We start from the raw sequence: 54,052 nt of genomic DNA, 5'->3' as shown, positions 1-54,052 counted from the left end.
CGGTTTCAAAAGAGGCTGATCTGCCACCAATGCGGCGAGAGCGCCGCGATGCCGGTGGCCTGTCCGTCCTGCGGGGCGGAGGGGCGGCTGGCGGCGGTGGGACCGGGAGTGGAGCGGCTGGCGGAAGAGGCGGCGGCGCTGTTTCCACAGGCGCGGATTGCGGTGTTGTCGTCGGATCTCTTCGGCTCTGCCCGCGCGCTCAGGGAACAGATCGCCGGGATTGCGGCGGGTGGCGCGGATATCATCATCGGCACGCAACTGGTCGCCAAGGGGCACAACTTTCCGCTGCTGACACTGGTCGGCGTGATCGACGCCGACCTCGGGCTTCAGGGCTCTGATCTGCGGGCTGCTGAGCGCACGTTTCAACTGATGCGGCAGGTGGCGGGGCGTGCGGGTCGGGCCGAGCGGCGGGGCCGGGCGCTGTTGCAGACGTTCCAGCCCGAGCATCCGGTCATCCGCGCCATTCTGGCTGGCGACGAAGAGGGGTTCTGGCGCACCGAGGCCGAGGCACGGCGCGCGGCGGGTGTGCCGCCTTATGGGCGGATGGCGGGCATCATCCTCAGTTCGCCCGATATGCAGGCGGTCTATGATCTGGGCGGGGAACTGGCGCGCCGTGACGGACCGATCCGCGCCGTGGGCGCGCAGGTCTTCGGCCCCGCGCCCGCCCCGATTGCCCGCATCCGGGGGCGGCATCGCGTGCGGCTGCTGGTCAAGGCGCCCAAGGGCGCGGCTCTGCAAGCTGCGATTGCTGCCTGGATTGGTCAGGTGCGCCTGCCGCCGCAGACGCGGATGACGGTGGATATTGACCCGCAGAGTTTCTATTGAGGGATTGGGGGATGTCACGAGATCCCCGGGTCGGACCTGGGGATGACGGTATGGAGCGTGCGATGATGCCCCGATTTTCCTGCAAGCCCCTCTCGCCAACCCCCGCGCTTGCGCGTAAAGGAATGGCATGAAACCGCAATTCCCCCTCGGCGAGGCGCGAAGCCTGCCCTTCTGGCGCAGACCCGTGACGCTGCTCTTTCTGATGGCCGCCGCGATGCCGGTGGCCTTTGCCACATGGTCGGCGCTGCTCAACAACTTTGTCATCGAGGTGGCGGGGTTCGACGGCTCTGACATCGGTTGGCTGCATACGGTGCGCGAGATCCCCGGATTTTTCGCCATTGGCGTGATCGCGCTGATCATCTTCATGCATGAACAGATTCTCGGGCTGGTCTCGCTGGTGCTGCTGGGGGTGGCTACGGCGCTGACGGCGCAGTTTCCCACTCTGGGCGGCATCCTGACCATAACAATGCTCAGTTCGATCGGGTTTCACTATTACGAGACGGTGAACCAATCCCTGCAACTGCAATGGCTGGACAAGCTGCGCGCGCCGCAGATGCTGGGCTGGCTTCTGGCCGCAGGATCGGGTGCGACGCTGGTGGCCTATGTGCTGATCGTGCTGACTTGGGATGCGTTCGGCCTGACCTACAACACCGTCTACATGCTGGCGGGCGGGTTCACGGTCTGTGTCGCGGTCTTTTGCCTGATCGCCTATCCTCGGTTCGAGGCCCCAAATCCGCAGATCAAGAAGATGGTGCTGCGCCGCCGCTACTGGCTCTATTACGCGCTGCAGTTCATGGCCGGGGCCCGGCGGCAGATTTTCGTGGTCTTTGCCGGGTTCATGATGGTCGAGAAATTCGGTTTTCAGGTGCATGAGGTGACCGCGCTGTTCCTGATCAACCTGATCGTCAACATGATCTTTGCCCCGCTGATGGGGCGGGCGGTCTTCAGGTTCGGCGAGCGCAATACGCTGGTGTTCGAATATATCGGGCTGGCGCTGGTGTTCCTAGCCTATGGCGGTATCTACTTTTTCGGGTGGGGCGTGCTGCTCGCGGCGACGCTCTATGTCGTGGACCATATCCTGTTCTCGCTCGCCCTCGCGCTCAAGACCTATTTCCAGAAGATCGCCGATCCCGGCGACATCGCGCCAACCGCCGCCGTGGCTTTTACCATCAACCATATCGCGGCGGTGTTTCTGCCTGCGCTTCTGGGCTATCTGTGGCTGGTCTCGCCTGCGGCGGTGTTTTTCATGGCGGCGGGCATGGCCTGTGTATCCTGTGTTCTGGCGCTTATGATCCCGCGCCACCCCGAGCCGGGCAATGAAACGATCCTCGCGCGGCTGGTACCCGCGCCCGCCGAATGATCCCTGTCGAAAGCCCCTGATCATGCCGACCTACACCGCCCTTACCATCCTGCCGGACAAGGCTGATGCCGAGGCGATTGCCGAGGCGCTGGAGGTTCTGACGCCATCGCCGACAGGCGTGGGCATGTTCGAGATCGAGGACGGTTCGGGTCTCTGGGAGATCGGCGCCTATTTTGATGCTTCGCCGGATCACATTGCGCTTGCGCTTCTGGCTGCCGCGCATGGGGCAAGGCCCTTTGCAATCTCGGAACTGCCCGAGGTCGATTGGGTGGCCAAAGTGCGCCGTGACCTCAGCCCGGTCGTGGCCGGGCGGTTCTTCGTCTATGGCAGTCATGACGCAGACCGGGTGCCCGCCGGGTGCGAGCCGCTGCTGATCGAGGCCGCCATGGCATTTGGCACCGGGCATCATGGCACGACACTGGGCTGCCTGCGTGCGCTGGATCGTCTGGCGGAGCAGGGCTTTGTCGGCCGGTCGGTGGTCGATGTCGGATGCGGCACTGCCGTTCTGGCGATGGCGGCGGCGCGGATCTGGCCCGGCGTGGTGCTAGCCGGCGATATCGACGAGGTGGCGGTCGAGGTGGCGCAGGCCAATGTTCTGGCCAATGGTCTGGCCGGTCGGGTGGACTGTGTGCAGGCGGCGGGCTTCGATCATCCGCGCCTGCGCGCCGCAGCGCCCTTTGATCTGGTCTTTGCCAATATCCTCAAGGGGCCTCTGATGGCGCTCGGGCCTGACGTTACGTCATGCTTGCGACCCGGTGGAAAGGTGATTCTCTCGGGCCTTCTGAAGGATCAGGCCGAAGAGGTGGCTGACGTCTATTCTCGCCTTGGAAACAGTCTGGAACATCGCGCAGATATTGGTGACTGGACCACGCTGGTGATGCAGAAAAGTGAATGAAATTAAGTCTAAAATCTGTCCTCGCGGCGTATTTGCCTTAGTCTTGCCATAATTCAGTCCTAAATTTTTAGGATTAATGTATGGACTGTGAATTGGGATTTTTATGATGAGTGATGCTTTCCATGCGTTCGACGCCCGGCTGGAGGCGATAGCCCGAAAACGCGCTCAGATGGAGCGCGGCTACGTTGGCAAGGTCAGCAGGAATGGGCTGATCGTATTCCGCCCCAAACGGCGCCGGGCCAGCATTCCCGTGCGCGGCCTCGTCTATCTTGTGGCCGGGTTCGTGTTCTTCAAATCAGTGATCATCGCCCATCTGGGCCTGCCGCTCTATGAGAACCGGCTGCTGCAACTGTCACAGGGCAGTTTTGTCGAACAGGCTGGCGCGATGGCAATGCAGCCTGACCGGCTGAGCGAAATCCTTGCGTCAAAGATGCGCCCGCTGCTGCGTTAACGCGAGGCAGAACATCGCCCCCCTTGTCAAAAGGCCCTGCGCCGGATCGTTCCGCGCAGGGCCTTTTGTTTGGATGGTCCCGATCCTCAGATCTGGCGGGCGACCAGATCGATATCGCCACGGCTCAGACCGATATCGTCGAGTTCGCGATCACTCAGTTGCGAAAGCGCCTTGCGGGTGGCCCGACGTTCGTTCCACGCGACAATTGTGTCGTAGACGCGGGTCATGAGACTGCCGAAACCGGCGGTGGAAACGTGCGAGCGGGTGCTGTCGATGACGGCCATTGGTTTGTTCCTTGAATTCGAAGATCACAGAATATCTGTTGCTGAGGGGCAGTTAGTCAGACTGCTCCATTCTTGCAAGCCAGGTTATTGCATAGTTATTATGCGTCTTGTGCATGGGTCGGATTGGCCTTTATATTTTTGTTTTTAATGAATTATTGTGGGATTCACTGTCGCGGGGTGACAACGGACTGCGGCAATTCTGCAACGGGTTGCGGTCAAAGCGGGCAGTCTGGAAACACGCATTCTGCTTGGTCTTTGTTCTTGTTTCGTGCTAATGCTGAAAAAAACCCGGAAGGGCAGGATAAAACGGGCAGGGTCAGGATGCGGGTATTGGGAATTGATCCCGGGTTGAGAAACCTCGGTTGGGGACTGATCGACGCCGACGGCAGTCGTCTCACGCATGTCGCCAACGGCATCTGTCATTCCAGCGGACCGGATCTGGCGGCGCGTCTGCTGTCTCTGTTCGAACAACTGACCGATATCGTCGCCCGTTATTCGCCCGAGGCGGCGGCGGTAGAGCAGACATTCGTCAACAAGGACGGGGCAGGGACGCTGAAACTGGGACAGGCGCGCGGGATCGCCTTGCTGGTGCCCGCGCAACATGGGCTGAGCGTGGGGGAATATTCGCCCAACACGGTCAAGAAAACCGTGGTCGGCGTTGGCCACGCCGCCAAGGAACAAGTGGCGCATATGGTCAGGGTGCAATTGCCCGGCGTTCAACTCACCGGACCGGATGCGGCGGATGCCCTGGCGATTGCGATCTGCCATGCGCATCATGCGCGATCGGGCGGTTTGTTGTCCCGCGCAGTGCAGAGGGCGGGCGCATGATCGGGCGGATAGCGGGGCGGATCGACTATCGCGCGGCGGACCATGTGTTGATCGACGTGCGCGGTGTAGGCTATCTTGTCTATTGCTCGGAACGCACCCTGTCCGCTCTGCCGGGGCCGGGCGGGCAGGTGGCACTCTACACGGACCTTCTGGTGCGCGAGGATATTCTGCAACTCTTCGGGTTCACCACTTTGATCGAGAAGGAATGGCATCGGCTGCTGATGAGCGTACAGGGGGTCGGGGCGCGGGCGTCGCTGGCGATTTTGGGGGCCTTGGGGCCGGATGGCATAGGTCGCGCGATCGCGCTCGGGGACTGGAATGCGGTGACAGCGGCCAAGGGGATCGGGGCAAAGACCGCACAAAGGGTCGTGAACGAGCTCAAGGACAAGGCGCCCGGCGTGATGGCCATGGGGGCGACCACGGCCCCTGCGCCGGATGCGGGCGAGGCGGTGATCGACGCCGCCCCGGCAATGCCCGCAGCCGTCGCGCCATCCGGCTCCGGCGCGCAGGCCGAGGCCCTGTCGGCGCTCACGAATCTGGGCTACAGCCCCGGCGAGGCGGCGGGCGCGGTGGCGCAGGCAGCGGGCAATGCGCCCCGCGCGGAGACGGCGGAATTGATCCGGTTGTCCCTCAAGCTATTGGCGCCAAGGGGATAATTCATGAGTGAGCCGGACCCGACCCTACGCCCTCAAGCCCTGCCGGAGGATCAGGACCGCAGCCTGCGACCGCAGGTGCTGTCCGAATTCATCGGTCAGAAAGAGGCACGGGCAAACCTGTCGGTGTTCATCCAATCCGCGCGGCAGCGGGGCGAGGCGATGGATCACACTCTGTTTCACGGCCCCCCCGGTCTGGGCAAGACGACGCTGGCGCAGATCATGGCGCGCGAGCTTGGCGTGGGCTTTCGGATGACATCCGGCCCGGTGCTGGCCAAGGCGGGCGACCTGGCGGCGATCCTGACCAATCTGGAGCGCAATGACGTTCTTTTCATTGACGAAATTCACCGTCTGAATCCGACGGTGGAAGAGGTGCTTTACCCGGCGCTGGAGGATTTCGAGTTGGATCTGGTGATCGGCGCAGGGCCGGCGGCGCGCACCGTTCGCATTGAATTACAACCATTTACACTGGTTGGCGCGACTACGCGGCTGGGCCTTCTAACCACGCCGCTGCGCGACCGTTTCGGCATCCCGACCCGGCTGCAATTCTATGAGACGGACGAGTTGCACGAGATCGTGACGCGCAATGCACGGCTGCTGAGTATCCCGACCGATCCCGATGGTGCGATGGAGATTGCACGACGCTCGCGCGGGACGCCACGGATCGCGGGGCGGCTTTTGCGACGGGTCGTGGATTTCGCGGTGGTTGAGGGGGATGGGGTGATTTCCAAGGAACTGGCGGATCGCTCGCTGACGCGGCTGGGGGTGGATCATCTTGGGCTTGATGGGGCGGATCGGAGGTATTTGCGTTTGATTGCAGAGGCTTATCAGGGTGGCCCGGTGGGGATCGAGACCCTGAGTGCCGCCCTGAGCGAGAGCCGCGATGCGCTGGAAGAGGTGATCGAACCTTTCCTTTTGCAACAAGGACTTATCCAGCGCACGCCGCGCGGGCGGATGCTGGCGCAGGGGGGCTGGACGCATCTGGGCCTGCCCGCGCCGGGGCCGAAGGGGCAGAACGATTTGTTCGAGATGTAGCGTACAGCATGTTCATTGCGTGCGCCGCTTTTGTACGCAGTGTCCGGGGCCTCCGGCAGCGGGTGGTGCGGGGGACCAGAGCCTGCTAGAGGAGCGCGGCAATCGGAGGCCCTGCCCATGAGTGTCACCCTGACCCCCGCCGAGATCGAGGCGTTGTTTTTGCGCAGTGACGAGACATTTCTGTTCGCCCGCTGGGGGCGGCCTATCGTGCCGGTGGTGTTCGGGGTCGATGACCGCACGCTTGGCGTTATCAAGGGCGCGATCGAGGCGGTGGTGGCGCTGGCGGGTCACCGGATGGCCGGGACCGATCCGGAACTGGGTGCGAACCTGATGATGTTCTTTTTCCGCGACTGGCAGGAACTGCCGGAGGTGCCGGGACTGGACCGGCTGGTGCCCGATCTCGGCCCGCTGGTGGCGCGGTTGCAAGAGGCGGAGGCCAATCAGTATCGGATTTTCAGGTTCGACGAGGCGGGTGCGATCCGCGCGTGTTTCGTCTTTCTGCGGATGGATGAGGCGCTGGGCGCGGTGCCTGCCGAAACGCTGGCGCTGAGCCAGATCGTGCAGACCATCCTGCTGTGGTCGGATCGGGCGTTCATGGATCGCTCGGCTCTGGCGGAGTTGCCGGACGAAGGCGGAGTGATTCTGCGCCCCGAAATCGCGGCGCTCATCCGGGCGGGCTATCACCCGGTGCTGCCGGGGATGAGTCGCGATCCCAGCCTTGCACTGCGGCTGGCGGCACGGATGGCGGTGCAATAGCGCTCAGAGCCCTTCGAAGGCGCAGAGGGTATGGACCTCCATTCCCATATCGAGCAGGCGCTTGTGGCCGCCAAGATCCGGCAGATCGACGATGAAGGCGCAGCCGGTGATTTCCCCGCCCAGCCGCTCGATCAGGCGGATGCCGGCGGCGGCGGTGCCGCCGGTTGCAAGCAGATCGTCAACCAGCAGGACACGTTCGCCGGGCTGGATCGCGTCGTCATGGATTTCCACCACCGCCTCGCCATATTCCAGCTGGTAGTGTTCGGAGATCACCGCGCCGGGCAGCTTGCCCTTTTTACGGATCGGCACGAAGCCTACTGACAACTGATGTGCGATGGCGCCGCCCAGAATGAATCCGCGCGCCTCAAGTCCGACAACCTTGTCGATGGGCTGTCCGGCATAGGGGTGCAGCATCTGGTCTATGGCGATGCGAAAACCGCGCGGATCTGCAAAGAGCGTGGTCACGTCGCGGAACAGGATCCCCTCATGCGGGAAATCGACGATGGTGCGAATGTAGTCCTTGACGGTTTTCATGGGGGTCATGGGGTAAGCGCTCCGGCGGGATGTTGCCAGAGCGGTTTTGGCGCAGGCCGGATGTTGGCGCAAGGGGTCAGCGCAGGCTGCGGTAATCGGCAATGGCCTGGGTCAGGGCGCCGACCGCCCAGAGGGTCAGGGCAAACACCACGACGCAGAGCAGGAAATTCAACGCCGACTGGATCAGCCGTGGCAAACGGGCCGTGGGGTTGCCGAGAAACGGCACCTCCGGCCGCAGAAGAAAGCGCGAGGCGATATAGCCGAAAAGCAGGGCGGCAAGCATCCAGTATGTCAGGCTGAAGGTCAGCGTGCCGTGGGTCTTGGCAAGATAGTTGGCGAATCCCACCAGAAGGATCCATCGGATGACCTGGAATATCTCGTCCGTCATCGCCTCGAACCGGCGGCCCATGCTGTGACGCCAGGTCTGGTCGGCAAGTTTTTCGGTCAGGTGCGACATGTCACCTGTTGTGGGTATCGCGCGCGCGGGCGTCCAGTGATGTGACAGGCCACGCGCGAAGAGTTTACCGCGCGAGAACCCGCCCCGCCACCGCGTCAAGCCGTGCGACGAGATCGGGGTCGCGTTTCTCGGGCGCGGTGAGCATGGCGAATTCGAGCGCGCGGTCGCAGCCATGCGGGCAGGGCACGCGGTCAGGCCCCAGAAGAGCGGGCAGGCGGCGGACCATGTTGTGCCCCTTGTCGGCATTGCCGGCCAGGGTGGCGATGATCGCGGTGATATCCACCGCGCCATGGTCGGGGTGCCAGCTGTCGTAATCGGTGATCATGGCGACCGAAGCGTAGCAAAGTTCGGCCTCGCGGGCGAGTTTGGCCTCGGGCATGCCGGTCATGCCGATCACGTCGCAGCCCCAGGCATCGCGGTAGAGTTTCGATTCCGCCATGGTCGAGAATTGCGGTCCCTCCATCGCCAGATAGGTGCCGCCGCGATGCACCGTGATACCGGCATCGCGCGCCGCTGTCCCGCAGGCGTCCGTGAGGCGCGGGCAGGTGGGATGCGCCACACTCACATGGGCCACGCAGCCGGGGCCGAAAAAGGATTTCTCGCGGGCAAAGGTGCGGTCGATATACTGATCGACGAGGACGAAATCGCCCGGCGCCAGATCCTCGCGGAACGAGCCGCAGGCAGAGACAGAGATCACGTCGGTTACGCCGATGCGTTTCAGCGCGTCAATATTGGCGCGGTAAGGCACGGTTGAGGGCGTGTGAACATGACCGCGCCCGTGGCGGGGCAGAAAGGCCATCGGCACACCGTCAAGCGTGCCGGTGAGGATCTGGTCGGAGGGGGCGCCCCAGGGGGTGTCGACGTGCCGCCACTGGGCATCTTGCAGCCCGTCAATCTCGTATAGTCCAGATCCGCCGATCACCCCGATCATGGTTTTCGTCATGGCGTCGCCCCTGTTCCATCGTCGCTGTCGGGGCTATCGTTATGCCGGATCGCTGCAAAAGAAAATGCCCGCGCGGTCCGTGGTCCGCGCGGGCGTGCCCATCCTCATCCCTGGGGCGGGTGATGCGGCAACTGGCCTTAGCCCAGCATCGCCACGACCTCTTCGGTCGTCCAGACCGCGTTGGCCATGTAGCGGAAGTTGATGAGCGCGGCGAGATAGCCGTCACCTTCCGGCAGCATGGCGGCGGCGGTGGCGTCCTTGACCACGGCAACCTCAAAGCCTTGTTCCAGAAGCTCGCGCATGTGGCTCTCGGTGCAGAGGTTGGCGGACATGCCAGCCAGGATCACCTGATCCACGCCCTGCTTGCGCAGTTGCAGCGCAAGGTCGTTATGTTCCGGCCCATAGAGCTTGTGCGGCGAGGAGACGATGGTCTTGCCGTCATTGATATAGGGTTTGTAGAGATCGAGGAAATCCGCGCCCGAACCTTCGAAGCCCTCGAGCGACAGCGGGCCCTTGCGGTCGAACATGCCGATCTTGTGCATCAGCTTTTCCAGCGCGCCCTCGAATTTCCAGCCGTGGTCGGTGGGATAGTAGTAATGCGGCGACACGGCGACGGTGATGCCCGCAGCCTTGGCCGCCTTGAACAGGCTTTCGATATTGCCGACGGTGTTGTGTTGCTCGACGCTTGCGCCGACCACGCCCCATGTCACGCCATCGGGGCTGAGAAAGTCGTTCTGCGGATCGGTGACGACGAGGGCGACACGGCTGAGGTCGATCTTCATGTCGCTGGGCGGCAGCGCGGGTTCTGCGGGTTCCGCATAGGGATTGTCCTGTGCCTGTGCGGAAGTGGCCACGAGGCCGGTTGCGGCGGCAGCCAGTGCTGCGGTGCCGGTGAGGGCCTGGCGGCGGGTGAATTTGGGATCGTTATCATGGTCGTGATTGTGGCAGCAGCTCATGGCTTACTCCTTGTTGGTGTGGTTTACGTTGTGAATGTGGCAGCGCGAATGTGCCTTTTCGTCCCGAAAACGTGGCTTCACAGTTTGTTTATGTGCTTTTTCTGCTGGTTGCTTTTTGCGGCGATTGCTGCGAGGGCAAGAAGATGCAGATGCGCGAAGCCCATGACCGGATTCTGAGCGAGCTTGAAATTCAGGCTGACCCGTTTGCGATCTGCGCGCTCGAAGGGGCGTGCAGTCTTGGAATGGGACGCGCGCCCGGGGCGACGCTGCATTATGTGCTGGGCGGGGAGGGGCGCTTGAGTTTTCAGGGGCTGGCGCCGATCGACCTGGCACCCGGACGTCTGGTTCTGGTCCCCGCAAGCCAGCATCATTCGTTGCATAATCATGGTCTTGGGCAGATCGGCCTGCCCGCGTGCAGGCCGGCGGGTCTCGATCTGGAAGAGCATTTGGCGCGCGGCGAGGGCAGCGGAAACATGGTGGTGCTGTGTTCCACGATCCGGTTGGGCCTGCGCGAGACGCATGGGGTGATTGATCTGCTGCGGGCGCCGCTGACGCTGGATCTGGGGCAGGTCCCGAGGGCGAAGCAGGCGATGGCGGCGCTGGTCGAGGAAGTGACGCAGCCGCGCCCCGGAGGTCGCGCGATGATCCGGGCGCTGCTTTTGCAATGCGTGATCGAGATGTTGCGGCAACGATTGGAGGCGGGGGATCCGGCGGTGACATGGCTGGGGGCGTTGGCCGATCCGCAACTGTGGCGCGCCCTGCAGTCGATGCTGGACGATCCCGGTGCCGTGCATACGCTCGAACGGCTGGCAGAGGCGGCGGGTATGAGCCGGTCGCGCTTTGCCGAGCGGTTTCAGGCGGCCTATGGCTGCGGGCCGATGGGGTTCCTGCGGGAATTGCGGCTGGCGCGGGCGGCGCAGCTGCTGAGCGAAGGGCAAGAGCCGGTCAAGCGGGTGGCGCAGAAGGTGGGATTTACCAGCCGCAGCGCCTTTACCCGCGCCTTCATCGAGGCATGGGGGCAGTCGCCGCGCGCGTTTCGCGCGGGGCGGGCGGCGTGATCAGGCAGCCGAGCGCGCGCAGAAGCTGGCCTTGTTGCGGCCCTGTGCCTTGGCCACATAGAGCGCGCGGTCGGCTTCGTGCAACAGGCTCTCGACGCTGGGCAGGGGCAGGCCGGGGCGATTCTGACCGATGGTGATGCCGATGCTGATGGTGACGCTGACTGTAACGTTACAGTCGGGCAGGACGATCGGGGTCTGGCGGATCACCCGGCGGAGGCGCTCGGCGGTCTGGCGGGCATGGTCGCGGCTGACGACAGGAGTGACGATCAGAAACTCCTCGCCACCGATCCGGGCAAGCAGATCGCCCTCGCTCAGATTGGCGCGCAGCCGGTCGCAAACGGAGAAAAGAACCGCATCGCCCGCAGCATGGCCATACTGGTCATTGACCTGTTTGAACAGATCGAGATCGGCCACCATCACGGCAAAGCACTGCCCGCCCTCGCTCAGACGATTGATCTGGCGGTGCAGGAAAGGCAGAGCGTAGCGGCGATTATGAGCGCCGGTCAGCGGGTCGATCACCGCCGCCTTCAGCCCGGACAGAAGTTCGGCGCGCAGATGTTCGTCGCGGCGCTTGCGGCGCATCTGTTGGCTGAGCCGTAGCGAAAGTTCGTGGCGATCAGGCGTTCCGGCCATCACGTCATCGGCACCCATATCCAGCAGCGTTACCGCCAGCCCGTCGCAACCGGCATCAAGCAGGGCGATGACCGGGCTCGACCGGGTGCGCTGGCCCGCCTTGAGATCGGCCAGAAGACGCAGGCCGTCCTCGGCTGTGGCCGGGCCGAAGCACAGCAGGCAGACATCCGGGGCCGGCTGGCTGCCGGTGATGGACCAGACGTGATCCATGGCACCCGCAGTGATCCGATGGTTGCCGTTGGACGCGAGCATTGCCTTGAGCGCGAGCGCCTGGCGGCCGGTTGGGGCAATGATGGCGACATGGCCGGGGTGCTGAAACTCATCCCGGCCCTCGGCGAATCCCATCGCATCGGCCGCGCCGACCTGTGCCGACAGGTCGTTGTCCCGGTGATACCGGCGCAGGAGGTTGCGCAATCGCGCGAGCAGCAGCGGTTCTCTCACCGGCCTGGTCAGAATGTCATCGGCGCCCGCCGCAAGCGCTGCGCGGCGTTCTTGCTGGCTGGGGCGCGACTGCAACAGCACGATCGGTGTGGCCGACAGGCCGTCGATCCGGCGCAGGGCGGTGATGAATTCGGCGGCGGTCACGTCCGACAGGTTCGAACTGGCGAGAATGAGGTCAGGCCGCTCACGCGCGGCGAGGCCGAGCGCCTCGTTGGCGGAAACCGCCGGAACCACCCGGTGATGGGCGGCAGAGAGCTTGACCTTCAGGACGATCCTGTTGGACGCCAACTCATCCACGATCAGAATTTTACCCGACATTGCCCCGATGCCTTTAGTGCTTGCCCTTTGCAATCGGTTCACTATCCATTGCAGAGGTTAAGAAAACCTTTCCGGAAATTAACCAGGATGACGATGCAGCAGGATTACGCCGAGACAATCGCCTTGCAGGCCCTCGCCTGGCTGGCAGGCAATGACGCCCTTTTGCCGGTGTTCCTGGGGGCGACCGGCGCGTCCGAGACCGATCTGCGCGCCCGCGCGGCAGAACCGGAGTTTCTGGGCGCGGTGCTGGATTTCCTGATGATGGATGACGCCTGGGTCGTGGCGTTCTGCGATCAGAAGGGGCTGAAATATGAAACACCGATGATGGCGCGGGCAAGCCTGCCCGGCGGCAGACAGGTCAGCTGGACATGACGCGCGCGGACGGGATCCTGTTCGACAAGGACGGAACGCTGTTTGATTTTCACGCCACCTGGAGCGTCTGGGGGCATGCGGTGATCCATGATCTTGCGGGTGGGGATCTGGCCGTGATGTCGCGGGTTGCCGCGGAGGCGCATTACGATCTGGACGCCCGCCGGTTTCACCCGACAAGCCCGGTCATCGCCTGCACCAACCGCGAAGTGGCGGAATGTCTGGCGCGTGCCCTGCCGGGGCGCGTGGTCGACGAGATCGAGCAACAGCTCACGCAGAGTGCGGAACATGCCCCTCTGACGCCCGCCGTGCCGCTCGCACCCTATCTGGAGGGTCTGGCGGCACGCGGGCTGCGGCTGGGGGTGATGACCAACGACACCGAATACGGCGCGCGCGCGCACCTGGGTGCTGCGGGCGTGCTGGAGCATTTCGATTTTGTCGCCGGGTTCGACTCGGGGTTCGGAGCCAAACCCGCGCCGGGGCCGTTGCTGGCCTTTGCCCGCGCCGTCGCGCTGGAGCCCCGGCGCGTGGTCATGGTGGGCGACAGCACGCATGACCTGATCGCCGGTCGCGCGGCGGGGATGCAATGTGTGGGCGTGCTGACCGGCACCGCGACGCGCGCCGATCTGGCGCCGCTGGCCGATGTGGTGCTGCCCGATATCGGGTATATCCCGGACTGGCTGACCGCATGACGCGGCATCCGCTGTTCGGTCTGGCGCTGGCGACGTTCGGTGCGCTGATGCTGACGCCGGATGCGCTGTTCATGCGGTGGTCGGGCATGGGCGGCTATCAGATGGTGGGCTGGCGCGGCCTGTTGATGGGTGCCGTTATGCTGGTGCTCTGGGCGTTGACGAGCGGCCACCGCCTGCGGGATCTGGGGATTCTGGGTGGCGGGTTCGGCATCGGCATTGTCGTCTGCCAGTATTTCAACGCGACGCTGTTCAGCCTCGGCATAGCTCATGCGCCGGTGGCGGTGGTTCTGTTCGCTGTGGCGACAGTACCGGTTTTTGCCGCGCTCTTCGCGCGGGTCATCATCGGTGAGCCGACGCGGACCGCGACATGGGTGACGATTGCGGCTGTGATGGCGGGGATCGCGCTGGCAGTGTTTGGCGGCGGCCACGATGGCGTGACGTTCGACCGCGCGGCGCTCTGGGGGGCGCTGGCGGGTCTTGGCGTGGCGATGGTGCTGGCGCTCAACTTCGTGATCCTGCGGGCGCGTCCCGAATTGCCGATCCTGCTGGTGATCGGTCTTGGTGCGGTGCTGGCGGGTGCGACCGGCGTGATCGTGACCGGACCCGCGGCGATGATGCAGGGCGAGGTCTGGGCGATTGCGGTCTGCGGGCTGGTGATCCTGCCGGTGTCGTTCTTTGCGCTGTCGCTGGCCTCGCGCTACACACATGCCTCGAATGTCAGTCTCCTGTTGCTGCTTGAGACGGTTCTGGGGCCGCTCTGGGTCTGGTTGGGGACGGGGGAAGGTCCGACCGGCATGATGCTGGCGGGGGGCGTGATCGTGGTGGGTAGCCTGGCGATTTATCTCTGGTTCGCCGGCAAGCGAGCGGCGCGGCGGGCGCAAGTGGCCGGAACGTGACAGGCGGAAAAGCAAAAACGACAGCATAAGTCGCAAAGCGGCATGTGGCGCGCACCGGGGCGGTGTTTCGTGGTTTCAAGCGAGCACTGGAGGGCGTCACATGGCCGAAGATCTCAAACGCAGGACACGAAGCGGCGGGCGCGCAGGCGGGGCTGCGCGGCGCGGCAGCGCCGTCATCGAACAGATGCCGTGGAACCCGCCAATCAACCGTGATCGCCCGACAGAGCCTCTGGATCAGGCGGGGGTGCTGGCGATCCATGACGGGGCGATGCGGATCCTCGAAGAAATCGGGATCGAGTTCCTGAACCCTGAGGCCGTCGGGATCCTGCGCGCCTCGGGCGGCTGCGAGATCAACGGCGAGAATGTCCGTATGGGCCGTGATTTCGTCATGGAGATGATCGGCAAGGCGCCCGAAAGCTGGACCATCACGCCGCGCAATCCCGAGCGCAGCATCACCATCGGTGGCAATCATCTCAATTTTGGCAATGTATCCTCGCCGCCAAGCTACTGGGACATGAAGATCGGGCGCAAGGTCTCGGGTACGCGCGAGATGTGCCAGAACCTGCTGAAGCTGACGCAGTATTTCAACTGCATCCATTTCGCGGGCGGCTATCCGGTCGAGCCGCAGGATATTCACGCCAGTGTCCGGCATCTCGATGTGCTCTACGACAAGCTGACGCTGACCGACAAGGCGATGCATGCCTACAGCCTCGGCGCCGAGCGGGTCGAGGATGTGATGGAGATGGTGCGGATTGCCGGGGGTCTGAGCCACGAGGAATTCGAGGCCTCTCCGCGGATGTATACAAACATCAACTCCACCTCGCCGCTCAAGCATGACTATCCGATGCTGGATGGCTGGATGCGTCTGGCGCGGCGCGGGCAGGGGCTGGTGGTCACGCCCTTCACGCTGGCGGGGGCCATGGCCCCGGTGACGATGGCGGGCGCCGTGGCGCAGTCGATCGCCGAGGCGCTTTGCGCCGTGGTGCTGGCGCAGATCATCCGACCGGGCGCGCCCTGTGCCATTGGCACGTTCACCTCGAATGTGGACATGAAATCCGGTGCGCCCGCCTTTGGGACGCCGGAATACATGCGCGCGACGCAGATGACCGGCCAACTGGTGCGGTTCTATCGTCTGCCGATGCGGGCGAGCGGTGTCTGCGCCGCAAACGTGCCCGACGGGCAGGCGATGTGGGAGACGTCGAACAGCCTCTGGTCGGCGGTGCAGGCGGGGGCGCATATGGTCTATCACGCCGCCGGGTGGCTGGAGGGCGGGCTGATCGCCAGCCCGGAGAAATTCGTCATGGATTGTGAGATATTGCAACAGATTCAACGCTACATGGACCCGATGCTCTGGGCTACCGGCCCTGACGAGATCGCCGTCGAGGCGATCCGGGAGGTGGGCGACAAGGGTCATTTCTTTGGCATCCAGCATACGCAGGACCGCTATACGACCGCGTTCTACCAGCCCTTCCTCAGCGACTGGCGCAACTACGAGGCCTGGGAGGCGGCAGGTGCGGTCTGGACGCCGGCGCGTGCGCATCAGGTGTTTCAGGATATCATCGCAGGGTTCGAGGCGCCGCCGATGGATGATGGGGTTCGCGAGGAGCTGGCGGATTTCGTGGCAAGGCGCAAGGCCGAGGGCGGGGCACCGACGGATTTCTGAGGGGGGCGGCTTCAGTCGGTCGCGGTCTTAAAGGCTTCGGGCTTGTAGCGGACCTTGGCGTTTGGGCCTTTGGGGTCGAGAGTGTAAAGTGCGGGGCGTTTGGCAAGGTAGCCACGCCAAGTCTTCTCGGGCTTTGCGCTGATCTTCACGCCGTGGATCCTGAACATGTGCGCCGAGAGCAATGCGATCTCATAACCGGTTTTGTCCGTGCATTTGGACCGGATCACATTCCGGATATCCTGATCCAGGTCAGTCGGGGCTTCTGTGGACACCTGCCTTGCTGGTTGTGTGGCGGGGGAAGATCTGTCGGAGGGACATGCTGTCTTGTTTACAAGCACATGAAACTCCGAACACGCTGCCCGAAACCGTTTTGCGGTCTTGGCCTCTCCTGCGCCGATCACGGTCAGGCCGCGCTCGCGCAGGCGGGTGGCGAGATGGGTGAAGTCCTGATCTGAACTGACGAGCAGGACCGTCCCGCATTGATCCGAAAGCGCGCGTTCCATGGCATCAAGGCAGATCAGCATGTCGGTGGCGTTCTTGCCGCTGCCGGAATGGACGAAGTGAAAGCCGGGCACCTTGTCCCAATCGGGCAGCAGGCAGGCATTGCCATAGGCGCGCACGAGGTCTGGCGCCCCGTGGTGGCAAGCAAGCGCAAGGATGGTTCCGGCCTGCGCCGCGCTGATGTTGTCGGCATCGACAAAGACCGACAGGCGCGGCGGAGCAAGGGTAGGGCTCGGGGGCATGACACTCATGCCGCTACCCTATGGCGGGAATTCGGGAGGTATTCGGGCGGGAGGCGCTCTTTTTTGTGGCGCGGGCGATCGGGGCGGCGGTCGGATTCGGGTATTTGGACCAAGAAGAAGCCTCAGGCCGCCCCCCCATCCAGCCACCGCCGACACCCCCGGTCCACCCCGGCGTGCAGCAAGAGCGTCAGGATCGCCAGCACGATCAGGGCGGCGAACATGAGGTCGATCTTGGCCCGCCCGTTGGCCAGCAGCATGAGATAGCCCAGCCCTTTGGACGCGCCCACCCATTCGCCGATGATCGCGCCGATGGGGGCGTAGACGGCGGCCAGACGCAGGCCCGAGGCAAATCCCGGCAGGGCGGCGGGCACGCGGATATGCCACATCAGGCGCGGGCGGTTCGCGCCCATCACGCGGGCCAGATCCAGCCAGTGCTGCGGCGTGCGCATCAGCGCGTCGAAAAAGGCCGAGGTCACGGGGAAGTAGATGATCAGGAGCGCCATGGCGACCTTGGACCATAGCCCGTAGCCCAGCCAGAGCGTCAGGATGGGGGCCAGGGCAAAGACCGGGATCGCCTGGCTGAACACCATCATCGGGCGGATCAGGCGGCGCGCCATGGGCGAGGCGGCCAGCCCGATGGCCGAGAGCCCGCCAAGCCCCGCGCCCAGGGCGAGGCCGATCAGCACCTCGGCGGCGGTGATCGTCGCGTGATGGGCGATGAGCGCGCGGCTGGCCCAGAGCGTTTCCGCCACGCGGCCCGGCCCCGGCAGGATGAACGGCGGCAGGCCCGCCAGCGTCACCAGCGCCTGCCAGAGCACGATGGCGAGCGCCGTGGAGGCGGCGATGGTGACAAGGCGGCTCATGACGCGGGGTATCCTGCAAGGGCCGCGTCGAAGAAGGCGCGTTCGAGGCGGGTGGTGGTGACAAAGGCCGCACGCGCCGCCTGCTGATCCTCGGTCGAGAGCGTTGGCCAGACCTGATCGAGCTGGCCGCGCAGATGGGCCACCACGCCCTCAAAATCCCGCCCGCTGTGCAGCGTGATCCATTCGCCGAACCAGAAGGGAAGGTTCGCGGCCTTGTCCGCATGCGGGCTGGCCCAGTCGAGATAGGTCCATTCGGCAACGCTCAGCACCGCGATCATCTGCGCATAGCGCCCCGAGTGCGCGGCCTGCTGCATCAGGTTCTGGAAGTCCACGGTCACCGGATGGGCCGGGGCAGGGGGCGAAACCTGCCCGCCCAGCGCCTCGATCGCGCGCAGGAAATAGGTGTTCTCGGGGCCCGAGATCAGTCCCAGGAACTGCGCCGCCGGGATCGCGTCGGGCAGGCTGGGCGCATGGGCGATGGCCGAGGCGAGCAGGCGCACGAAACCCTCGATGAAGAGGTAATCCTGTTGCAGATAGGCCAGCATGCGATCCTCGCGCAGCGTGCCCGCGGCAAGCTGATCGGTAAAGGCGTGACGGGTGGCGGCCTGCCAGTCCTCGGCCACGAGGGATTTGAGATGATCGGTGGGGCGCATCAATTTCTCCTGTCAGGCGGGCGCGCGCAGGCGCGCGAAAAGACGGCCCTGCGTGGCAAGCGTTTCGGGATCATCCACCGCGCGGGGCACCGGGGCGGGCGGCGGCGGGACATCCTCCAGCCCGGTCTCGGACAGGATATGGATGGCATGGCCCATGCGCGCCGCCTCTGCCGGGTCATGGGTGACCATCAGCACGGTGCGGCCCGCCAGATGTGCGGCGGTCAGATCCTGCATCTGTGCGCGGGTGCGCGCGTCGAGCGCCGAGAACGGCTCGTCCAACAGGATGATCGGGCGATCCTCCATCAGCGTGCGGGCCAGCGCCACGCGTTGTTTCTGACCACCCGAGAGCGCGTGGGGGCGTTTATGCGCATGATCGGCAAGGCCCATGCGGTCGAGAATGCGCAGCGCGCGTTGCGTGTCGCGCCCCGCGCCGCGCAGCCGCGCGCCCAGCGTCACATTGCCCAGCACATCAAGCCAGGGCAGCAACAGATCGCCCTGTGCCATCAGCGCCATGCGCCCCCCGAGCGGCAACCCGTCGGAGGCGGTGATCGTGCCGGTGAACTCGGTTGCGTCATCGACGCCCGCGATCAGCCGCAAGAGCGTCGTCTTGCCCACGCCCGAGGGGCCCAGAAGGCAGGTGATGCGCCCGGCGGCCAGCCTCAGGCGCAGCGGGCCAAAGACAGACAGCCCGCCAATCCGGGCAGAGCCGTCGATGGTGAGTGCGGGCGGGGCAGAGCGCATCGGCGTCCTCTCGGCAGGCGGATCGCGGGTGCAAGGGGGAAAGGCGCGGGTTGCGCGGTCTCCGTTCCCTACGCCGGTGCGAGCCGGATCAGGTTCGGTGGGTTGGCGCATCGCCTCTCAGCCCTGAACGGGCACCCCAACGGATACACCACGATGTAGCAACGTGCCGCCGCGATGGCAAGGCGGGCGTGGCGCGAAAAAATCGATGGCATTCTAGATATAGAGGGCTTGTTAACGGCGGCGTGCCAGTCTCGGTCCATGCGAGGGGAAAGGAAAATGCACGGGCTGGTCAACCGCGCCATCGAAAGATTCGTCCGCGACACCTATGGGCGCGAGGTCTGGATCGACACGATCCGGCGTCTGGATCTTGGTTATACCGAGTTCGAGGCAATGCTGCTCTATGAGCCGCAGGTCACCGGGCGGGTTCTGGCGGCCGTGGCGGCGCGGCTGGAACGCGGGCGTGACGATCTTCTGGAGGATATCGGCACCTATCTGGTCTCCAACCCGCAGAGTGACGCGCTGCGTCGCCTGCTGCGCTTCAGCGGGGTGGATTTCGTCGATTTCCTGCATTCCCTCGACGATCTGCCGGAACGGGCGCGGCTGGCTGTGACCGATCTCGACCTGCCGTCGCTGGAGCTGACGGATCATGACGATGGGTGGTATTGTCTGCATGTCGGGCTGCCGGATGGCCATGACCTGCGCTTTGGTCCGGTGATGATGGGTGTGTTGCGCGCCATGGCCGACGATTATGGCGCGCTGGTGCTGATGGAATATCGCGGCATCGCCGAAAGCCACGAGATGATCGGAATTCACCTTCTGGAAGAGGCGTTTGCGCATGGCCGGGCATTTGACCTTGGTGCGCGGGGGCATCCGTCATGAGCGTGAGCGATGATGCGCTCTGCGGGTTACTGGATATGCTCTGTCCGATGCATGTGGTCCTCGATGCCGGGGGGCGTGTGGTGCATGCCGGACCGACGCTGCGCAATGTGTTTGCGCAACAGCCGCTGAGCGGGCGCCGGTTTCTGGAGGTCTTTGAACTGCGCCGTCCGCGCGGGATAGTGGACATGGCCGGGCTGCGGGCCTGTCACGGCACGCGGCTGAAACTGCGGCACCGGGAAAGGCCGCGCATCGGGCTGAACGGTGCGCTCTTTGCCCTGCCTGACGCGCCGGACCTTGGCAGCGGCGCGGTGGTGAACCTGTCCTTCGGGATTTCGGTGGTCGAGGCGGTGCGCGATTTCAACCTCACCGGCAAGGATTTCGCGGTGACGGATCCGACCACCGAAATGCTCTATCTGATCGAGGCGAAATCCGCCGCGATGGAGGCTTCGCGGAAGCTGAACCTGCGTCTTCAGGGCGCGCGGCGCGCGGCGGAGGAACAGGCGCTGACCGATACACTGACCGGGCTGGGCAACCGGCGGGCGCTTGACCGGGTGCTCGACCGGCTGATGCAGAGCGAACAGGATTTCGCGCTGATGCATCTCGATCTCGATTTTTTCAAGCAGGTGAACGACACGCTGGGGCATGTTGCGGGCGATCATGTGTTGCAGGTGGCGGCGCAGCGCATGCTGTCGGTGCTGCGCGCCGAGGATCTGATCGTCCGGGTCGGTGGCGACGAATTCGTGCTGATCCTTGTCGGTTTGACCGCGCGATCCCGTCTGGATGAAACTGCGCAGCGGCTGATCGCGCGGCTGCAAGAGCCGATAGATCATGGCGGGCAGGACTGCCGGATTTCAGGCAGTATCGGCGCGACGCTCAGTTGCGGCTACGAGACCCCGGATCCGGCGCAGATGCTGGCCGATGCGGATCTGGCACTCTATGCGGCCAAGGCGCGGGGGCGGGGCTGTCATGTTCTATATGAACCGCGACTCTGCGATTCGGGACCGGGGCAGGGTACCTGACCAGGAGAGCGCTATGACCGGTCTTGCCAGCTGTCAGGGCCAGTTGCCCTGATCCAGCAGCGTCGCCAGCACGCGCGCCGGATCCTCTTCGTGCGTGAGATGGCCAAGCCCGCCAAGACTGAGCGCGCGGGCGCGCGGCAGGCGGGTCGCGGCGCGCACCGAGGTCTCGGGCGGCACCGCGAGGTCGTGCGCGCCGGTTAGCAACAGGCAGCGGTTGGGGATCCGCGGCAGTCGTTTGAGCAGCGGATCGACATCCCATTGTGCCATCATCTGCAGGGTCGCATCGACATGCGCGCGGTCGGCAATCAGCCGGGCATAGAGCGCGAGGCCCTCGGGCGAAATTCTCGATCCGGTGCCTTCGATCAGGCGGCGGGCGCGGGCGGTCTTGTCCGCGCCAAGGGTAAAGAGCGCGGCGGTCAGCGGGTTGAGTGCAAGCAGCCTGGCCAGCACCGGAAAGAGCCAGCCGGCGACGCCCTCGAACCGGCCAAGCGCGGCATTGATGCAGGCGATGTCGGGCGCGTCGTTTCCGGGCGTGGTGAGGCGTGTAGAGAGATTGAGCGCGATCGCGCCACCGGCCGAATGGCCCAGGATCAGCGCGGGGTGCCAGCCCTGCGCGGCGCAGAGCGCGGCGATGTCCTCGGTCATGCCCGGCAGGCCAAGTCGGCGTCTGGCCCCTGCCCGCGAAAATCCCTGTCCGGGCAGGTCGAGCGCGATCACCCGGTGGCTTTGTGCGAGTGCCGGAATAAGGTCGCGCCAGCTATGGGTCGAGGCCCCCGCACCATGCAGCAGCAGCGCGAGCGGACCCTCGCCCATCTCCTGCACATGCCATTGGTGCGGGGATTGCGCGACGCGCCGGGAACGGTCGTGCAGGGGCCATGTTGACAGGTCGCGATCCCAGTCCATCGCGCTCAGCCCCCGAGGGTCGTGGCGACGGCGGCAGAGATCGCCCGCGCATCGGCGCGCGGCAGGGCAAGGTGGCGCGCGCCCATCTCGGCGGCCAGCCGTGCCGGATCGGGACCGGGCCGGTTGGCGGTGTCGATCACGATGGCGGGCAGGTTGCGCGCCCGGCAAAGCGCGGCGAGGCGGGAGGTGTCCAGCGCCGCCTGCGCCCGGTCGCCGCGCCCGTCCAGCGCGATATTGGCGCGGGCGTCGGTCAGCAGGGCCAGCGCGGGGCTGAGTCCGTGGGTTTCAGCCTGACGGGCGAGGGTCAGAGTGGCCTCAAGGGCTGCGGCAAGTGGCGTGCCGCCGCCGCCCGGCAGACCGGCAAGCCGCCGTTTGGCCTGCACCAGCGCGCGTGTGGGCGGCAGAATCAGATCGGCGGTCTGCCGGCGAAAGGCGATGAGCGCCACCCGATCGCGCCGGGCATAGGCCTGAGCCAGCAGCAGCTCTACCGCTCCCTTGGCCTCGGCCAGCCGTGCAAGGGCGGCGGAACCCGAGGCGTCGACGACGAAGATCACCAACCGGTCAGAACGGTTCTCGAAGCGTTTGAGATGGATGTCGGATGGGTGGATGATGAGGCCGGGCGCATCAGGTCGCGCGGAGCGGCGGAGCGGCTGCCAGGGGGCAGCCGCGCGCAACGTGGCGATAAGGTCGATGCGCATGCGCCCGTCAGGGCGACCGGGGCGTGCGGGCAGCGGGCGACCGCGATGCTGCGCCCTGCGCCGCGCGCCCGCGCCGGATCCGGCAGCGCGGCGCAGACCTGCGCGGCTGACAAGGGCGTCAAGCAGCGCGGGCGGCAAGAGGGCGGCGACCGCAGCGATCAGCAACTCGTCGGGCATGTCTGGGGCCTCGGCGCTGCTCGGGTTTTCCGGCTCGGGCCTGTCCTCGGGCGTCTCCGGTTCCGGCTCTCGCGGCAGTTGCGTGGCGCGGGCGGGATAGACCAGTTCCGCCGCCTCACGCAGATCGTCCGGCGTCACGCCGCCGCGTCCGTCGATGGCGGCCAGCGCGCGGGCGGCGCGAAGCGCCAGCCAGGGCGCGCGTAGGCTGTCGATGCCGAAACTGGCGGCAAGGGCGGTCAGTGCGACAAGATCCTCGGGGCTGTGTGAGACGGCATCAAGCCGTTTGCGCGCGACGCTTATGTCTGCCGGCGCGGGCATCAGCGCAGGCGCGGCGCTGTGGGAAATGCCGTCAAGCGTGACATGCAGCGCCAGCCGTTCGGCCAGGGTCTGCGGGGCGGCCTCTTCGGCCTCGATCCCCTCGTCGAGCAGGATGAGCGTGTGGCCCGCGCTCTGGTCGAGCAGTTGCGCCAGCCGTGCCGCGAGGGCCGGGGGGGTACGTTCCGCCATGGGCAGGATCAGCCGGGAAGGGGCTTGGGCCAGCCCCGCGCTCCGGATCAGGCGACCGGCGGCAAGCGTGGCGTAAATGTCGGTTCCGCCAAAAAGCTGTTCGTCGCCAAGATCGGCATGGATGCGCCGGACAGCGCCGGGCATGCGGGTCAGGGCGGATTCGAACGCCTGCCGCACCGGGCCGGCGCGGGCGCGCAGGGTCAGGCCGCGCAGTCCCTCTGGATCGACCGCCAGCAGGGTCAGCGCCCGCATCGCGCGCGCCCATGCCGGGCTGTCCGTCATCCCCAGACCTCCTGCATCGCGCGGGTGATGCGGGCGGCACTGCCCGCCTCATCCAGCGGATCGCGGCGCAGCCGGTGGCTGAGCGCCAGCGGGGCGACCTGCGTCAGATGTTCGCGGGTTACGGCGACAACATTCTCATAGGCCGCCAGCGCGCGGGCGGCGCGCAACAGCGTCAGTTCGCCGCGCAATCCGTCCGCGCCGATGGCGATGCAGAGCGTGGCGCAGTCGCGCAAGACCTCCGCGGGCGTGGTGATGCTGCGCAGGTTCTCGCGGGCGGCAAGGATGGCGGCGCGGATGCGGGCATCCTCGGCCTGCCAATGGGCCATGAAATCCGCCGTGTCGCGTTCATAGGCGTCACGGCGGCGGATCACCTCGATGCGTTCCTCGATGTCGGTGGGCGAGCTCACCTCGACCGAGAGGCCGAAACGGTCCAGAAGTTGCGGGCGCAGTTCGCCCTCTTCGGGATTGCCGGAACCGACCAGCACGAAACGCGCAGGATGGCGGATCGACAGCCCCTCGCGTTCGACCACGTTCTCACCGGATTGGGCGACGTCGAGCAACAGATCGACGATGTGATCCTCAAGCAGATTGACCTCGTCGATATAGAGATACCCGCGATTGGCGCGCGCGAGCAGGCCGGGTTGAAACGCCCTTTCGCCCAGCGTCAGCGCGCGCTCGATATCGAGCGCGCCGGTCACCCGGTCTTCTGTCACGCCCAGCGGCAGGTCGATCACCGGGGTCGGGCGCTCGACGATCTCGCCCAAAGGGGCGGTGGCCCAGTCGGGCGTATCCTCGGGGCGTTCGGCATTGACCGGACTGCCCGCCACCATGCGGATGGGTGGCAAGAGTGCCGCCAGCGCCCGCACGGCTGTGGATTTGCCGGTGCCCCGGTCGCCAAACACCAGCACCCCGCCAAGCGCAGGCTCGATCGCCGTGAGGATCATGGCGCATTTCATGTCGCCCTGACCGACGATGGCGGAAAAGGGGAAGGGCGCGATCATGGTTGTCCTTTGATGGTTCGGAGCGGGCTGTCGCCGCCCCATCTGCCCGACTCACCGATGACGGTGAAGCGCGCATAGAGTTCCTCGCGGAACCAGTCGCCGTCGCGTACGGCGGTGATGGCGCGGGCATGGGGGCCGTCACGGCGCGCGAATTCCGCCATGCTGCGGGTGTCGGGCCAGATCGAAAACGTGACCTGATGCAGGAGCGGCACCTCGCCCACACCGATCTTGAAGGCGACGTCGGGATTACTGCCGATCACCTTGCTGATACCCGGCACCCGCCGCCAGAACCGCAGCGCCTTGTGCGGCCTGAGAGTGGCGCGGGTGAGGGCGGCGACGGGACCGGCGGGGGCGGTGGTATCGGGGGCGCTGAATGGCGCCTGCCCGGACCATTTTCCGCGCGCCGATATGGGGGCCAGCAGTACCGTCCAGCTCTCGGCGGCGCGGGCGAGATAGCGGCGGAATATCGGGGCGGTGGCGGTCTGTTGCCGCGCCGTGGCCGCATCCGGCCAGACCGCGAGGATGGCGTAGACGCCGGTATCGGGCAGGGGGGTGAACCCCTCGCCTGTACCCGATCCCAGCAGTTTCCAGAAACCGATGCCCGGCACGCGCGGCAGAGACAGCCGCGCAGCCCCCATCATGGCCAGCGCCCAGAGCCGGTCGATGCCCCGCGAAAAACGGTAGAAGCTCAGGCTGACGGTCTGAATGGCGCCGCTCCTTTCCGGTCTGTCAGTCAAGTTTGACACGGTTCATGGTCCAAGAAAAGGGCTGCCGGAAATGATTGTCAATTAAATTAGACACCTGTAGTCTTGACCCATGTTGACAAGAGTCGATCCCTGCCTGATCGAACAGGCCACCCGCACCGATGCGCCGCATGCGGTCGTGATCGGCGCCGGGCTGGGTGGGCTGGCTTCGGCGATGCGGCTGGGGGCCAAGGGTTATCGCGTGACGGTTCTGGACCGTCTGGACAGCCCCGGCGGACGCGGGTCGAGCATCACCCGTGACGGTCATCGCTTTGATCTCGGCCCCACCATCGTGACGGTGCCACAGCTTTTTCGGGATTTGTGGGCCGCCTGCAGGCGCGATTTCGACGATGATGTCGATCTGCGCGCGCTCGATCCGTTCTATGAGATCCGCTGGCCGGATGGCAGCACCTTTACCGCGCGGCAGGATCGCGTGGCGATGCGTGCCGAGGTTGCGCGCCTCTCGCCCGGTGACCTCAGGGGCTATGATCGCTTCGTGCGTGACAGCGAGGCGCGCTATTGGTTCGGGTTCGAGGATCTGGGGCGGCGCTCGATGCATCGGCTGGTCGACCTGATCAAGGTCTTGCCGAAGTTTGCCTGGTTGCGCGCTGACCGTTCGGTCTATGCCCATGCTGCACGGCGGATGCGGGATGAGCGCCTGCGCATGGCGCTGTCGTTTCACCCGCTGTTCATCGGCGGCGATCCGTTCAACGTGACCTCGATGTATGCGCTGGTCAGTCATCTCGAGGCGGCTTTTGGCGTGCATTACGCCATCGGCGGTGTCGATGCCATCGCCCGCGCCATGGTCCGGGTGATCAAGGGACAGGGCGGTCTGATCCGGCAGGGCGCGGAGGTGGATGAAATCGCGATCGCCAAGGGCCGCGCGACGGGCGTGAAACTGCTGGGCGGCGAGGCGATCAGCGCCGATATCGTCATCTCCAATGCCGATGCGGGGCATACCTATGATCACCTGCTGCGCAACCATCCCCGGCGGCGCTGGACCACTGCGCGACTCAAACGGTCGCGCTGGTCGATGAGCCTGTTTGTCTGGTATTTCGGGACGCGGGGAACGCGCGGGATGTGGCAGGACGCGGACCATCATACGATCCTGAACGGGCCGCGCTACAAGGGGCTGGTGCGCGACATCTTTCGCCGTGGCGTGCTGGCGGATGACATGAGCCTCTATGTGCATCGCCCCTCTGTCACCGATCCCACGGTTGCGCCCGAGGGCGGCGATACGTTTTATGCGCTCAGCCCGGTGCCGCATCTGGGCCATGCCGATCCGGTCGATTGGGCGGTCGAGGCAGAGCCCTACCGACAGAAGGTGCAGAAGGTGCTGGAAGAGCGGTTGCTGCCCGGTTTGGGCGCGCATCTGACCGCCTCTGAGGTGTTCACGCCCGAGACGTTCCGTGACCGCTATCTCAGCCCCTACGGCACCGGATTCTCCATCGAGCCGCGCATTCTGCAAAGCGCGTGGTTCCGGCCCCATAATGTCAGCGAAGAGGTGCGGGGGCTCTATCTGGTGGGCGCGGGCACCCATCCCGGTGCCGGGTTGCCGGGGGTGATTTCCAGCGCCGAAGTGCTGGCGCAACTGGTACCCGATGCGGTGCCGGTAGGGGTGATCCGATGATTGATCCCCGCGATCTGGAACATTGCACGGCGGCGATCCGCCACGGCTCGCGGTCGTTTCACGCCGCCGCGCGGCTTTTGCCGCGCCGGGTGCGCGATCCGGCGCTGGCGCTCTATGCGTTCTGTCGGCTTGCGGATGACGCGGTGGATGAGAACCGCGAAAAGGCCGCAGCGGTTCTCGGTCTGCACGAGCGGCTGGATCTGGCCTATGCCGGCCGCCCGCGCAATGCCCCCGCCGACCGGGCCTTTGCCGCCATCATCGAAGGGTTCGACATGCCGCGCGCACTGCCTGATGCGCTGCTCGAAGGGCTGGCCTGGGACGCTGAGGCGCGTCGCTATGCCACCCTGCCGGACCTGCGGGCCTATTCGGCGCGGGTGGCCTCTGCTGTGGGCGCGATGATGTGCGTGCTCATGCGCGTGCGCGACCGCGATGCGCTGGCGCGGGCCTGCGATCTGGGGGTTGCGATGCAACTCACCAATATCGCGCGCGACGTCGGCGAGGATGCGCGCGAGGCGCGCATCTATCTGCCGCTTGACTGGCTGGCCGAGGCCGGGATGACGCCGGAGGCGTTTCTGGACCATCCCGATCCGACACCTGAGACCCGCCGCATTGTGCGCAGACTCCTGCACGAGGCGGATGCGCTTTATCATCGGTCCGAGGCCGGTGTCGCGGCGCTGCCGCTCTCGGTGCGACCGGGTATCTTTGCCGCGCGGTTCATCTATGCCGGGATCGGCGGTCGGGTACGCGCGGGCGGATATGACAGCATGACGCGGCGGGCACGCACCAATGGCGCGCAGAAACTGGGCTGGCTGATGCTGGCGATGCTGCGGGCGGGTGGGACGGCGGTGTTGCCGCGCTCGCCGGTGATCTATGCAAAGGCTCTGCCCGAAACGGAATTTCTGGTGCGGGCGGCGGCGCGGGACGCGCCACGCGCTCAGGACTGGAGCGATACGCTCTGCGAGGCACTGGCGCGTCTGAAAGCGCAGGACATGGAGCGGCGGGCAGGGTTGAGCCGGGATGCCGGACGGGTTAGGAAAACCGCATGATATGGATGACATTCGGGATTTTTCTGGCGGCCTGCTTTGCGGCGGGCTCGACAGGTGGGCTGTTTCCGCCGGGTGACTGGTATGCGCGGCTGAAAAAGCCGTGGTGGACACCGCCCAACTGGCTGTTTCCGGTGGCCTGGACAACTCTCTATATCTGCATGGCGGCGGCGGGAGCGCGGGCGGCGGTCAGCCCCGGCAACGGGATTGCCATGGCGCTCTGGTCCTTGCAGATTGCCCTGAACGGGCTCTGGACGCCGGTGTTCTTCGGTTTGCGTCGGATGCGGCTGGGGCTGATTGTTCTGGTGGCGCTTTGGGCGTCGGTGGCGGCGACCCTGGCGGCGCTGTGGTCGGTGGACTGGATCGCGGGGTTGCTTTTCGTGCCCTATCTGGTCTGGGTCAGCGTGGCCGGGATGCTGAACCTGTCGGTGCTGCGGTTGAACCCGGACGAGGTGGGTTAGGGGACCGGGATTGGCCTGATGTGACCCTTCGTATGGCACCCGGCCGCAACGTCCGTATCAGGCCATTTTTGCCAACCCTATTCGAACCGCCATCGCGCCCGGCGCGGCACACGGACCGCGAGCATCGGTTTGAGAAACGCCATCCGAAACCGCGTGAGGTCCAGCGCCTCGTGCACGCCCACAGTCTCTTCGCCGTCCAATCGCGTGCGCACGGCGGAGCGGCTGTAAAAGGGCGCATCGAGCATCGGTTTGATCTGTTTCGGCTGATAACCGGCATCGGCGCGGGTGTCGCGCGCCACCATCCACAGGCTTCGGCGCATCGCCGCCTTGGGCGGCAGGGGGATGGCTCTTGCGGTGCCATCGGCGTCGAAATGCACCGCTGTCGCCAGCGCCGATCCATCCATCCGCACCGCATCGTAGAAACAGGTGGATCCCCCCCGCACCGGGTAGCGCCCCCATGTCCAGTAGCGGAAATCCTGCTCCAGCGCGCGGGTGCCGAAATTGGCGTCGAAATAGCCATGCCCCCGCCACTGCCAGCCCCTTGCGTCCAGATCCACCTCGATCGCGGCGTTGGGCGCGAAGGGTCGCCAGACATGGGTGCCCTGGGGCGTCAGCGGCATTTCCACGCCGGTCAGCGCCGAGGGCGTGAGGGTGATCCGCCCGCGCACCCGGCTGACCAGCGGCGGCGAGGATATTTCGTTGACCTCGATTATCAGCCGGCCGCCGTCCCACCGCATCGAGGACGGTCCGACCGTCAGGCAGTCAGGCGTCTGGCGCAGCGCGGAGGCGCCGCGATCCGTCATGGTGAACCGCCCGCCGGGGCCATAGGTGGCCACGTTGATGCAGACATGATCGGCGGGGTTCCTGCGCCCCGACCAGGCATACCACGGCGAAAACACCGAGCCGATAAAGGCGATGACGCTGACGGCGCGATTGCCATCGTCGCTCAGACCGTCGACATACCACCATGCGTAGCCATTGGGCGGGACGTCGAGGTTGAAGTTCGGTCGCTCAGGATCGCCTCTGCCGCATGCCGGGCGGAGAGGGTTGCCATCGGCACCCCGGCCCCCGGATGCGCCCCGCCCCCCGCAAGGTAAAGGCCCCTGATCGCCGTGCGCGCCCTGGGGCGCTGAAGGGCCGCCATCATCCCCTGCGGGCTCTGCCCGTAGAGCGATCCGAGCGAGGCCGGGAACATCCGCTCGAACCGGGCGGGCGTCGTCAGCGCGCCCTGTCCCGGCAGCGGGTCGAAGCGCAGGCCATGGCGCGTGAGGTTCTGAAAGGTCCGGGTATGACATGAGGTGAAATCCTCGGCTGCTTGGGTGAGGCCGCCCAACGGCGGGGCGTTCAGGATGATCTCGAACCGCTCGCGTGCGGGGGGGGCTTCGGGCAGGCTGCGATCCTGTGCGCAGACGTAGATCGTCGCGTCACGCGGGCAGCGACCGGCGCGCAGGTCGTCGAATTCGGCCCGTGGATCAGAGGCGAAGAAGATGTTGTGGTGGGCAAGATCGGGGCCGGTCGGCGTGGCGGCAAAGGCCCAGACCTGCGCCGAAAGGCTGCGCGGGCTAGTGAGCGTCCGGGACGCCACGCCGGTCACGCCCGGACCCAATGCACCCGAGGCAAGCGCGCGCGGATCGCCGTTGAAAAGGACTGTAGCGGCCGGGATGAACGTGCCATCCGCCAGCGTCACGCCGACAACGCTGCCCGCCGAGGTGTCGATGCGGGCGACATGGGCGTTATAGTGAAACTCTGCCCCGCGTGCCGTGGCCAGTTTTGCCAGGGATTGCGCCAGACGGTGCATGCCGCCGCGCACGCTCCAGACACCGGCCGCCTCGGCCTGCCAGATGAGCGACAGGAGGGCGGGCGCGTGATAGGGCGAGCCGCCGACATAGGTGGCATAGCGGCCAAAGAGCTGCGCAAGGCGCGGATCGTCGAACTGGCGCGCGAGGCTCTGCGCCAGGGTCGACAAGGGCGCCATGGCGCGCAACAGCGTGGGCTGGCGCGCAACCAGAGCCGCGAGGGCGAGGGGCGAGGGCGCCGGGGCTTGCATCATTGGCGGGTCAAAGGTCGCGAACAGGCGGCGGGCGCGGGCGCAGAAGGCGTTGAACTGCCTGACCGCGCGGGCACCGGCAAAGGCGTGGATCGCCGCGCGGCACTGGCCCTCATCGGCGTGGAGGTCGAGGGTGCTGCCATCCGGCCAGAAATGCCGCGCAAGGATCTGTTGCGGGATCAGGTCGACATGATCCTCCAACCGCTCACCAACAGATTGAAACAGCGCCTCGAACACCCCGCGTAACGTCAGCACCGTGGGTCCGGCATCAATTGGCCCCGACTCGGAAGGCAGAGTACGCATCTTGCCCCCCGGCGCGGCGAGACGCTCCAGAACAGTGACGCAGAGCCCGGCGTGCGCCAGCCGCACAGCCGCCGCAAGGCCAGCGATCCCGGCACCGACGATTACGGCCCGGTCGCATGCGGCCGGAGATGAGGCGGCAGGTTCCATAAGGCGATTGTTGACTCATGCACACAATGTGTCCAGTATGATTTACATATAAAATGTCAGAATATTGATACATCTGGCGAAAAGGAGCGGCCATGCCCATCGAAACCCGCATAGAGGCGGCCATTGCGCAGGCGATTGCGCGCGGACAGGCGGGCCCGGCCCCGGCGCGGCTTGCCGAGGCGCTGGACTATGCCACCGCCCCCGGAGGTGCGCGTATCCGGCCCACGATCCTGATGTCCGTGGCGCTGGCCTGTGGTGATGACTGCCCCGACCTCAGCGATGCGGCGGCGGCAGCGCTGGAGATCATGCACTGCGCGAGCCTCGTGCATGACGATCTGCCCTGTTTCGACGATGCCGATTTGCGGCGCGGCAAGCCTTCGGTGCATCGCGCCTATTGCGAGCCGTTGGCGGTGCTGACGGGCGATGCGCTGATCATCATGGCCTTCGAGATACTGGCGCGGGTGGCCGACAGGGACGCGGGACGCGCGACGGCTCTTATTCTGGCTCTGGCCCGGCGCAGCGGGATGCCGAGCGGAATCTGTGCGGGGCAGGGATGGGAAAGCGAGGCCAGCGTCGATCTCGAGGCCTATCACCGTTCTAAAACCGGCGCGCTGTTCATCGCCGCCACGCAGATGGGGGCGATCGCGGCGGGGCACGAACCCGAGTCCTGGTACGAGCTGGGCGCACGTATCGGGTCCGCCTTTCAGGTCGCGGATGATCTGCGCGACGCGCTGCTGGACGCCGAGACCTTGGGCAAACCGGTCGGGCAGGACGATCTGCACGGGCGGCCTAACGCGGTGGCGGAACTGGGTGTGCAGGGGGCCGTGGCCCGGCTCAAGGATATTCTGGCGGGCGCGATAGCCTCGATCCCCTCCTGCCCCGGCGAGGCGCGACTGGCCATGATGGTGCAGATGCAGGCCGAACGGATCATCCCGGTTCTGCCTGCCCGCATGGGGGCCTGAGCCTGTGGCGGTGGCGGGCGACCTGCCCAAGGCTCGCGCGCAGAGGCGCGGCGGCTGGCTGATGCGGCTGATCGCCAATCCGGGGTTTCAGAGATGGGCGAGCGGGTTTCCCCTGACGCGCGGCATCGCGCGGCGGGACGGGGCCGAAATCTTCGATATCGTTCAGGGATTCGTGCAGTCTCAGGTCTTGGCGGCGCTGGTGGAGTTGGAACTGTTGCGCCGATTGGCCGAAGGGCCGCAGGCAGCCGGTGGTCTGGCGCGGTGGGCGGGGCTGGCCGAGGATCGCATGACCATTCTCCTGCAGGCGGGCACGGCGCTCGGCCTGCTCAGGCGCCGTCGCGACGGACGCTACGGGCTGGCGCGCAGGGGCGCGGCGATTCTTGGTGTGCCGGGGCTGGAGGCGATGATCCGCCACCATCACGCATTCTATGCAGACATGGGCGATCCCGTGGCGTTGTTGCGCGGGCAGGGCAAGACGGAGCTGGCCCGATTCTGGCCCTATGTCTTTGGTGCTGCGGCGAAAGCAGAGCCGGAGGTGGCGCGGCGCTATTCGGATCTCATGGCGCAATCCCAGGCGCTGGTGGCGCAGGATGTGTTGCGGACGATTGCGTTCAAGGGTTTGTCGCATGTGGTGGATGTGGGGGGCGGCAGCGGCGCGTTTCTGGCGGAGATTGCAGTGCGCTACCCCGATCTGCGGTTGACGCTTTTTGATTTGCCAGAGGTCATCCCTTTGGCGCGTGCGGGCCTGGCAGGATCCGGGTTGGAGAAGCGAGTGACGCTCTGTCCGGGTTCGTTTCGCACGGACCCTCTGCCCAGGGGGGCTGATGCGATAACGCTCATCCGGGTGCTCTATGATCACGATGACACCACGGTGGCGGCGTTGCTGGCCAAGGTCTACGGTGCCCTGCCCTCCGGCGGGCGTCTGATCGTGGCAGAGCCGATGTCAGGCGGCGCGCGGCCAGAGCGGGCGGGCGATGTCTATTTTGCGTTCTATACCATGGCGATGGGCACCGGGCGGGCGCGGTCGGCAGCGCGGATCGCGGAAATGTGCCGTGCAGCGGGGTTCGAGCAGCCCGGCCCGCCAAAGGCCCCGCGCCCCTATGTGACGAGCGCCTTGCAGTTTGAAAAGCCGGAATAATCCGCATTGGAACTCAAAAACTGTAAAGAAAGATTGACACATAATGCTGTCTGCATAAAATTACATTACGACACCCTCATTTCTGGCGAGTCTGTCGAGCACCAAGGAGGAGGCCACCATGCAGACCGGCGCTGTTCACCTGAAGGGCCCCGAGGATCTGGACGTTGACATGCTGACGCTCAAGGCGCCGGGCGCGGGTGATCTGGTTGTGGATGTGACCCATTCGGGGATTTCGACAGGCACGGAAAAGCTGTTCTGGTCGGGCCGGATGCCGCCGTTTCCGGGGATGGGCTATCCGCTGGTGCCGGGATACGAGGCCGCGGGCGAGGTGGTCGAGGCCGCGCCGGGCACCGGATACAGGCCCGGCGATCATGTCTTTGTGCCCGGTGCAGATTGCTACGAGGGCGCGTTCGGCCTGTTTGGCGGGGCCTCGTCGCGGCTGGTGACAAAGGCGAGTCGTGTCTGCCGCATTGATGCGGGTTTCGGCGCCGAAGGCGCGCTGCTGGCGCTGGCGGCAACCGCGCGGCATGCGATGGCGGGGCTGGACAAGGCGGTGCCGGATCTGATCGTCGGCCACGGCGTTCTGGGTCGGCTTCTAGCGCGGCTGACGATTGCCGCCGGTGCGCCCGCCCCGACCGTCTGGGAGATTCAGCCGGGCCGCGCCACGGGCGCAGAGGGCTATACGGTGATCCATCCCGATGATGACCCGCGCCGTGATTATCGGGCGATCTACGACGCCTCGGGCGATGCGGGACTGCTTGATACATTGATTGGCCGCCTGGCCAGGGGCGGTGAGGTGGTGCTGGCGGGGTTCTATCCGCAACCGCTCAGTTTCGGCTTTCCCGTGGCGTTCATGAAAGAGGCGCGGCTGCGTGTCGCGGCGGAATGGACGCATGAGGATCTGACCGCGACGCGGGCGCTGGTCGAATCGGGTGTGCTGAGCCTGTGCGGGCTGATCACCCACAAGGTGCAGGCGAGCGCCGCACAGCAGGCCTATCGGACCGCATTCAACGATCCTGACTGCCTGAAAATGATACTCAACTGGAAGGACGCAGCGTGAAGGACGACGTGCCAGACCTCAAGGATTTCGACCGCCGCCTGCGCGACGAGGCACATGAAGAGCCGACGCTGGAGGTGCCGCAGGGCGAACCCAAGTCCAAGACCCAGATCATCGCGATCTATGGCAAGGGGGGCATCGGCAAATCGTTCACGCTCGCCAATCTCAGTCACATGATGGCCGAACAGGGCAAGCGCGTGTTGCTGATCGGCTGTGACCCGAAATCCGATACGACCTCGCTTCTGTTCGGGGGCAAGGCGTGTCCGACGATCATCGAGACATCGACCAGAAAGAACCTCGCCGGAGAGGCGGTGAAGATCGGCGATGTCTGTTTCAAGCGCGGTGGTGTCTTTGCGATGGAACTGGGCGGACCCGAAGTGGGACGCGGTTGTGGCGGCAGGGGCATCATCCACGGGTTTGAACTGCTGGAAAAACTCGGGTTTCACGACTGGGATTTCGATTACGTCCTGCTGGATTTCCTGGGCGACGTGGTGTGCGGGGGGTTTGGCCTGCCGATCGCGCGGGACATGGCGCAGAAGGTCATTCTGGTCGCCTCGAACGATCTGCAGTCGCTTTATGTCGCCAATAACGTCTGTTCTGCGGTGGAATATTTCCGCAAGCTGGGCGGCAATGTCGGTGTCGCGGGCCTGGTGATCAACAAGGATGACCATTCCGGCGAGGCGCAGGCCTTCGCCAGGGCGGTCAATATCCCGGTGCTGGCCGCGATCCCGCAGGATGACGACCTGCGCAGGAAATCCGCCAATTACCAGATTGTCGGTTCGGCGGCGAGCCAGTGGGGCGATCTCTTTGCCGAACTGGCCGATGCGGTTTCTGTCGCCCCGCCGGTGCGGCCCGCGCCGCTCGATCAGGACGGGCTGCTCGGACTTTTCGACAGCAAGGATACGGGCGGCGATATCGTGCTGGAACCGGCGACCGACGCCGACATGCGCGGCAAATACGCGGCTCCCAGAGCATCGCTGGAGGTGGTTTATGACGACGCCTGATGAGCCCCGCCGCGAGACTTTGGCCGAGGTGCAGCGCCTGCTGGCGCGCGCGCGGCCCGAACAACTGTGCCGCCTGCTGGCCGATATCCGCGCCGCCGACAGGATCCCCGATCGGGATAACGCCAGTGCCCCCCAAAGGCGGGTGTCATGAGCGATGAGATCACATATGACGGGGCCGCAGGGGCCGATGTGATCACCGGTACTCCGGTTGAACAGACGTCACGGATTTCGGGCGAGGCCGGTGGCTGTCATTCCGGGGCCGAGATGGAACGGGCCGCGCGCATGGCGGGGCAGTCGGACCTGCTCGACCAGTACGCCCGCGACTATCCCAGGGGGCCGCACGATCAGCCCCAGAGCATGTGCCCGGCCTTCGGCAGCTTGCGCGTCGGCCTGCGGATGAAACGGGTGGCGACGGTTCTGAGCGGGTCGGCCTGCTGTGTCTATGGCCTGACCTTCGTCAGCCATTTCTACGGCGCGCGGCGGTCTGTGGGTTATGTGCCGTTCAATTCCGAAACGCTCGTCACCGGCAAACTCTTCGAGGATATCCGCGAAAGCGTGCATGAGATGGCCGATCCCGACCGGTTCGACGCCATTGTCGTGACCAATCTCTGCGTGCCGACCGCCTCGGGCGTGCCGCTGCGCCTGCTGCCCTCCGAGATCAACGGGGTGCGAATCGTGGGCATCGACGTGCCCGGTTTCGGCATCCCCACCCATGCCGAGGCCAAGGATGTGCTGGCGGGGGCAATGCTGAACTATGCCCGCAAGGAGGTGATGGCCGGGCCCGTCGCGGCCCCCGCGGGCGGCAAATCGGACCGCCCGACCGTGACATTGCTGGGCGAGATGTTTCCCGCTGACCCGATGATGATCGGCGTGATGCTGGCGCCCTTGGGTCTGGCCGCCGGACCCGTGGTGCCCTGCCGCGAGTGGCGGGAACTATATGCGGCGCTCGATTGTGGGGCGGTGGCGGCGATCCACCCGTTCTACACTGCTGCGATCCGTGAATTCGAGGCGGCGGGGCGTGCGATTGTCGGCTCAGCGCCGGTGGGCCATGATGGCACGGCGGCTTGGCTGGCGGGGATCGGCGAGGCTTTTGGCCTTTCGTCGGACAGGGTGGCCGCTGCGCAAAACGCCTTTTTGCCCGCGATCAAGGGCGCGCTGGCCAATGCGCCGATCAATGGCAGGATCACCCTTTCGGGCTATGAGGGCAGCGAGCTTCTGGTGGCCCGGCTGCTGATCGAGAGCGGCGCAGAGGTGCCCTATGTGGGCACCGCCTGTCCAAAAACACCGTGGTCGGCGGCGGATGCCGAATGGCTGGCGGCCAAGGGCGTCAAGGTCAAGTTTCGCGCCTCGCTGGAAGATGACTGCGCAGCGATGGAGGGGGTCAAACCTGACCTTGCCATCGGCACAACGCCAGTTGTGCAAAAGGCCAAGGAACAGGGCATTCCCGCGCTCTATTTCACCAATCTCATCTCTGCCCGTCCCCTGATGGGTCCGGCAGGCGCGGGCAGCCTTGCCGAGGTGGTCAATGCCGCCATGGGCAACAAGGCGCGGATGGATCACATGCGCGCCTTTTTCGCCGGAGTGGGCGAGGGCGATACTGCGGGCATCTGGGAGGGCGATCCCAACCTGCGCCCCGATTTCCGCGCGCAGCATCAGAAGAAGCTCGACAAGCAGGCCCGCGCGGCGGCCGCGCAGGAGATGATCTGATGGGTGTGCGTGGGGCATATTGTGGAGTGGGGGCGCTGCCCCCACACCCCCGAGGTATTTCAGGCCAGATGAAGCCGGAGGTGATCCGATGCTGATTCAGGATCACGACAGGGCCGGGGGCTATTGGGGGGCGGTCTATGCCTTCTGTGCCGTCAAGGGTCTGCAAGTCGTGATCGACGGTCCTGTGGGCTGCGAGAACCTGCCGGTGACGTCTGTTCTGCATTACACCGACGCTCTGCCGCCGCATGAGTTGCCTATCGTGGTGACGGGTCTGGGCGAGGGCGAGATGGGATCGGGCACCGAAGAGGCGATGAAACGCGCCTGGGGTACGCTCGATCCGGCGTTGCCTGCGGTGGTCGTGACCGGCTCGATCGCCGAGATGATCGGCGGGGGGGTCACGCCGCAGGGTACCAACATTCAGCGTTTCCTGCCGCGCACCATCGACGAGGATCAATGGCAGTCGGCGGACCGGGCGATGACCTGGATCTTCAGCGAATTCGGCATGACCAAGGGGCGCATGCCGCCCGAGAAGAAACGTGAAGAGGGCAGCGCCCCCCGCGTCAATATCCTCGGGCCGATGTATGGCACGTTCAACATGCCCTCTGATCTGCGCGAAATCCGCCGTCTGGTCGAAGGCATCGGCGCCGAGGTCAACATGGTGATGCCCTTGGGCGCCCATCTGGCCGAGATGCGCAATCTGGTCAACGCCGACGTCAATATCGTCATGTATCGTGAGTTTGGCCGGGGTTTGGCCGAGGTTCTGGGCAAGCCCTATCTGCAGGCGCCGATCGGTGTGGAGAGCACGACGCTCTTTCTGCGCAAGCTGGGTGAGATGCTGGGGCTTGACCCGGAACCGTTCATTGCGCGCGAAAAGCATTCGACGCTGAAACCGGTCTGGGATCTGTGGCGCTCGGTGACGCAGGATTTCTTTGCCACGGCGAATTTCGGGATTGTGGCGAACGAGACCTATGCGCGCGGTGTGCGCAATTTCCTTGAGAGTGACATGGGCCTGCCCTGCGCCTTTGCGGTGGCGCGCTGCGCGGGCAAAAAGACCAACAACGAGGAAGTGCGCAGCCTGGTTCACGGCAAGCGTCCGCTGATCCTGATGGGGTCGATCAACGAGAAGATGTATCTGGCGGAAATGAAGTCGGGCTTTGGCCCGCGGCCCGCGTTTCTGCCGATGAGTTTTCCGGGGGCGGCCATACGGCGCGCCACGGGCACGCCGGTGATGGGTTATGCCGGGGCGACCTGGCTGGTGCAGGAGGTGTGCAACAGCCTGTTCGACGCGCTGTTTCACATCCTGCCGCTGGGTACGGAGATGGATGCGGTCCAGGCCACGCCCACCCCGCTGCGCCGCGATTTCCCGTGGGATGCGGATGCCGCGCGCGAGCTGGAGCGGATCGTGGCATCCCATCCGGTGCTGACCCGCATTTCCGCCGCCAAGACATTGCGCGACGCCGCCGAAGAGGCGGCGCTGCGGCAGGGCGACGAGCGTGTCGTGCTGCAAACCGTTCAGGCGATTTCCCCCCGGATGGCCGGGGTTCCAGTTCGAGAGGAGGACTGACACGATGACCGACTTGACATCCAACCCGCCCCGGATGCGCAGCCCGCAGGCGCGCCGCCGTGGCCTGGAGTTTCAGGTTTACTTCGCGCTGATCTTCGCGCTGGCGCTGCCCTTTGCGACGGTGCGCTGGATGCGCGAGGCGATCCGCTATCGCACGCTCGATCTGCGCGGCCCGCTGGCCCGCGCCTGGGCCGAGGCGGATCGCACGACGCCACTGATTTTCTCGGCCTGACCGCCGGGACCAAGAGCTGCCTGCCCCGGAGACGGGGCGGACAGAACCCTGAGGGGCCATGCCGGCCCCAAAGGACCCGGCCGCGGGGCACGCGGCGTCAGCATAACGTTCCGGAGGAAAGTTCATGGCTGATAAATCCGACCTGTCCTTCACAGGTCTCACAGACGAGCAGGCCCAGGAGCTGCATTCGGTCTACATGAGCGGCCTCTGGCTGTTCACGGCGATTGCAGTGGTTGCGCATATCGCAACCTTCATCTGGTTCCCGTGGTTCTGAGGAAAGGGGTAGAAAATGGCTAAGTTTTACAAGATCTGGCTGATCTTCGACCCCCGCCGCGTTTTCGTGGCGCAGGGCGTGTTCCTGTTTCTGCTGGCGGTGATGATTCACCTCGTGCTGCTGAGCACCGACGGTTTCAACTGGCTTGAAATCGCGACTGCAAAGTATGGCGGGTGATGGTCTGACCGTCACATGATCGCTGCGGGCGGGGCACGCCTTCGCCCGCAGCTACCCAACGAAACGATGCGGCTCTCGGGGCAACCCGCACAGCCGGACAACGCGGAGACCACGAAATGGCTTTGCTCAGTTTTGAAAGAAAGTACCGTGTCCGCGGGGGAACGCTGATAGGCGGCGATCTGTTCGATTTTTGGGTCGGGCCCTTCTATGTCGGCTTCTTCGGGGTCACGACCGCATTTTTCGCTGCCCTGGGCACGATCCTGATTTTCTGGGGCGCGTCGCAGCAGGGCACGTTCAATCCCTGGCTCATCAACATCGCGCCGCCCGATCTGAGCTATGGTCTGGCGATGGCGCCTCTCATGGAGGGGGGGCTGTGGCAGATCATCACCTTCTGCGCCACCGGCGCCTTCATCAGCTGGGCGCTGCGCGAGGTGGAAATCTGCCGCAAGCTGGGGATGGGCTATCATGTGCCCTTTGCCTTCAGCTTTGCGATCCTGGCCTATGTCACGCTGGTGATCTTTCGGCCGCTTCTGATGGGGGCATGGGGGCATGGATTTCCCTATGGCATCTTCAGCCACCTCGATTGGGTCTCGAACACCGGCTATGCCTATCTGCATTTCCACTACAATCCGGCGCATATGCTGGCGGTGACGCTGTTTTTCACCACCACCTTCGCGCTGGCGCTGCATGGCGGGCTGATCCTGTCGGCGGCGAATCCGGAAAAGGGCGAAGAGATGAAGACGCCCGATCACGAGGATACGTTCTTTCGCGATTTCATCGGCTATTCGGTCGGGACGCTGGGGATTCACCGGCTGGGTTTTCTGCTGGCGATCAACGCCGTCTTCTTCTCCGCCGTCTGTATCATCATCTCCGGCCCGGTCTGGACCAAGGGTTGGCCTGAATGGTGGAACTGGTGGCTGGAACTGCCGATCTGGCCAAGCCAAGTGGGGATGTGATCATGGCTGAGTATCAGAATATCTTTACCCAGGTGCAGGTTCAGGGCAGACCTGAATGGGGCATGGATGACAGCGGCCTGATGATGGCCGAACGGGTCGGGACGCCGCGGTTTTCCAAGCTCGTCGGCTGGTTCGGCAATGCCCAGATCGGGCCGATCAACTTTGGCATGCTGGGCATTGTCAGCCTGGCAAGCGGGCTCATCTGGTTCTTTATCGTGGGTCTGAACATGCTGGCGCAGGTGGGCTGGTCGCTGCCGGAATTCCTGCGACAGCTGTTCTGGCTGGCGCTGGAGCCGCCGGGGCCGGAACATGGCCTGTCGATGCCGCCCCTGAATGATGGCGGCTGGTATATCATCAGCTCGTTCTTTCTGCTGGTGGCGGTGCTTGGCTGGTGGCTAAGAACCTATCAGTTGGCGCAACAGCACAAGATGGGCAAGCATGTGGCCTGGGCCTTTGCCTCGGCGATCTGGCTGTTCCTGGTGCTGGGCCTCTTTCGTCCGATCCTGATGGGATCGTGGTCCGAGGCGGTGCCCTATGGCATATTCCCGCATCTCGACTGGACCACGGCGTTTTCGATCCGCTACGGCAACCTCTACTACAACCCGTTCCACTGCCTCTCGATCGTGTTCCTTTATGGTTCGGTGCTGCTTTTCGCGATGCACGGGGCGACCATTCTGGCGGTCAGCCGTTTCGGCGGCGACCGGGAGTTGGAGCAGATCGTGGATCGTGGCACGGCATCCGAGCGCGCCGCCCTGTTCTGGCGCTGGACCATGGGGTTCAACGCCACGATGGAGGGAATCCACCGCTGGGCCTGGTGGTTCGCGGTGCTGACGCCGATCACCGGCGGCATCGGGATCCTGCTCACGGGAACGGTCGTGGACAACTGGTTCATCTGGGCGCAGGAGCACAATTTCGCGCCGATGTATGACGGCTCTTACGGCTACGAGGCTTACGGCTCCTACCAAGCCTTCATCGGACAGGAGGAGTGAGCGATGTTTCCCAAATGGTTTGACAAATGGAACAGGGAAAACCCCAAGGACATCTATGGTCCCGCCATTGCGATCGGGGTGATCGGGGGGGCGGTTTTCGTCGCCGCGCTGGTGGTGACATGGGGCCAGCCCCATGCCACCGACAGCCTGCAGACCGGGCCGCGCGGCACCGGCATGTCGGTGCCCGAGTTCAAGGCCGACCTTGCCGTGCCCGATCCGGGGATTGCCGCGTTTCTCGCCTCTACCTCGGCGCCGGTGGTGCCGCAGGGCAGCGAACAGACCGCAGGTGCTGCACGTGACAACGTGCCGCCGGGACTGGAGGAACTGACGGTCGAGAACTACGACCGATTGCTGGCCGCGATGCGTGAATGGACCGGGATTGCCGATCTGTTCGACGATCCCGACAGCTATCAGACGGCGGTGGGCCATGTGATGATCGGCATGACCCAGAGCATCAACGAGAACTGGGATGGCCATGTGAACGCCAACAAGGAGGTGGGCGTCACCTGTTACACCTGTCACCGGGGCGAGCCGGTGCCCTCGGATATCTGGTACAAGATCAACCCGGTCAACGAGAGCGCCGAGGGCTGGTCCGCCAATCAGAACCGGGTGACGGTGCAGTCGCAGTATACCTCACTGCCCTCGGACGCGCTGGAAACCTATCTGCTGAATGGTGAGCCGATCGGCGTGCATGATCTGGAAAGCCGCGTGGCGGGCATTCCGGGGCAGGACGGTTATCCCGGCATCCAGCAGGCCGAACGGACCTATTCACTGATGAACTACATCTCGAATTCGCTCGGGGTGAATTGCGTGTTCTGCCATAACTCCCGCGCTTTCTACGACGGCACGGAGGTAACGCCGCAATGGGGCACGGAAACGCTTGGTATCCAGATGGTGCAGGAGATCAACAACACCTATCTGGTGCCCCTCGAGGGGCTCTTGCCCGAGGATCGTCTGGGGCCGGTTCATGCCGACGCGCCCAAGGCCGCCTGCAAGACCTGTCACAAGGGCTATCAGCAGCCGTTGCAGGGCACCAACGTGATCGGCGACTGGCCGGAACTGGCAACCACCAGCGGTTCGCCGGATTACAGCAACTGAACCAAGGCGGGGGGCGACAGCGCGCCGCCCCCCGTTCACCATCGCGCCGCGCGCGTTCCCGCAGATGCACGGGCGATGCCAGAGCCACCCGAGGAGGAGGCCGCGATGACCGATGACAGACCCCTGACACCCTTGCTGGACCGCGTCGCCGGTCCTTCGGATCTGCGGCAGATGCCTGACGGGCAACTGGCCGCACTGGCGAAAGAGTTGCGCGCCGAAGTGATTTCCGCCGTCTCGGAGACCGGCGGGCATCTCGGATCCTCGCTCGGGGTGGTCGAACTCACGGTCGCCATTCACGCGGTCTTCAATACCCCCATGGACAAGCTCGTCTGGGACGTGGGGCACCAGTGCTATCCGCACAAGATCCTGACCGGGCGGCGCGACCGGATCCGCACGTTAAGGCAAAAGGACGGGCTGAGCGGGTTCACCAAGCGCGCGGAATCCGAATACGATCCCTTCGGTGCTGCGCATAGCTCGACCTCGATCAGCGCGGCGCTTGGCTTTGCCGTGGGGCGCGACATGGGGCGGCCCACGGGCGATGCGATTGCCGTCATTGGCGACGGGGCGATCAGCGCCGGCATGGCCTATGAGGCGCTCAACAACGCCGGGGCGGAGGGGCGGCGGCTGTTCGTGATCCTCAATGACAACGAGATGAGCATCGCCCCTCCGGTGGGCGCGATGTCATCCTATCTCAGCCGGATGTATGCCAGCGAGCCGCTGGCGCGGATGGCGTCGCTGGCCGAGGGGTTCGAGTCCGCCCTGCCCGCGCCGATCCGCGAAAGCGCCAAGCGCGCGCGGCAACTGGTGACGGGGCTCACCGGGGGGGGCACGCTCTTCGAGGAACTGGGGTTTCAGTATGTCGGCCCCATCGACGGGCATGACATGGGGCAGCTTCTCGCGGTCCTGCGCGCGGCGCGCACGCGGGCGACCGGGCCGGTCCTGATCCATTGCTGCACGGTCAAGGGTAAGGGCTATGCCCCTGCCGAAACCAGTGCCGACAAGTATCACGGCGTGGCGAAATTCGACGTGGGCACCGGGGCGCAGTCCAAATCCGGGGGGGGCGCACCCTCCTACACCTCGGTCTTTGGCAGGGCTCTGACGGACGAGGCGGCGCGCGACGAGCGTATCGTGGCGGTAACCGCAGCGATGCCTGCGGGCACCGGCGTGGACAGGATGGCCGCGCGCTTTCCGGCGCGGGTGTTCGACGTGGGCATCGCAGAGCAGCACGCCGTGACCTTTGCCGCCGGGATGGCGGCGAGCGGTCTGCGCCCCTTTTGCGCGATCTACTCGACCTTCCTGCAACGTGCCTATGACCAGGTGGTGCATGACGTGGCGTTGCAGGGATTGCCGGTGCGTTTTGCGATAGACCGGGCAGGACTGGTGGGCGCGGATGGTGCGACCCATGCCGGGGCGTTTGACATCGGCTATCTTGGCAGCCTGCCGGGTTTCACCGTCATGGCCGCCGCCGACGAGACGGATCTGGTGCATATGGTGGCCACCGCCGCCGCGCATGATGCGGGTCCGATCGCCTTTCGCTATCCGCGCGGCGCGGGGCGCGGGGTGGCGCTGCCCGAACGGGGCAAGCGGCTGGAAATCGGCAAGGGCCGGATCATGGCCGAGGGCAGCGACGTGGCGATCCTGTCTCTGGGCGCGCATCTGGGCGAGAGCCTGGCTGCGGCCAGGATGCTGGAGGCCGAGGGAATCGCGGTCACGGTGGCCGATGCCCGCTTTGCCAAGCCGCTCGATACCGACCTGCTGATGCAACTGGTCGCGCATCACCGCGCGCTGATCACGGTGGAAGAGGGCGCGATGGGGGGCTTTGGCAGCCTCGTCATGCACGAACTGGCCCGGCGCGGCGCCTTCGACAAGGGACTCATCGTGCGCAATATCTGCCTGCCGGACAGGTTCATAGATCAGGCAAGCCTCTCCGAGATGTATGCCGATGCCGGGATGCGGGCCGAGGATATCGCGGCCACCATTCGTAACGCACTGGCAGGCCGCGCAGAGGTGGTGCCCCTGCGGCAGGTGCGCTGACGGCTATTGCGCCGGACGGGTGGCGATGCTCTCGAGATAGGCCCAGACATCACGGGCCTTGTCGCTGTCAGGCAACTTGTAGGCCATCTTGCCGCGCGCCGTCGGATCGTCAAGGTAATCGCGCAGGAACGCCGTTGCGTCCCTGACGTAGATCACGAAATCCTCCTCGTTCCAGCGCAGCCCCTCACGTCCCGCCGCAACCATCGAGGTCGAGTAGAAAAAACCCGGCACGCTGCCCGCATGCCGCCCGATCACGCCATAGAGGTTCGGTCCGGTGCGCCCGCCGCGCACGACCGGCGTTTCGGTCTCGTCGATCACCGAATGGCAGGCGCGGCAATCCTTGAACAGCGTCTTGCCGCGCGCGGCGTCACCGGCATGCGCAGGCAGGACAAACAGCGACAGAAGGATCGGGAAAAGCACGTTTGGATTGTGCGCCATGACATTCCCTCGCGTGTGCGTGTCCCTCTACTAGGTGGGTGACGCAGGGTCAGAGTCAATGCGCCCGTTGGCCCGTTCACGCGCTTGTCAGGGGATGTCAGGCCACCGCATGCGCGAGGGCGCACTGTTTCCAGAGGGTCGTCAGGGCGGCGACCAGATGGTCGATATCTGCGTCCGAATGTAGCGGGCCGGGGGTAAAGCGCAGCCGTTCGGTGCCCTTGGGCACAGTGGGATAGTTGATCGGCTGCACATAGATGCCCCAGTCGTGCATCAGGATATCCGCGAGCATCCGGCATTTGACTGGATCCTTTATCATCACCGGGATGATATGGCTGGGATTGTCCATATGCGGAATGCCCCGGGCATCCAGCTTGGCGCGCAATTGCGCCACCTGCGCACGCTGCTGGCGGCGTTCGCTCTGGCTCACCTTGAGGTGGCGAATGCTGGCGGTGGCGGCTGCGGCCACGGCGGGCGGCAGCGCGGTGGTAAAGATGAAACCGCTGGCAAAGGAGCGGATGAAATCGCACAGGCTGGCAGAGCCCGTGACATAGCCCCCCATGCAGCCATAGGCCTTGCCCAGCGTGCCCTCGATCAGGGTGATCCGGTCCGCCAGGCCCAGATCTTCGGACACGCCGCCGCCGCGCGGGCCATAGAGTCCCACGGCATGAACCTCGTCGAGATAGGTCATCGCGCCATGTTTTTCGGCCACCTCGACGATTTCGGCCATCGGGCTGATATCGCCATCCATCGAATAGACCGATTCGAACGCGACGATCTTTGGTGCGTTGGCAGGCAGGGCAGAGAGTTTGCGATCCAGATCCTCTGGATCGTTGTGCCGCCAGATCACCTTTTGCGCGCGCGAATGGCGAATGCCCTCGATCATGCTGGCATGGTTGAGCGCGTCCGACAGGATCACCGCGTCGGGCAGGCGGCTGCCCAGCGTCGAGAGCGCGGCCCAGTTCGATACATAGCCCGAGGTGAAGAGCAGCGCCGCCTGCTTGCCATGCAGGTCGGCCAGCTCGCGCTCCAGCACCAGGTGGTGATGCGCCGTGCCGGAAATGTTGCGGGTGCCGCCCGCGCCGGTGCCGCAGGCGTCAACCGCGTCTTTCATCGCCTGCCGGACGACCGGGTGCTGACCCATGCCGAGATAATCGTTGGAACACCAGACCGTCACCTGGTCGGGGGCGTCGTCATCGTGACTGCGCGCACGCGGGAACTGACCGCACTGGCGCTCCAGCTCGGCGAAGATGCGATAGTTGCCTTCCTCTTTCAGCGCGTCGAGTTGCGCATCGAACATGGCATCAAAATCCATGATGTCCCTCCGGTCTTGTGGTGGTGTTGTGGTGTTTGGGCGCGGGCAGCATCCAGCGCCAGAGTTTTGCATCGGGCAGCGGCAGCACCATCAGCCAGTGTTCCAGCAGCGCCAATGCGGTGATCGCCGTCAGCAGGGCAAAGCCTGCCGCGGCTTCGGGTGTGGGGGCGGACCAGAGCCGCTCCAGCCAGCATGCCACGGCAAAACTGAGCGCCGAGACGGAAACCGGAAAGAACCAGCTGAACGGCGCTACGCGAAAGTGGCTGGCGAGATGGCGCAGGGCGTGCGGCAGGAATTCGGTGTTGATCTTTGGCACGCCGAAATAGAGGTTCAGCTTGGCGGTGATGCGCGCGAAATAGAGCACCGTGAAAGTCCATAATCCGACACCATTCACCGCCTCATGGCCATGAATCCAGAGCGCGATCAGAACCCCGGCGAGCAGCATTTCATGATAGGCGATCGTGCCCCAGGCGCGGATGAAACGCTCCCACCCGGCGACATGCGCAGGGCAGGGATGGCGGTTGGGTCCGGTGACCGCCCCGGCGAGAAAGCTCAGCTCGATCCAGCCCCAGATCGCGATCGCTGCCAGAAACGCGCCATAGGCGGCGCCGGTGCCGGTCTGCGACAGGGTTGCCCCGTAGCCCCAGAGGCCAAGAAACAGCACCGGCAGCGCCAGCAGGACACAGTTGCGCCGCGCCGCCGCGCCGCGCCGTTCCGCCAGCCGCACCGCCACCAGGATCGCCCCGGTGGCGAACCACCAGAGGAAAAGCGCCGTCAGGGCTGCGATCCAGGGATTTGTCACGGCTTCTCCTTCATCTGGCCGAAAATACCTCGGGGGGTGTGGGGGGCTGGCCCCCACCCGGATCAACGCCGCAGGCACCGATCCGGCTCAATAGACCGGCTCCATCCGGGTAGAGGCGGGCACGGCGTGTTTTCTTGCCGGGATCGTGTAGAGCCCGACAAAGGCCGCCGCCGCGCGCATCTGCGCAGCCATCGACCGCACCCGCGCCGCAATCCCGGTCTGCGCCCGCGCCGCCGCCAGGTCGGCATTGGCCTTCTGCAACCGCCTCAACCCCGCAGACCAGCGCGGATGTTCGATATCCAGCGTGATCGGAAAGATCTGCCTGCTGATGTCAGAGGTCTTGGTGAACACCTCATGCGCATACCAGTCGGGATCGACGCCAAGCGCGTTGTGAAAGGCCGGGCGCTGATGGTCGCGCACATACATCGTGGCGTATACGGCGGTGAGAAAGAACTTGATCCACAGGACATTCCCGCCGCTCGTCAGTTTCGGGTCGGTCTTCATCAAGAGGGCAAAGGCCTCGCCATGGCTGAACTCGTCGTTGCACCATTCCTGGAACCACTTGAAGATCGGATGGAACCGGTGTTCGGGGTGTTTCTCGAGGTGGCGAAAGATGGTGATGTAGCGGGCATAACCGATCTTTTCGCTGAGATAGGTGGCGTAATAGATGAACTTGGGCCGGAAATAGGTGTATTTCTTCTGCTGGGTCAGAAAGCCCAGATTGACGGCCACCCCCGCCTCGCGCAGCGCATCGTTGATGAACCCGGCATGCCGTGCCTCGTCGCGCGCCATCAGCTGGAATAGCTGGGTGATGTCCTTGTTGTTGCCGCGCCGCTTCATTTCCTTGTAGAGCACGCAGCCTGAGAATTCGGCGGTGCAGCTTGAGACCAGAAAGTCGATGAACTCTTTTTTCAGCTTCGGCTCCATCCCCTCCCAGTCAACGTGATCCCAGTCCTCGTTCTTCTTGAAATGGCCCTTGTTGGGGTCGGCCTCCATCTGGTCGATGAGCCTGTCCCAATCCTCGCGCACGGATGATACGTCGATCGCGTCCAACTCGTCGAAATCGGTGGTGTAAAAGCGTGGCGTGAGCAGGGTGTTCTGCATCGCCAGTTCGGTGGCGGCCTTGCTGTCGAACCTGGCATTCGCCTCCTGAATGGCGAGACCTTCTTCGACGGTCGTGGCGTCGGCGGAATGTTTTATGGGCTTGTTCATAGCGTGACCTCCTCGGAGAATGAGAATTCGCAAAGCTCCATCACCTCGAAATCCCCGGTCCACCGGGTCCAGAGGCGTTCCAGCGCGCTGGCGCGAATGATCGTCGCCTCGCGGTCCTCGCGCACCACCTCGCCGTAGGGGGCCATGATCTCTGGCCCGTGGACCTTGACGCTGTCGCCGGGATAGACGGTGGTGCCGTTGTTGAACCGCACATGCGCGTGCAGGCTCTCGAAACAGTGGCTGATCTCGACCGTGCAGGGGGCGCGTTCAACCTCGCGTGTCAGAAGTCCCATGATGGTGTTCCTTTCCTACTGGGCCAGAAGCCGGGTGAAGGCGCGGGCGTTGTCCTGGCCAAAGCCCATCAGGTCCGCGCCCCAGCCCGTCGAGGGGTCATGGATCGACAGGCGGCCATCCTCGCGCGCGATGATGGTGACGGGGCCGGTGAGGGGCACGCCATGCTTGGCGCGCTCGCGGTCCAGAACGCGGGCCACGCCGGCGATGAAACCGCCCTGTTCGGGCGCAAGGCGGGCAATCAGCGCGCCATTGGCATCCAGAACGGTCGCCGCCCCGCTCGGTTCACCGCTGAGATAGACGTGGCGCTCCAGCACGACCGCGCTCTGTGGTGGCGTCGAGATGACCGGCAGATCGGTCAGACGCGCATAGCTGACCAGCGCCAGCACCGCCAGAACCAGCGCCAGCATCGCGCGGGTCATCATGCGCGGGATCAGCTCCGCGTCGTAGGGGCGTTTTCGGCCATGCTGCGCGATGTCGGTCATCTTTCGTCCTCCGGTTACTCGGCGGCCATGGCGCGCGGCGTGGTCATGCGGGTGATCCGGGGCGTGGCGACACGGGTTTCCGCCGCCTCGGCCAGTATCTGCGCCACGCGCGCCGCGTCGGGAATGCAGCGCAGCGCCGGCTGCGTGCGGCGCATCACCCAGGGGCGCACATGCGGCCAGCAGACCAGATAGCCCAGCCGGGTCTCGCCAAGAAGATCGAGCGCGATGGTGCCGGTGCCGCGCTTGCCGGGCTTCAGATCGGCGCGCGCCAACTGGCTGTAGGGCAAGTTCAGCGTCACCGTCAGCGCAGCCCCGATGCGCATGGCCACGCGCCGGTTGGTGATGGTGTAGACGGTGGCGCGTGCCTGGACAAATCCCACGATCATCAGCATCCCGCAGACCACCGCGCCCATGATGAGCAGCGGCGAGGCGGCGGCAAATGCCCCGATCAGCGTCATCTGATCCATCAGCGTCCCGAACCGCCACGCCGCCAGCACCCCGAAATAGCCCGCAACCCATGGCAGGCTCAGCGCCTCGACACTCAGCCGCCACCAGTCGGGGCGTCCCTGCCAGAGGATGTGCTCGCCCTTTGGCGGAGCCTCTGGCAGGCCCTTCACGGGTTCAAAGGCGAAATCATCATGGCTCATGGCTCCATCCCTCATCCCAGTTGCGGTTCAAGCCGCGCGTCGCTGGCGTAAAGCGTGCCGCCGGCGTAATAGCCGGCGATCTTGTCCTCTTCGAGCAGCGTCACCTGACGCGGCGAGGCATGTTGCGGCACACCGGCGAAATGCTTGCCAAAGATCGAGCGGATCCTGACGCGTTCCGATTTGATCCGGGCAAAGGTGATTGGCACAAGCCGCTTGCCCTCGCCCCAGGGCGTTGCAAGCTCGATCTCGAGATAGCGCACCAGTTGCTCTGGCTCGTCGATCCACATATCGCTGATCGTGCCCACCACTTCGCCATCGCCCGCCTGCACCGGTAACCCGCGCGGATCACGGCCTGCGGCCACGACGAAATGCTCGGTCGCAGCCATCGGCACGATCTTTGGGTGGCCGTGACCATCCAGTTCGGGCACATCGCGGCGCGGCGCCCACGAGGCGGGGCCAACACCATCGACCATCGGATCCCCCGTCGGCTGGAACGGAAATCCGTTGCCAGCGGCGGTCTTTTCCAACGCCAGATCGGTGCGGTCGGGGTTCTGTCCCGACGGCACGGTCAGCTCTCCCCGGCCATGCGGCAGTCTGAAGGTCTTGTCATCGGGCAGCGGAAACAGGCCCTGATTGGCGGATGGCTTGCCGTCGTCATCCTCGAGCGGATAGCCCTCGCGCATGTTCTCGCGCTGGATGTAGAAGATCAGCAGCGCGAAAAAGCCCCAGAACAGCCAGAGCGACAGGCTGGCAAGGTCGAATTCTCCAAAGAATGTTGCGGTCATGTCATACTCCTTTCGAGCAAGCACGTGTCATGTGGGGAAATCGGCCAGCCCGATACGGCCGCCCCCGGATCGGGATTTGCTGCCGTGCGGGGCCAGCCGCACCAGCGGCCCGAGCACGATGAGGGTGAGGAAAAGCAGAGCGATCTCGGTGTGATAGACCGCCGAATAGCCGGTTGCATTGGTGTCGAGCGCTGTGCCCAGCTGGCCTGACAGTGCGAGGTGATTGATCCCGTCGCGCATCCCCCCGCCAAGGGCGATCGACAACCCCGCCGCCGTGGCCTGCGCCGCGCCCCATGCACCAAGCGCCAGGCCATGCCCGGCACGACCATCGGCGGCCATCGCCATCGCGGCGGTAAGGGTTGCCACGGCAAACAGCCCGGCGCCCAGGCCGATCAGCCCGGCCCCGGCATAGAACAGGGCGATGGATTGCATCGGCGCGGCAAAGATGACGGTGGAAAAGGCGGCGATGCCGGTCAACAGCCCGGTTCCCGCGATCCGGTAGGGGTTGGCTCCCCGCAACAGCACCCGCCCCGCAAGCACGAATCCAGCCAGCGCGCCCATCGCCCAGATCGCCGTCAGCAGCGTGGTGGCCGAGACCGACAGCCCCAGCACCTCGCCGCCATAAGGTTCAAGCAGCACATCCTGCATGTTGAAGGCCATGGTGCCCAGGAACACCACCGCCAGAAGCCGTCCGGCCCTGCCGCCCTCCATCAGATCGGCCCAGGCCTCGCGGAATTGCGGGCGTGGGGCGGCGCGTTCGGCGGCGGACATCGGGGTGATCTTTTCCTGTTTCCACAGCGCCACGAGGTTGAGCAGGATACCGGCCAGCGCCACCCCCTGCACCACCCGCACCAGTTTGAGCGGTGCAAAGTCCCGCAACAACCATCCCACGACAATGGCCGAAATCGCCATGCCCAGCAGGAACATGACATAGAGCAGGGCGACGACGCGCGGCCGGGTCTCATCCGTCGCCCGGTCGCTGGCCAGCGCCAGACCGGCGGTCTGCGTCATGTGCAGCCCAAGCCCGGTCATCAGGAACGCCAGCGCCGCCAGCGCCTCGCCCGCCCATGCGGGTCCGACCTGTTGCTGACCCGACAGCACCAGAAGGGCGAACGGCATCACCGCCAGCCCGCCCATCTGCCAGAGCGAGCCGAACCACAGATAGGGCACCCGCTTCCAGCCCAGCGCCGAGCGGTAGGTGTCGGACCGGAATCCCAGCAGCGCGCGGAAGGGGGCGATCAGAACCGGCAGGGCGATCATCGTTGCAACGATCAGCGCCGGCACCGACAGTTCCACGATCATCACCCGGTTGAGCGTGCCCAGTAGCATCACGGTCGCCATCCCGACCGAGACCTGAAACAGCGAGAGCCGCAGCAGTTGCCCCAGCGGCAGTCCCTCGCTTGCCGCATCGGCAAAGGGCAGCCAGCGCGTGGTCAGGGCCATCAGCGGCGAGGGGCGGCGTGGCGGTGTCATGCGCTGACCTCCATCGCCTGAGAGATGTAGAAACCGGATGTGATCCACCCGAGCGCCCGCAGCCTGCAACCGCTTTCAGCAGCATGCAGCGCCTGCGCCAACCGGGGCGCGGAATGCGGCACCATCGTGGGCGAGCGGTCGGCGCGCGGAAACAGTTTCCCGATCCGCCACATCGCCATCAGCAGTGGCGTGCGCGGCGCGACGGTAAAGACCACCTGGCCCCTGGTCCGCGTCGCCAGGGTGCTCAGCGCCCGCACCAGATCGGGTTCGCGGTAATAGATCAGGCTGTCCATCGCCATGACGTGATCGAACCGCCCGAGCGCCGGATCCAGCATGTCACCGGCATGGAATGCCACACGCCCGGCCAGCCCCGCGGGCAGACGCCTCTGTGCGACCCGGATGAGCGCGGGCGAGATGTCGCAGGCCAGCACATCGGCGCCGCGCGCCGCCAGTTCCGCCGTCATCTGCCCTGCGCCGCACCCGGCATCCAGAATGCGCAGCCCCGTCAGATCCTGCGGCAGCCGGGCCAGCATCTGCGCGCGCATCGCCTCGCGCCCCTGCCGCACGGTCTGGCGGATCCGTGACACCGGCGCGTCCGAGGTCAGTCGTTCCCATGTGTGGCTGGCGGTCCGGTCGAAATAGGTCTCGACACGCGCAAGGGTCTGGTCATAGGACATCAGTCGAATCCCAGCAGCTCAAAGATATCGCGGTCTTCCATCGGCGCGGGCGCCAGCGGATCGGTGCCGTTCCACAGATGTTGCGCGAGGCCCGTATAGATATCGCGCACCATCTGCACCTCTTCATCGGTCTCCATCTCGAACAGCGTCTTCTTCTTCAGGCGCGAGCGGCGGATACAGTCGATATCGGGCATATGCGCGATGCGCCTGAACCCCACCACATCGCAATAGCGGTCCACCTCGTCGGTGTCGCGCGAGCGGTTCGCGACACAGCCCGCCAGACGCACCTTGTAATTGGCCGATTTGGCCTGCACCGCGGCGATGATCCGGTTCATCGCATAGATGCTGTCGAAATCGTTGGCGGTGACGATCAGCGCCCGGTCGGCATGTTGCAGGGGTGCCGCAAACCCACCGCAGACCACGTCGCCCAGCACGTCAAAGATCACCACATCGGCATCTTCCAGCATGTGATGCTGCTTGAGCAGCTTCACCGTCTGCCCGACCACGTAGCCGCCACAGCCGGTGCCCGCAGGCGGCCCGCCGGCCTCGACGCATTGCACCCCGCCCCAGCCGCGGGTCACGAAATCCTCGGGGCGCAGCTCCTCAGCATGGAAATCCACCGACTTGAGAATGTCGATCACCGTGGGCTGCAACTGGCCCGTCAGGGTAAAGGTGCTGTCATGCTTGGGGTCGCAACCGATCTGCAACACCCGCTTGCCCATCGCCGCGAAAGCGGCGGACAGGTTCGACGAGGTGGTCGATTTGCCGATTCCGCCCTTGCCATAGACGGAAAAGACCTTGGCCCCTTCGATCTTCATATCGGCGTCCTGATGCACCTGCACCGATCCCTCGCCGTCCTGTCCCCGGAGCAGGGGAATTTCATCGCGCGGGCTCATCTGGTCCTCCAATCGGGGGCGTTTTTACCCCTTTGCTTCATCTGGCCGAAAATACCTCGGGGGTGTGGGGGCTGGCCCCCACTCCGGCATCGTTCAAGGGCGCGTCGCATCGTCATTCAGCCGCCACCCCTTCCATCCGGTCCTCCATCGACGCCGCCGCCGATTGCAGCGCCGCGAGGGTTGCGGCATCGGTTTGCCAATAGGCGCGGTCATGCGCCTCAAGCAGGCGGTTCGCCATCCGTGACGAGGCCACCGGGTTGAGATCGCTCAGCCGCTTGCGCATCACCTCGTCCAGAACGAAGGTTTCGGAAATCCGCTGATAGATCCACGGCTCCACCTGTCCGGTGGTCGCCGACCAGCCCATCGTGTTGGTCACATGGGCCTCGATCTGGCGCACCCCTTCGGCCCCGTGGCGCAACAGCCCCTCATGGAATTTCGGGTTGAGCGAGCGGGCGCGGGTTTCCAGCGCCACCTGATCGGCCAGCGTGCGCACGGTGCCCGTGCCGCGCGTGGTGTCGGAGATGTAGATCGCCGCCTCCTGCCCGCCGCGCGCCCGGCGCACGGCGCGGGAAATCCCGCCCAGCGTGTCGAAATAATGGTCCACCGTGGTCACGCCCAGTTCGACCGATTCAAGGTTCTGATAGGCCACCTCGACCCGCTCCAGCGCCGCCTGCAGCAATGTGCCCTGCGCCTGTGCCCTGCCGTTCACGCCATAGGCAAAGCCCTTGCGCGCCTGATAGGTGTCGGCCAATTCGTCCTCGTCCTCAAAGGCGGAGGCGTCCACCAGTTGATTGACGTTCGAGCCATAGGCCCCCTCGGCATTGGAAAACACCCGCAGTGCCGCCGTTTCCATATCGCAGCCCGTGCTGGCCATCTGCGCGCGCGCGTGGGCGCGGATGAAATTCATCTCTTCCGGCTCGTCCGCCCCGGCGGCATTGAGTGCTGCCTCGGCCAG

At 65.3% G+C, this 54,052-nt stretch carries 60 protein-coding genes and 1 riboswitch (2 of these 61 cut by a window edge); of the genes, 32 read left to right on the top strand and 28 right to left on the bottom strand.

The window, feature by feature from the left end; translation table 11 throughout:
- The 4 genes from BSG08_RS13345 to BSG08_RS13330 all read left to right on the top strand — a co-directional run.
- Positions 1 to 825, top strand: the 3' portion of a protein-coding gene (locus BSG08_RS13345) for a primosomal protein N' (protein WP_245770702.1). 1,377 nt of this gene lie to the left of the window's left edge; 825 of the gene's 2,202 nt are visible here — the last part of the coding sequence; its start codon lies beyond the left edge, outside the window; it ends in the stop codon at positions 823 to 825.
- A 127-nt stretch (positions 826 to 952) separates the two neighbouring features.
- On the top strand, positions 953 to 2,185 hold the full coding sequence (locus BSG08_RS13340; protein WP_093037802.1) for an MFS transporter: 1,233 nt from the start codon (positions 953 to 955) through the stop codon (positions 2,183 to 2,185).
- 22 nt (positions 2,186 to 2,207) lie between these two features.
- On the top strand, positions 2,208 to 3,080 hold the full coding sequence (locus BSG08_RS13335) for a 50S ribosomal protein L11 methyltransferase (protein ID WP_093037799.1): 873 nt from the start codon (positions 2,208 to 2,210) through the stop codon (positions 3,078 to 3,080).
- Between the two features lie 106 nt (positions 3,081 to 3,186).
- Positions 3,187 to 3,531: a hypothetical protein gene (locus BSG08_RS13330; RefSeq protein WP_093037898.1), complete on the top strand. Its 345-nt coding sequence runs from the start codon at positions 3,187 to 3,189 to the stop codon at positions 3,529 to 3,531.
- Positions 3,532 to 3,617: 86 nt separating this feature from the next.
- Here BSG08_RS13330 and BSG08_RS13325 read toward each other — a convergent pair whose 3' ends face one another.
- Positions 3,618 to 3,815, bottom strand: coding sequence for a DUF1127 domain-containing protein (locus tag BSG08_RS13325; RefSeq protein WP_093037796.1), 198 nt, complete (start codon positions 3,813 to 3,815; stop codon positions 3,618 to 3,620).
- 321 nt (positions 3,816 to 4,136) lie between these two features.
- Here BSG08_RS13325 and ruvC point away from each other — a divergent pair, with 321 nt between their 5' ends.
- From ruvC to BSG08_RS13305, 4 genes are all read left to right on the top strand, one after another.
- Complete coding sequence (gene ruvC / locus BSG08_RS13320) at positions 4,137 to 4,643, top strand: crossover junction endodeoxyribonuclease RuvC (protein ID WP_093037793.1); 507 nt, start codon at positions 4,137 to 4,139, stop codon at positions 4,641 to 4,643.
- Positions 4,640 to 5,299 (top strand): Holliday junction branch migration protein RuvA, encoded by a 660-nt coding sequence (gene ruvA, locus BSG08_RS13315; RefSeq protein WP_093037791.1) that lies wholly within the window; start codon positions 4,640 to 4,642, stop codon positions 5,297 to 5,299. The genes ruvC and ruvA overlap by 4 nt, the downstream gene beginning before the upstream one ends.
- 3 nt (positions 5,300 to 5,302) lie before the next feature.
- Positions 5,303 to 6,331, top strand: coding sequence for a Holliday junction branch migration DNA helicase RuvB (ruvB, locus tag BSG08_RS13310; protein WP_093037788.1), 1,029 nt, complete (start codon positions 5,303 to 5,305; stop codon positions 6,329 to 6,331).
- Positions 6,332 to 6,448: 117 nt separating this feature from the next.
- On the top strand, positions 6,449 to 7,087 hold the full coding sequence (locus tag BSG08_RS13305; protein WP_093037785.1) for a hypothetical protein: 639 nt from the start codon (positions 6,449 to 6,451) through the stop codon (positions 7,085 to 7,087).
- A 3-nt stretch (positions 7,088 to 7,090) separates the two neighbouring features.
- Here BSG08_RS13305 and BSG08_RS13300 read toward each other — a convergent pair whose 3' ends face one another.
- The 4 genes from BSG08_RS13300 to BSG08_RS13285 form a co-directional block, all read right to left on the bottom strand.
- Positions 7,091 to 7,630: an adenine phosphoribosyltransferase gene (locus BSG08_RS13300; protein WP_093037782.1), complete on the bottom strand. Its 540-nt coding sequence runs from the start codon at positions 7,628 to 7,630 to the stop codon at positions 7,091 to 7,093.
- 67 nt (positions 7,631 to 7,697) lie between these two features.
- On the bottom strand, positions 7,698 to 8,078 hold the full coding sequence (locus tag BSG08_RS13295) for a hypothetical protein (protein WP_093037779.1): 381 nt from the start codon (positions 8,076 to 8,078) through the stop codon (positions 7,698 to 7,700).
- Positions 8,079 to 8,142: 64 nt separating this feature from the next.
- Complete coding sequence (locus BSG08_RS13290) at positions 8,143 to 9,021, bottom strand: S-methyl-5'-thioadenosine phosphorylase (protein WP_093037778.1); 879 nt, start codon at positions 9,019 to 9,021, stop codon at positions 8,143 to 8,145.
- A gap of 137 nt (positions 9,022 to 9,158) precedes the next feature.
- Positions 9,159 to 9,977, bottom strand: a complete 819-nt coding sequence (locus BSG08_RS13285; RefSeq protein ID WP_093037774.1) for a cysteine hydrolase family protein — start codon at positions 9,975 to 9,977, stop codon at positions 9,159 to 9,161.
- Between the two features lie 149 nt (positions 9,978 to 10,126).
- Here BSG08_RS13285 and BSG08_RS13280 point away from each other — a divergent pair, with 149 nt between their 5' ends.
- Positions 10,127 to 11,035, top strand: coding sequence for a helix-turn-helix transcriptional regulator (locus BSG08_RS13280; protein WP_245770701.1), 909 nt, complete (start codon positions 10,127 to 10,129; stop codon positions 11,033 to 11,035).
- On the opposite strand, the gene BSG08_RS13275 is transcribed toward BSG08_RS13280, so the two are convergent.
- Complete coding sequence (locus BSG08_RS13275; RefSeq protein WP_245770700.1) at positions 11,036 to 12,427, bottom strand: diguanylate cyclase domain-containing protein; 1,392 nt, start codon at positions 12,425 to 12,427, stop codon at positions 11,036 to 11,038.
- Between the two features lie 87 nt (positions 12,428 to 12,514).
- Here BSG08_RS13275 and BSG08_RS13270 point away from each other — a divergent pair, with 87 nt between their 5' ends.
- The 4 genes from BSG08_RS13270 to BSG08_RS13255 all read left to right on the top strand — a co-directional run bounded on the left by BSG08_RS13270 (position 12,515) and on the right by BSG08_RS13255 (position 16,047).
- Positions 12,515 to 12,799 (top strand): DUF3572 domain-containing protein, encoded by a 285-nt coding sequence (locus BSG08_RS13270; protein WP_093037771.1) that lies wholly within the window; start codon positions 12,515 to 12,517, stop codon positions 12,797 to 12,799.
- Positions 12,796 to 13,488, top strand: a complete 693-nt coding sequence (locus tag BSG08_RS13265) for an HAD family hydrolase (RefSeq protein ID WP_093037768.1) — start codon at positions 12,796 to 12,798, stop codon at positions 13,486 to 13,488. Before BSG08_RS13270 ends, BSG08_RS13265 begins: the two co-directional genes overlap by 4 nt.
- A complete protein-coding gene (locus BSG08_RS13260; protein WP_093037765.1) occupies positions 13,485 to 14,384 on the top strand; it encodes a DMT family transporter in 900 nt (299 codons plus the stop codon). Before BSG08_RS13265 ends, BSG08_RS13260 begins: the two co-directional genes overlap by 4 nt.
- Positions 14,385 to 14,484: 100 nt before the next feature.
- Entirely contained in the window at positions 14,485 to 16,047 is a 1,563-nt protein-coding gene (locus BSG08_RS13255) for a trimethylamine methyltransferase family protein (RefSeq protein ID WP_093037762.1), read from the top strand.
- An 11-nt stretch (positions 16,048 to 16,058) separates the two neighbouring features.
- Here BSG08_RS13255 and BSG08_RS13250 read toward each other — a convergent pair whose 3' ends face one another.
- From BSG08_RS13250 to BSG08_RS13235, 4 genes are all read right to left on the bottom strand, one after another.
- A complete protein-coding gene (locus BSG08_RS13250) occupies positions 16,059 to 16,790 on the bottom strand; it encodes an NYN domain-containing protein (RefSeq protein ID WP_245770704.1) in 732 nt (243 codons plus the stop codon).
- A gap of 122 nt (positions 16,791 to 16,912) precedes the next feature.
- Positions 16,913 to 17,653, bottom strand: coding sequence for an ABC transporter permease (locus tag BSG08_RS13245; RefSeq protein WP_093037756.1), 741 nt, complete (start codon positions 17,651 to 17,653; stop codon positions 16,913 to 16,915).
- Positions 17,650 to 18,306 (bottom strand): TenA family protein, encoded by a 657-nt coding sequence (locus BSG08_RS13240; RefSeq protein ID WP_093037753.1) that lies wholly within the window; start codon positions 18,304 to 18,306, stop codon positions 17,650 to 17,652. Before BSG08_RS13240 ends, BSG08_RS13245 begins: the two co-directional genes overlap by 4 nt.
- Before the next feature lie 12 nt (positions 18,307 to 18,318).
- The gene (locus tag BSG08_RS13235; protein ID WP_093037750.1) at positions 18,319 to 19,047 is read right to left on the bottom strand and encodes an ABC transporter ATP-binding protein; all 729 of its coding nucleotides are present in this window, start codon (positions 19,045 to 19,047) and stop codon (positions 18,319 to 18,321) included.
- A 48-nt stretch (positions 19,048 to 19,095) separates the two neighbouring features.
- A riboswitch (TPP riboswitch) is annotated at positions 19,096 to 19,196 on the bottom strand.
- A 127-nt stretch (positions 19,197 to 19,323) separates the two neighbouring features.
- On the opposite strand from BSG08_RS13235, the gene BSG08_RS13230 reads away from it, so the two are divergent.
- Together BSG08_RS13230 and BSG08_RS13225 are read left to right on the top strand one after the other, a co-directional pair.
- Positions 19,324 to 19,926, top strand: a complete 603-nt coding sequence (locus tag BSG08_RS13230) for a heme NO-binding domain-containing protein (protein WP_093037747.1) — start codon at positions 19,324 to 19,326, stop codon at positions 19,924 to 19,926.
- Positions 19,923 to 20,945 (top strand): GGDEF domain-containing protein, encoded by a 1,023-nt coding sequence (locus tag BSG08_RS13225; protein ID WP_093037744.1) that lies wholly within the window; start codon positions 19,923 to 19,925, stop codon positions 20,943 to 20,945. The genes BSG08_RS13230 and BSG08_RS13225 overlap by 4 nt, the downstream gene beginning before the upstream one ends.
- A 33-nt stretch (positions 20,946 to 20,978) precedes the next feature.
- Here the strand turns inward: BSG08_RS13225 and bchO are convergent, their stop codons facing one another.
- From bchO to crtA, 4 genes are read right to left on the bottom strand one after another with little or no spacing between them, the layout of a single operon-like run.
- A complete protein-coding gene (gene bchO / locus BSG08_RS13220; RefSeq protein WP_093037741.1) occupies positions 20,979 to 21,848 on the bottom strand; it encodes an alpha/beta fold hydrolase BchO in 870 nt (289 codons plus the stop codon).
- 5 nt (positions 21,849 to 21,853) lie between these two features.
- Positions 21,854 to 23,512: a magnesium chelatase subunit D gene (locus tag BSG08_RS13215; protein WP_093037739.1), complete on the bottom strand. Its 1,659-nt coding sequence runs from the start codon at positions 23,510 to 23,512 to the stop codon at positions 21,854 to 21,856.
- The gene (gene bchI / locus BSG08_RS13210; protein WP_093037736.1) at positions 23,509 to 24,513 is read right to left on the bottom strand and encodes a magnesium chelatase ATPase subunit I; all 1,005 of its coding nucleotides are present in this window, start codon (positions 24,511 to 24,513) and stop codon (positions 23,509 to 23,511) included. Before bchI ends, BSG08_RS13215 begins: the two co-directional genes overlap by 4 nt.
- Positions 24,510 to 25,259 carry a spheroidene monooxygenase gene (gene crtA, locus BSG08_RS13205; RefSeq protein ID WP_093037733.1) on the bottom strand — a complete coding sequence of 250 codons (750 nt, stop codon included), beginning with the start codon at positions 25,257 to 25,259 and terminating at the stop codon, positions 24,510 to 24,512. The genes bchI and crtA overlap by 4 nt, the downstream gene beginning before the upstream one ends.
- Positions 25,260 to 25,329: 70 nt before the next feature.
- Between crtA and BSG08_RS13200 the strand changes: the two genes are divergently transcribed.
- The 3 genes from BSG08_RS13200 to tspO are packed head-to-tail and all read left to right on the top strand — an operon-like array spanning position 25,330 to position 28,390.
- Complete coding sequence (locus BSG08_RS13200) at positions 25,330 to 26,886, top strand: phytoene desaturase (RefSeq protein ID WP_093037730.1); 1,557 nt, start codon at positions 25,330 to 25,332, stop codon at positions 26,884 to 26,886.
- Positions 26,883 to 27,932, top strand: coding sequence for a 15-cis-phytoene synthase (gene crtB, locus BSG08_RS13195; protein ID WP_093037727.1), 1,050 nt, complete (start codon positions 26,883 to 26,885; stop codon positions 27,930 to 27,932). Before BSG08_RS13200 ends, crtB begins: the two co-directional genes overlap by 4 nt.
- Complete coding sequence (gene tspO, locus BSG08_RS13190; protein WP_093037724.1) at positions 27,929 to 28,390, top strand: tryptophan-rich sensory protein TspO; 462 nt, start codon at positions 27,929 to 27,931, stop codon at positions 28,388 to 28,390. Before crtB ends, tspO begins: the two co-directional genes overlap by 4 nt.
- A 77-nt stretch (positions 28,391 to 28,467) precedes the next feature.
- Here tspO and crtC read toward each other — a convergent pair whose 3' ends face one another.
- Both crtC and crtD read right to left on the bottom strand, forming a co-directional pair.
- Positions 28,468 to 29,340: a carotenoid 1,2-hydratase gene (gene crtC / locus BSG08_RS13185; protein ID WP_093037892.1), complete on the bottom strand. Its 873-nt coding sequence runs from the start codon at positions 29,338 to 29,340 to the stop codon at positions 28,468 to 28,470.
- Positions 29,337 to 30,887, bottom strand: a complete 1,551-nt coding sequence (crtD, locus tag BSG08_RS13180; RefSeq protein ID WP_093037721.1) for a 1-hydroxycarotenoid 3,4-desaturase CrtD — start codon at positions 30,885 to 30,887, stop codon at positions 29,337 to 29,339. The genes crtC and crtD overlap by 4 nt, the downstream gene beginning before the upstream one ends.
- Positions 30,888 to 30,979: 92 nt before the next feature.
- On the opposite strand from crtD, the gene BSG08_RS13175 reads away from it, so the two are divergent.
- The 14 genes from BSG08_RS13175 (at position 30,980) to dxs (ending at position 44,079) form a co-directional block, all read left to right on the top strand.
- Positions 30,980 to 31,849 carry a polyprenyl synthetase family protein gene (locus BSG08_RS13175; protein WP_093037718.1) on the top strand — a complete coding sequence of 290 codons (870 nt, stop codon included), beginning with the start codon at positions 30,980 to 30,982 and terminating at the stop codon, positions 31,847 to 31,849.
- A gap of 4 nt (positions 31,850 to 31,853) precedes the next feature.
- Positions 31,854 to 32,987: a methyltransferase gene (locus BSG08_RS13170; RefSeq protein WP_245770699.1), complete on the top strand. Its 1,134-nt coding sequence runs from the start codon at positions 31,854 to 31,856 to the stop codon at positions 32,985 to 32,987.
- A gap of 118 nt (positions 32,988 to 33,105) precedes the next feature.
- The gene (bchC, locus tag BSG08_RS13165; protein ID WP_093037715.1) at positions 33,106 to 34,047 is read left to right on the top strand and encodes a chlorophyll synthesis pathway protein BchC; all 942 of its coding nucleotides are present in this window, start codon (positions 33,106 to 33,108) and stop codon (positions 34,045 to 34,047) included.
- Positions 34,044 to 35,048 carry a chlorophyllide a reductase iron protein subunit X gene (locus BSG08_RS13160; RefSeq protein ID WP_093037712.1) on the top strand — a complete coding sequence of 335 codons (1,005 nt, stop codon included), beginning with the start codon at positions 34,044 to 34,046 and terminating at the stop codon, positions 35,046 to 35,048. The genes bchC and BSG08_RS13160 overlap by 4 nt, the downstream gene beginning before the upstream one ends.
- Entirely contained in the window at positions 35,035 to 35,199 is a 165-nt protein-coding gene (locus tag BSG08_RS19500) for a hypothetical protein (protein WP_175544785.1), read from the top strand. Before BSG08_RS13160 ends, BSG08_RS19500 begins: the two co-directional genes overlap by 14 nt.
- Positions 35,196 to 36,755, top strand: a complete 1,560-nt coding sequence (bchY, locus tag BSG08_RS13155; protein WP_093037709.1) for a chlorophyllide a reductase subunit Y — start codon at positions 35,196 to 35,198, stop codon at positions 36,753 to 36,755. Before BSG08_RS19500 ends, bchY begins: the two co-directional genes overlap by 4 nt.
- An 88-nt stretch (positions 36,756 to 36,843) precedes the next feature.
- A complete protein-coding gene (bchZ, locus tag BSG08_RS13150; protein ID WP_093037706.1) occupies positions 36,844 to 38,319 on the top strand; it encodes a chlorophyllide a reductase subunit Z in 1,476 nt (491 codons plus the stop codon).
- A gap of 4 nt (positions 38,320 to 38,323) precedes the next feature.
- On the top strand, positions 38,324 to 38,551 hold the full coding sequence (gene pufQ, locus BSG08_RS13145; RefSeq protein ID WP_093037703.1) for a cytochrome PufQ: 228 nt from the start codon (positions 38,324 to 38,326) through the stop codon (positions 38,549 to 38,551).
- 124 nt (positions 38,552 to 38,675) lie between these two features.
- Complete coding sequence (gene pufB / locus BSG08_RS13140) at positions 38,676 to 38,825, top strand: light-harvesting antenna LH1, beta subunit (protein WP_009819267.1); 150 nt, start codon at positions 38,676 to 38,678, stop codon at positions 38,823 to 38,825.
- Positions 38,826 to 38,840: 15 nt separating this feature from the next.
- Complete coding sequence (gene pufA, locus BSG08_RS13135) at positions 38,841 to 39,002, top strand: light-harvesting antenna LH1, alpha subunit (RefSeq protein WP_050662776.1); 162 nt, start codon at positions 38,841 to 38,843, stop codon at positions 39,000 to 39,002.
- 116 nt (positions 39,003 to 39,118) lie between these two features.
- Positions 39,119 to 39,958 (top strand): photosynthetic reaction center subunit L, encoded by an 840-nt coding sequence (gene pufL / locus BSG08_RS13130; protein WP_093037700.1) that lies wholly within the window; start codon positions 39,119 to 39,121, stop codon positions 39,956 to 39,958.
- A gap of 2 nt (positions 39,959 to 39,960) precedes the next feature.
- Positions 39,961 to 40,947 carry a photosynthetic reaction center subunit M gene (pufM, locus tag BSG08_RS13125; protein ID WP_175544786.1) on the top strand — a complete coding sequence of 329 codons (987 nt, stop codon included), beginning with the start codon at positions 39,961 to 39,963 and terminating at the stop codon, positions 40,945 to 40,947.
- A 3-nt stretch (positions 40,948 to 40,950) separates the two neighbouring features.
- Positions 40,951 to 42,045, top strand: coding sequence for a photosynthetic reaction center cytochrome PufC (pufC, locus tag BSG08_RS13120; protein WP_093037694.1), 1,095 nt, complete (start codon positions 40,951 to 40,953; stop codon positions 42,043 to 42,045).
- A 105-nt stretch (positions 42,046 to 42,150) separates the two neighbouring features.
- Entirely contained in the window at positions 42,151 to 44,079 is a 1,929-nt protein-coding gene (gene dxs, locus BSG08_RS13115) for a 1-deoxy-D-xylulose-5-phosphate synthase (protein WP_093037691.1), read from the top strand.
- A 3-nt stretch (positions 44,080 to 44,082) separates the two neighbouring features.
- Here dxs and BSG08_RS13110 read toward each other — a convergent pair whose 3' ends face one another.
- From BSG08_RS13110 to BSG08_RS13055, 12 genes are all read right to left on the bottom strand, one after another.
- A complete protein-coding gene (locus BSG08_RS13110; RefSeq protein WP_093037688.1) occupies positions 44,083 to 44,517 on the bottom strand; it encodes a c-type cytochrome in 435 nt (144 codons plus the stop codon).
- Positions 44,518 to 44,614: 97 nt separating this feature from the next.
- A complete protein-coding gene (gene hemA, locus BSG08_RS13105) occupies positions 44,615 to 45,829 on the bottom strand; it encodes a 5-aminolevulinate synthase (RefSeq protein ID WP_093037685.1) in 1,215 nt (404 codons plus the stop codon).
- The gene (gene puhE, locus BSG08_RS13100) at positions 45,819 to 46,631 is read right to left on the bottom strand and encodes a putative photosynthetic complex assembly protein PuhE (protein ID WP_093037683.1); all 813 of its coding nucleotides are present in this window, start codon (positions 46,629 to 46,631) and stop codon (positions 45,819 to 45,821) included. Before puhE ends, hemA begins: the two co-directional genes overlap by 11 nt.
- Positions 46,632 to 46,718: 87 nt before the next feature.
- Positions 46,719 to 47,843, bottom strand: a complete 1,125-nt coding sequence (gene acsF, locus BSG08_RS13095) for a magnesium-protoporphyrin IX monomethyl ester (oxidative) cyclase (RefSeq protein ID WP_093037680.1) — start codon at positions 47,841 to 47,843, stop codon at positions 46,719 to 46,721.
- The gene (locus BSG08_RS13090; protein WP_093037677.1) at positions 47,840 to 48,136 is read right to left on the bottom strand and encodes a hypothetical protein; all 297 of its coding nucleotides are present in this window, start codon (positions 48,134 to 48,136) and stop codon (positions 47,840 to 47,842) included. The genes acsF and BSG08_RS13090 overlap by 4 nt, the downstream gene beginning before the upstream one ends.
- Positions 48,137 to 48,151: 15 nt before the next feature.
- Complete coding sequence (gene puhC / locus BSG08_RS13085; RefSeq protein WP_093037674.1) at positions 48,152 to 48,619, bottom strand: photosynthetic complex assembly protein PuhC; 468 nt, start codon at positions 48,617 to 48,619, stop codon at positions 48,152 to 48,154.
- A gap of 14 nt (positions 48,620 to 48,633) precedes the next feature.
- On the bottom strand, positions 48,634 to 49,266 hold the full coding sequence (gene puhB / locus BSG08_RS13080; RefSeq protein WP_093037671.1) for a photosynthetic complex putative assembly protein PuhB: 633 nt from the start codon (positions 49,264 to 49,266) through the stop codon (positions 48,634 to 48,636).
- 11 nt (positions 49,267 to 49,277) lie between these two features.
- Positions 49,278 to 50,051 (bottom strand): photosynthetic reaction center subunit H, encoded by a 774-nt coding sequence (puhA, locus tag BSG08_RS13075; RefSeq protein WP_093037668.1) that lies wholly within the window; start codon positions 50,049 to 50,051, stop codon positions 49,278 to 49,280.
- Between the two features lie 27 nt (positions 50,052 to 50,078).
- On the bottom strand, positions 50,079 to 51,524 hold the full coding sequence (locus BSG08_RS13070; RefSeq protein WP_281248286.1) for a PucC family protein: 1,446 nt from the start codon (positions 51,522 to 51,524) through the stop codon (positions 50,079 to 50,081).
- Positions 51,521 to 52,201: a magnesium protoporphyrin IX methyltransferase gene (gene bchM, locus BSG08_RS13065; protein WP_093037663.1), complete on the bottom strand. Its 681-nt coding sequence runs from the start codon at positions 52,199 to 52,201 to the stop codon at positions 51,521 to 51,523. The genes BSG08_RS13070 and bchM overlap by 4 nt, the downstream gene beginning before the upstream one ends.
- The gene (bchL, locus tag BSG08_RS13060) at positions 52,201 to 53,097 is read right to left on the bottom strand and encodes a ferredoxin:protochlorophyllide reductase (ATP-dependent) iron-sulfur ATP-binding protein (RefSeq protein ID WP_093037660.1); all 897 of its coding nucleotides are present in this window, start codon (positions 53,095 to 53,097) and stop codon (positions 52,201 to 52,203) included. Before bchL ends, bchM begins: the two co-directional genes overlap by 1 nt.
- A gap of 112 nt (positions 53,098 to 53,209) precedes the next feature.
- Positions 53,210 to 54,052 carry the 3' portion of a magnesium chelatase subunit H gene (locus BSG08_RS13055; RefSeq protein WP_093037657.1) on the bottom strand. The gene runs 2,718 nt beyond the window's last position, so only the last 843 of its 3,561 coding nucleotides appear in the window; its start codon lies beyond the right edge, outside the window; its stop codon occupies positions 53,210 to 53,212.

The sequence above is a fragment of the Roseovarius azorensis genome (assembly GCF_900109455.1).
GTDB classification, from domain to species: Bacteria; Pseudomonadota; Alphaproteobacteria; order Rhodobacterales; family Rhodobacteraceae; genus Roseovarius; species Roseovarius azorensis.
The sequence above is the reverse complement of the archived record's forward strand: the minus strand, read 5'-3'. Positions and strand labels throughout refer to the sequence as shown.

What these genes read in the sequence shown, in the direction of transcription:
- bchL (WP_093037660.1), bottom strand. Translation starts at nt 53,097, where the DNA reads ATGAGCCCGCGCGATGAAATTCCCCTGCTCCGGGGACAGGACGGCGAG.
- pufM (WP_175544786.1), top strand. Translation starts at nt 39,961, where the DNA reads ATGGCTGAGTATCAGAATATCTTTACCCAGGTGCAGGTTCAGGGCAGA.
- BSG08_RS19500 (WP_175544785.1), top strand. Translation starts at nt 35,035, where the DNA reads ATGACGACGCCTGATGAGCCCCGCCGCGAGACTTTGGCCGAGGTGCAG.
- ruvB (WP_093037788.1), top strand. Translation starts at nt 5,303, where the DNA reads ATGAGTGAGCCGGACCCGACCCTACGCCCTCAAGCCCTGCCGGAGGAT.
- BSG08_RS13340 (WP_093037802.1), top strand. Translation starts at nt 953, where the DNA reads ATGAAACCGCAATTCCCCCTCGGCGAGGCGCGAAGCCTGCCCTTCTGG.
- puhB (WP_093037671.1), bottom strand. Translation starts at nt 49,266, where the DNA reads ATGAGCCATGATGATTTCGCCTTTGAACCCGTGAAGGGCCTGCCAGAG.
- bchO (WP_093037741.1), bottom strand. Translation starts at nt 21,848, where the DNA reads ATGGACTGGGATCGCGACCTGTCAACATGGCCCCTGCACGACCGTTCC.
- bchZ (WP_093037706.1), top strand. Translation starts at nt 36,844, where the DNA reads ATGCTGATTCAGGATCACGACAGGGCCGGGGGCTATTGGGGGGCGGTC.
- crtD (WP_093037721.1), bottom strand. Translation starts at nt 30,887, where the DNA reads ATGGAACCTGCCGCCTCATCTCCGGCCGCATGCGACCGGGCCGTAATC.
- BSG08_RS13250 (WP_245770704.1), bottom strand. Translation starts at nt 16,790, where the DNA reads ATGCCCCCGAGCCCTACCCTTGCTCCGCCGCGCCTGTCGGTCTTTGTC.
- BSG08_RS13270 (WP_093037771.1), top strand. Translation starts at nt 12,515, where the DNA reads ATGACGATGCAGCAGGATTACGCCGAGACAATCGCCTTGCAGGCCCTC.
- pufL (WP_093037700.1), top strand. Translation starts at nt 39,119, where the DNA reads ATGGCTTTGCTCAGTTTTGAAAGAAAGTACCGTGTCCGCGGGGGAACG.
- pufC (WP_093037694.1), top strand. Translation starts at nt 40,951, where the DNA reads ATGTTTCCCAAATGGTTTGACAAATGGAACAGGGAAAACCCCAAGGAC.
- BSG08_RS13275 (WP_245770700.1), bottom strand. Translation starts at nt 12,427, where the DNA reads ATGTCGGGTAAAATTCTGATCGTGGATGAGTTGGCGTCCAACAGGATC.
- BSG08_RS13230 (WP_093037747.1), top strand. Translation starts at nt 19,324, where the DNA reads ATGCACGGGCTGGTCAACCGCGCCATCGAAAGATTCGTCCGCGACACC.
- BSG08_RS13295 (WP_093037779.1), bottom strand. Translation starts at nt 8,078, where the DNA reads ATGTCGCACCTGACCGAAAAACTTGCCGACCAGACCTGGCGTCACAGC.
- BSG08_RS13325 (WP_093037796.1), bottom strand. Translation starts at nt 3,815, where the DNA reads ATGGCCGTCATCGACAGCACCCGCTCGCACGTTTCCACCGCCGGTTTC.
- BSG08_RS13290 (WP_093037778.1), bottom strand. Translation starts at nt 9,021, where the DNA reads ATGACGAAAACCATGATCGGGGTGATCGGCGGATCTGGACTATACGAG.
- dxs (WP_093037691.1), top strand. Translation starts at nt 42,151, where the DNA reads ATGACCGATGACAGACCCCTGACACCCTTGCTGGACCGCGTCGCCGGT.
- BSG08_RS13225 (WP_093037744.1), top strand. Translation starts at nt 19,923, where the DNA reads ATGAGCGTGAGCGATGATGCGCTCTGCGGGTTACTGGATATGCTCTGT.
- bchI (WP_093037736.1), bottom strand. Translation starts at nt 24,513, where the DNA reads ATGATCGCGCCCTTCCCCTTTTCCGCCATCGTCGGTCAGGGCGACATG.
- BSG08_RS13255 (WP_093037762.1), top strand. Translation starts at nt 14,485, where the DNA reads ATGGCCGAAGATCTCAAACGCAGGACACGAAGCGGCGGGCGCGCAGGC.
- BSG08_RS13175 (WP_093037718.1), top strand. Translation starts at nt 30,980, where the DNA reads ATGCCCATCGAAACCCGCATAGAGGCGGCCATTGCGCAGGCGATTGCG.
- pufQ (WP_093037703.1), top strand. Translation starts at nt 38,324, where the DNA reads ATGACCGACTTGACATCCAACCCGCCCCGGATGCGCAGCCCGCAGGCG.
- puhC (WP_093037674.1), bottom strand. Translation starts at nt 48,619, where the DNA reads ATGACCGACATCGCGCAGCATGGCCGAAAACGCCCCTACGACGCGGAG.
- puhA (WP_093037668.1), bottom strand. Translation starts at nt 50,051, where the DNA reads ATGACCGCAACATTCTTTGGAGAATTCGACCTTGCCAGCCTGTCGCTC.
- BSG08_RS13245 (WP_093037756.1), bottom strand. Translation starts at nt 17,653, where the DNA reads ATGAGCCGCCTTGTCACCATCGCCGCCTCCACGGCGCTCGCCATCGTG.
- BSG08_RS13215 (WP_093037739.1), bottom strand. Translation starts at nt 23,512, where the DNA reads ATGACGGACAGCCCGGCATGGGCGCGCGCGATGCGGGCGCTGACCCTG.
- BSG08_RS13335 (WP_093037799.1), top strand. Translation starts at nt 2,208, where the DNA reads ATGCCGACCTACACCGCCCTTACCATCCTGCCGGACAAGGCTGATGCC.
- BSG08_RS13285 (WP_093037774.1), bottom strand. Translation starts at nt 9,977, where the DNA reads ATGAGCTGCTGCCACAATCACGACCATGATAACGATCCCAAATTCACC.
- BSG08_RS13300 (WP_093037782.1), bottom strand. Translation starts at nt 7,630, where the DNA reads ATGACCCCCATGAAAACCGTCAAGGACTACATTCGCACCATCGTCGAT.
- crtB (WP_093037727.1), top strand. Translation starts at nt 26,883, where the DNA reads ATGATTGATCCCCGCGATCTGGAACATTGCACGGCGGCGATCCGCCAC.
- BSG08_RS13305 (WP_093037785.1), top strand. Translation starts at nt 6,449, where the DNA reads ATGAGTGTCACCCTGACCCCCGCCGAGATCGAGGCGTTGTTTTTGCGC.
- BSG08_RS13265 (WP_093037768.1), top strand. Translation starts at nt 12,796, where the DNA reads ATGACGCGCGCGGACGGGATCCTGTTCGACAAGGACGGAACGCTGTTT.
- BSG08_RS13240 (WP_093037753.1), bottom strand. Translation starts at nt 18,306, where the DNA reads ATGCGCCCCACCGATCATCTCAAATCCCTCGTGGCCGAGGACTGGCAG.
- BSG08_RS13110 (WP_093037688.1), bottom strand. Translation starts at nt 44,517, where the DNA reads ATGGCGCACAATCCAAACGTGCTTTTCCCGATCCTTCTGTCGCTGTTT.
- BSG08_RS13330 (WP_093037898.1), top strand. Translation starts at nt 3,187, where the DNA reads ATGAGTGATGCTTTCCATGCGTTCGACGCCCGGCTGGAGGCGATAGCC.
- BSG08_RS13280 (WP_245770701.1), top strand. Translation starts at nt 10,127, where the DNA reads ATGCGCGAAGCCCATGACCGGATTCTGAGCGAGCTTGAAATTCAGGCT.
- bchC (WP_093037715.1), top strand. Translation starts at nt 33,106, where the DNA reads ATGCAGACCGGCGCTGTTCACCTGAAGGGCCCCGAGGATCTGGACGTT.
- BSG08_RS13070 (WP_281248286.1), bottom strand. Translation starts at nt 51,524, where the DNA reads ATGACACCGCCACGCCGCCCCTCGCCGCTGATGGCCCTGACCACGCGC.
- acsF (WP_093037680.1), bottom strand. Translation starts at nt 47,843, where the DNA reads ATGAACAAGCCCATAAAACATTCCGCCGACGCCACGACCGTCGAAGAA.
- BSG08_RS13235 (WP_093037750.1), bottom strand. Translation starts at nt 19,047, where the DNA reads ATGCGCTCTGCCCCGCCCGCACTCACCATCGACGGCTCTGCCCGGATT.
- BSG08_RS13260 (WP_093037765.1), top strand. Translation starts at nt 13,485, where the DNA reads ATGACGCGGCATCCGCTGTTCGGTCTGGCGCTGGCGACGTTCGGTGCG.
- bchY (WP_093037709.1), top strand. Translation starts at nt 35,196, where the DNA reads ATGAGCGATGAGATCACATATGACGGGGCCGCAGGGGCCGATGTGATC.
- BSG08_RS13090 (WP_093037677.1), bottom strand. Translation starts at nt 48,136, where the DNA reads ATGGGACTTCTGACACGCGAGGTTGAACGCGCCCCCTGCACGGTCGAG.
- bchM (WP_093037663.1), bottom strand. Translation starts at nt 52,201, where the DNA reads ATGTCCTATGACCAGACCCTTGCGCGTGTCGAGACCTATTTCGACCGG.
- pufB (WP_009819267.1), top strand. Translation starts at nt 38,676, where the DNA reads ATGGCTGATAAATCCGACCTGTCCTTCACAGGTCTCACAGACGAGCAG.
- tspO (WP_093037724.1), top strand. Translation starts at nt 27,929, where the DNA reads ATGATATGGATGACATTCGGGATTTTTCTGGCGGCCTGCTTTGCGGCG.
- ruvC (WP_093037793.1), top strand. Translation starts at nt 4,137, where the DNA reads ATGCGGGTATTGGGAATTGATCCCGGGTTGAGAAACCTCGGTTGGGGA.
- ruvA (WP_093037791.1), top strand. Translation starts at nt 4,640, where the DNA reads ATGATCGGGCGGATAGCGGGGCGGATCGACTATCGCGCGGCGGACCAT.
- BSG08_RS13200 (WP_093037730.1), top strand. Translation starts at nt 25,330, where the DNA reads ATGTTGACAAGAGTCGATCCCTGCCTGATCGAACAGGCCACCCGCACC.
- hemA (WP_093037685.1), bottom strand. Translation starts at nt 45,829, where the DNA reads ATGGATTTTGATGCCATGTTCGATGCGCAACTCGACGCGCTGAAAGAG.
- pufA (WP_050662776.1), top strand. Translation starts at nt 38,841, where the DNA reads ATGGCTAAGTTTTACAAGATCTGGCTGATCTTCGACCCCCGCCGCGTT.